Origin of the sequence: Pseudomonas sp. AF32 (genome assembly GCF_022342325.2) — a bacterium.
Classification (GTDB): Bacteria; Pseudomonadota; Gammaproteobacteria; order Pseudomonadales; family Pseudomonadaceae; genus Aquipseudomonas; species Aquipseudomonas uvaldensis.
The window spans coordinates 230,019-287,513 of record NZ_RQJK02000004.1 but is presented as its reverse complement, the minus strand read 5'-3'; the positions used below and the strand labels follow the sequence as shown (position 1 = coordinate 287,513).

Genomic DNA, 57,495 nt, shown 5'->3' with positions numbered 1-57,495 from the left:
GCAATATGGCAGTCGCCACTTTCGCCAACGGCTCTGGCGTTACCGCATGCGTCAGAGCATGAGCCGTCGTGGAAACTGTTGGGATAATGCGCCGATGGAGCGTGTGTTTCGTAGTTTGAAAACTGAATGGATACCGACTGTGGGCTACATGACAGCTCAAGAAGCGCACCGCGACATTAGTCATTACCTGATGCATCGGTACAACTGGATCAGACCGCACCAATTCAACAATGGACTGGCCCCAGCTCAGGCCGAGAAAAAACTTAACATCGTGTCCGGGATTAGTTGACCACTACAGATCGCGAAAAGGCGCTGGTCTACTGGATCGTCAGTCAGATCCGGCCGTTAGCTAGTTAGAGAGCTTTGGTCTGTCCCTCATTAGCCCTATTAGTGTTTGGACTAAGTGGGGGAAGAATCTTCGCACTCGGTAATGCCTGCAATTCGGTAAGCCGTTGCCGGGTTTCTTCCCACGCAGGGAAGAACTTCCGCCACGCAGCCATGCCACCCATCTCGCCAACAGCGAGGAGCATTGCTTTGTGGGAGGCAACAAGCAGATCTCGCTCAGCTTTCAGAACTTCATTTTCTTGGGTCAGACGTGCCACTCGTGCTTGTAGGTTGGAGGGAGATTGCTTGTCTGTCCTTTCCATCAAGGCACGTAGTTCGCGCTGACGCGTTTGGTACTGATCGAGCAATACCTTGCGCTCGGGCTGGCGAGTTATATCGCTGGCGTGCTTGAAGGGAGAGTCCAGCTCACGAATGACAGAGCGTGCACTAATCACTATGTTGTCGTTAAGCATCCTCTGGAGGATAGTTTCCAGCTCTTGAACCTTCACATGGGCCTCCAGATTTGGGGTTCATCGAGGATGGTCGATCCTCGTTTGTTCTCCACTGGGTTGTAGAGATCTTTACCATCTGGAAATGGCCGCTCGCCGGGAGCAGTAACAAGTATTTTTTCTAGACTTTCAAGACGCGACTGCGCATGTTTTAGCTGGTTCTGCCAGCCAACATTTCGGGCTTGAGGCGGACTTGTTTCAATAACGGTAACGACATCGATCATTCGCTGCTTCAGCTGTTGTAGATTCTGATTTTCCTCGGATATTGGCGAGCGAGTCAGATGCCGACAGTCGTAGCATTCTAGATGTTTGGGACACGGGTCAACCGTGAAGCTATTCACGCAGAACCCGAAGGGAGTCGCGTGCAAACCGTCTGCCTCGGCAGACAGATAGCTGAAAGCTTGGTCGTCACCCAGATCTTTCTGGATCTTCAGGAACTCGTCGACAATCGGCCCCCTAATTTTCTTGGCCATGATCATTTTCAGGGTTTCTTGAGCTCTAGGAGCCATATCCTCTGCGCCGGATGGCAGATCAATATTGGCTAGGTCCTCCGCAAGGCTACGATGGTCATACACATAGCTCTGGGCAACACTGTGCCTGTTGAAGCGTTTGGTGATGATTGTGTCAGCCACACCAAGTCGAAAAAGCTCAGCATTTTGAAGATGGCGGAGTGAATGTGTATTCAGACTTAGCGCGCGATCCTCATCCGTCTGACCATAGCGAGAAAAGATATTATTAGCGCCACCGCCAAGATGAAACTGAAGATCCTGGCTAGATGCACGACCGACCGCAAAATAGCGATTGATATCAAGTAGTCCACCATTTCGCGATTCGATATGCGCTCGGATGGGCATAAGGAACATTAGTTCGGTGGAATACAGGCGCTCACCGTCGCGGAGTAAAAAAGCTTTAGTATCCGGCAATTTTGAGGCCATGGAATTCTGGATCAGAACTTCTACCTCGCTTACTCTAAAATGAGCTTTCCTCCAGTCAACCGTACCGACAAAAAGAGAGCCGTCAGCGCGCCGAGGAGCGATGGGCCATTTGTTGAAGTACTTCAAACAATTATGGGACAAACCGTGAGTGCGAATTCGGTCAATTTGCCATTGGCGGATTTCATCTAAATATTTGGAGTCAAATGTTTCGCGGTATTTTTCAACTAAATCTTTAGGCATTGGCAGAGAAGTGAATTCAAGAGATCCCGTCACTCGACTGTAGATGTCCCAAGCCGGCGCTAAAGCATCCGATGCTAGCTCTGGCATTAGTCGTCCCGAGGTGATCTGAAGCCGTAGACGTTCGCGTAGAGGCGTTGTAAGTCTTTCTACTTCTCCAAGGGCTTCTGAAATCAGATCTTCGAAGATAGAAGGAGCGTGTTGAGTATTTTCGACAAGTACGATGCCCTCTGTGCCCACATCCTCATCCTGTTTTTCGGCAAAATTACGAACTGACAGAGAACGAGAAATCCCCCCCTTAGCTCCCGCCGGGGAACCATCAGTTGCCAAATATTCATGCCAGCGTGCCCAATCTAGTGGAAGTAATGTGTTCTCACCAACGCGAAAACCGCAGGCTATGGCGACTTTGATTTGGTTGAAACGAATAGCGTCGACAAAGGTCTTGGGTTGTTTGGTAAAGATAATACGAACAAGCTCCCAAAAAGCTTTGTCACTTGGTAGTTTCGCTGCTCCTTTTCGATCGGAAAGCTGCGCCCTCAGCTTGTTCGTTTGGCGGTACGTATTATTACCACGCTTGAGTTGTGCCACTTTATCCTCTGAGGAGGACTGATTTGGATAGGCGAAGCAGTGTTTGGAGAGTGGCGAGCGATCAGCGATGTGCAGACCATCGATCAAGGTTCGAACGACCATGGAAATATTAGCAGCTATTTTTCCCGAGGAGCCGATATCTAGGGCGATGTTATATGCGCGCTGTATCGTAGCCGGGGTTAAGTCCCATGGTGCTTCTGAATCAGCGCATGTGGCGATGATCCGAAGAGGGCGCCCGACATTCAGCAGCGCATGTCCTGGCTTGTTACGCTTTACAAGCAGCTCATTCAACAAGGTAGCTTGATAAAAGTCACGCCAGTGTTCTGGTAGGGGCTGAACAGCAAGGCCCGGCAGATTCTGTTGTTCGCGCAGGACATTGAGAGCGTCCAGGGCATTGATGTCGTAACCAAGCGATGAGTGCCAGAAGTAAGGTGGTGTTACAAGGCCGCAAAGCGTAGCTAGGTCCCAGCGTGCTGCCTTTGATACCTTTCCCACATCATCGACTGGCAGGTACCAAAGCAGCCCTCGCAACTCTGCCAATGATTTACCGTTATCGATGAATCTGAGATAAAAATCATTCATGCTGGCTTAGTCCCATCATCAATCTGTATTAGGCGAACTTCCTCGGCTACTTTTAATGCCGCTTGAAATATTCGGCGTAGCTGAGTGTAAGCAGGGCTCTCGTCGTTATAGCGGGAGGCAGTAGCAAAGGCAGTAACAACTGGTCGCAAGCTCTCAACTACGGATTCATGGATTTTTGGATCAGATAGCGGCAAAAATTTTCGGCAAGTGTAGCAACTTAAAATAGGGTTCTTAGTACACAGAGATTGTCCTGCGGAACAACCACCAATACCGGCAATGGGTATACCGTGTGGAACTCCTCCGATCTGCTGATCTGGAGGAGGGCGGTCTTGTTTATCGTCCGAGTTCTCGCAACCTCCGCTACGTTGGAGTAGATGTTGGAAAGGAAGCATCAAAAACGGTGCTAGGGTTAGCCGGTGGGTGGAAATGCAACGCTTACGGAACGTCCTTTATTTAACATAATATACATTATGCGTACATTCACATCAGCCGCTAGGAGCGTCTACTGCGGTCTCGGATATCCCATATGATCGGTTGCCGCCACGCACTCAGCGTCAATACCGAAACGCCGCCCCGCATGATTACCATTCAAGCCACGGCCAGCGAAGAGCAACAAACCGACTGCTGCGGAGAATCCTCCGGCCGTTCAAGATGCCGTGCAAAGTACGATCGCAACCAACGTTCGCGAGGATCTGCATGACTGGTGCCGCGCCATGCCATGGCCAGGTCAGGACTCGAGAGCTGCAGCGGCGGATACTCGGCGCGCAGACCATGGAGTTTTGCCATGGCCTGCGCGGCATAATCGGGCACAACAGCGAGCATGTCGCTGCCGACGAGCAATGCCGGTAAGACGCTGAACTGAGGCACCGCCAGTACTACGCGGCGCTGCCGGCCGTGGCGAGCCAGAACGCGGTCGACGTCGTCGCTGACTTTTCCCAGTGCAGACACCGCCACATGGGGGCGCCGGCAGAATTCATCGAGGCTCATGGGGCTCGCGACCGAGTCGGCGCATAGCAACATTGGCCGCACCGCACGCAAACTTCGGCAATGGGCTCTGGCAGGCAGTTCCTGGACCTGAGCGACACCCAGGGAAATGTCCCCTGCAATGAGCAACTGCGGCAGCTGCAGCGGATCCACGCGGCGTACCACCAGGGTGATATTTGGCGCCTCGGTTCTCAAATTCTGAATCAGCCCAGGCAGCAGCGCATATTCCACTTCGTCGCAAAGCCCAACGTGAAAAGTCTCCTCGCTGGTGTACGGGTCGAATTCCTGCGCGCAACTCAGAGCCAGGGCAACCCCCTCCAGCGCAGGTCCAAGAAGGACATGGATTTCTTCTGCACGCGCGGTGGGCTCCATCACCCGACCGGTGCGGATGAACAGCGGATCGTCGAACATTGTCCGTAGCCGGTTCAGCGCGCTGCTGACGGTGGCCTGGCCGAGGAACAGGCGTTCGCCCGTCCGAGTGACATTGCGCTCGCGCATCATGGTTTCAAAGATAACCAGCAAGTTTATATCGGCATGTCGCAGGTCATTTCTATTCATTTTTCGTCAGCCCGATGAAGTTGTATCCAACACCTCGTTGTGCCCGGTTACTTATGACTTCGATACGACTTGAAATTTATTCAGATCCATAGCTGCGCGTCAGCTGTACATGGGTTCAACAGGGTCGTCCGTTGGGTATCCGGATTAACACTTATGTATTACTTTGCAGGCGCCGCCCCTTAGGTGAGGAAGCCACCCTCTCCCACTGCGCCTCGCTGAAGGGCTTAAACCGAACCGTCCTACCGTCGCGCCAAAGTTAGCTGAATATACGTTTGTATAGTTTTTTACAACGGATGCGTAATTACCGCACACCCATGTAGAGATGTGCCTGAAAATATTAGCCCCTAGGATGGAATTCACAGCGAATGACTATAGATGAACTAACTCGTCCACCGAATGAACTCCCACCTTAATGTAACAGGAGAACGACCATGGCCATGTACCTGAATAGCTTCGCCCAGCCCGATGGCGCCACGCCGGCTCAGGAGTTAGTGCCATCGCGCTACGCCCTGCGCTTGGGCGAGGTCGATATATTGGTGGTCAGCGACGGTGTGCTGCCGCTTCCGACCGAGACCATGTCAACCAACGCCGACCCCGCCGAGCGAGCAGCCTGGTTCAAGAATATGTACCTTGGGCCGGATATGTTCGACTGGGCGCTTAACGTGTTGGTGGTGCGCAGCGGTGAACAAACCATTCTGGTCGATGCTGGCCTGGGCAACCAGTTCCCAGGCTTCCCCCGGGCTGGGCTATTCCCCAAACGCCTTAAGGATGCAGGCATCGACCTTTCATCCATCACCGATATCGTCATCACCCATATGCATATGGACCACATTGGCGGGCTGTTGGTCGATTCGGTCAAGAACAGCCTGAGGTCGGACGTGCGCATCCATGTCACCGCCACTGAAGTCGATTTCTGGAAAATTCCCGACTTCAGCCTGACCGAGATGCCACAACCGGTGCCAGACGTACTGCGTCGCACCGCCAACGAATTCATCGCGCACTATGAGGACTGTCTGCAGATCTTTGAGGACGAACATGAAGTAGCCCCCGGTGTGGTCGCGAAGCTTACTGGCGGGCACACCCCTGGCCACTGCATCGTTCACGTGAACTCCGGCGGCGAACGGTTGACCTTCGCCGGCGACGCCCTGTTTCCGGTGGCCTTCGACCACCCGGAATGGCACAACGGCTTCGAACACGATCCACAAAAGTCGGTCGATGTGCGGGTACGACTGTTGCGGGAGGCGGCGGCAAGTGGCGAGTTGTTCGTAGCCACTCATCTGCCCTTCCCCTCGGTTGGACATGTCGCGCTGGACGGCGACGCATTCCGTTGGATTGCAGCCCACTGGGATTATTAACGCTCGATGCTCTTGGCCTCTGTCTCAGCCGAATCATTCCATGTGACGTTGAGACCAGAGGCCTTTTTGTCTATGCGAGGGGCAGATGAAACCTGCACGATCGACTTCAAACACGATGGCTCTGAGAGTTGGAGCAATTGCCCTCGCGGCGCTGTTCTTCGTGGTGGACACACTGACGTCATTGGACGTCGCCATTGCGGTGCTCTACGTGGTAGTCATTCTGATTTGTCTGAGACTGTTCTCCAAATGCGGCTTACGTATCATTTGTCTTTCCTGCATTTGCCTGACTGTGGCGGCGTTTCTTGTTTCACATGGCCTGAAGCTGGATTCAACAGCGTTCGTCCGTTGCCTGGTGAGCTTATCGGCTATCGCCATCACCTCCCTGCTTGCCTTGCAAATCAAGACCACCGATGACGAACTCAGGGAACAGGTTCGACTACTCGCGCAGACCCATGACGCAATTATCGTGAGAGACATGGATGGACGAATTTCAACATGGAGCCCGGGAGCGGAAGCCTTGTATGGGTGGGCCCGTGAAGAGGCATTAGGGCGTGATTGCCAAGCCTTGCTTCACACTCAACTTCCCATTACCCATGAGGAGTTGATGTCAGTATTGTCAGCCAAGGGAAGTTGGGAAGGTGAGCTGACTGAACAGTGCCGCGATGGCAGGAGAGTCATAGTGTCCAGCCGATGTACGCTGGCTGTATCCAATGACGGCACTCCCACCTCGATTCTCGCTACCCACAATGACATTACCGCACGCAAACACGCCGCCGACGCACTGAGGCGCAGCGAGGCGTTTCTCGCAGGGGCTCAACGCGTCAGTCGAACCGGCAGTATTGGCCTGACGGTGCCTGGCGGCGAAATGTATTGGTCAGCGGAAGCACTCAGAATCTTCGAATTTGAAGAAGGCACCCACCCTGCCCTCCAATGCCTCCTGAATAGAACTCACCCGGACGACATCGCGCCCATCAAGGCGCTCATTTCGAAAGCCTTTGAGAAAGTCCCCTATTTGAAGATTGAACACCGCTTGGTCATGCCAGATGGCCGAATCAAACACATTCACATGAATGCCGACTTAATGAAGGGGCATGCCGGCGAGTGCGAGTATGTCGGGGCTGTCATGGACGTGACAGCAGCCAAGATGGCTGAAGAAGCCTTGCACCGTGCGCAAACAGAATTGGCCTATGCGACTCGCCTGAGTGCGCTGGGAGAGCTGGCCGCATCCATTGCCCATGAGGTCAATCAGCCATTGGCGGCAGTCACCACCTACGCTGAAGCCGGTCTGCGCTGGCTGGACAGGGATGTACCCCATATTTCGGAAACCCGTAGCGCCATGGAACAGATATTGGGACAAGCACGAAGAGCCAGCGAAGTCATCCAGCGAATTCGGAGAATGTCCAGGAACGTCGATCACTGTCGAACGACACTCAATTTACGGGAGGTACTGCTTGAGTCGCTTGAGTTGGTCAGACACGAAACCCGACGAAGCAAGGTTCGACTCGAATATCACTTTGACGATGCGCTTCCGGCCATTCATGCCGACAGGGTTCAACTGCAGCAAGTGATCATCAATCTGATGACAAACAGTGTCCAAGCCATGAGAGCAAACCGAACCAGAAACAAACTCATAAGAATGGAAGCAAGTCTCCAGGCGGCGGATACGATAAAAATTTTGATACAGGATTCAGGCCCGGGTATTTGCGAAAGTGCCATGTCAAAATTATTCCTGCCATTATTCACCACCAAGATTGATGGAATGGGCATGGGGCTTTCCATATGTCGATCAATTGTCGAGGCTCATGGTGGGAGTATCTGGGCCGATAACACACCAGACTCAGGCGCTGCGATTTATTTCACCCTGCCTGTAGCCAAGGTCATCGATAAACAAGCTCTCCATAACGTTTGACCCAGGGCCTTTGATCTACCTGTGCAGCATTGCCGTGAAGGCGTTTGGCATCCAGTCTGTTGATGTATATAGCTTGAGTTCCCGTGCTCACCGAGGTGCATTTGCGTGCCCATACCTACTCCCCTGATCGCCGTCGTTGACGACGATGATGCACTCCTGGCTTCTATTGATAGTTTGCTGCGATCCGTAGGCTACGAAGCACAACTATTTGCCTGTGCAGAGGATTTCCTGGCATCCGAAAACGTCGACAGAACCGACTGCCTGATGACAGATATCCATATGATGCCGGGCATCAGCGGATTGGAACTACAGAACGAACTTGCCAATCGTGGTTATAAATTTCCAGTCATTTTCATGACGGCCCACGCTGAAGTATCAGTTCGCAATCAGGCTATTGATCGAGGGGCCATCGGCTTTCTCGTAAAGCCTTTCAACGGCCAAGCGATTCTCGACTGTGTCGAAGATGCGTTGACCCGCTCAAACAAAAACACCGGTGGGAACGCTTAGTGAATCGGCAAAGACCGGGGTATTCTGAAATTTTGATCAGGATGCGTGCTCAGTGTTCCAGGAAAGGTATACATGCCCCCTCCAACAACGCCCATGGCTGGATCGGGCTCAATGTCTGAGATGATGGCGTTATCCGGCTATTCCGGCCTGTTCCTCGCCGCCATGGGAGCCGCCACGCTGTTGCCCATGCAGTCGGAAGCGGTACTGGTCGGGTTGCTACTGACCGGCCAATACAAGACCTGGGCACTGCTGGCGGTGGCCATCACCGGCAACGTGCTCGGTTCGGTATTGAATTGGCTGTTGGGCCGTTCTATCGAGCATTACCGGCACAAACGCTGGTTCCCGGTCAGCGAAGCCAGGCTGGAGAAAGCTCAGCATGCCTATCAGCGCTATGGTCGCTGGTCATTGTTGCTTAGTTGGGTACCCATCATCGGTGATCCAATCACCATGATTGCTGGAGTCCTGCGCGAACCGTTCTGGAGCTTCCTGTTGATCGTTACGCTGGCCAAGGCCAGTCGCTATCTGCTGCTCGCTGCGTTGACGCTTGGTTGGCTCGGAGGGGATTACTCGATACGTGTCTGACGCAGCCGAAGCGCATTGAAGACCACTGACGCAGAGCTGACGCTCATCGCCAGTGCCGCCACCAAGGGCGATAGCAAATGCCCTGTCAGCGGATAAAACAGCCCGGCAGCCAGTGGAATGCCCATGGCGTTGTAGAGCAATGCGAAGGCGAGGTTTTGCCTCATGTTCTTTACGGTGGCGACTGACAGGGTACGTGCCCGCAGAATGCCCATCAAATCACCTTTGACCAGCGTGACCTGGGCACTGTTCATCGCCACGTCAGTACCCGTACCCATGGCAATGCCAACGTCGGCCCTGGCCAGGGCCGGCGCATCGTTGATCCCGTCGCCGGCCATCGCCACTCGACGCCCATAGCTTTGTAGATCAGCGACCAGTTTTTCCTTGTCCTGCGGTTTCACCTCGCCGTGCACTTCATCGATGTCCAACTGCCTGGCTACGGCCCTGGCTGTAGTCAGGCCGTCACCTGTAGCCATGATGACTTTAACGCCCTCACTCTGGAGCCTGGCAACGGCCATTCGAGACGCGGCCTTGACCGGATCGGATACAGCCAGGAAGCCGGCCAGACGGGTGTCAACGGACAGGAAAATGATGCTGACGCCGTCCTGACGCAGTTGCTCGGCACGACTACGCAGCGAAGCTATGTCGACCCCGGCTTCTTTCATCAACGCCGTGTTCCCGAGCTGCAGCTGACGACCGTCCACCTGTCCGCGCACGCCAATACCCGAGCCTGACTCGAAAGCCTTCGGGCTGACCAGGGTGAGGCCCAAGCCCCGAGCCTGCTCGACAATCGCATGAGCCAGTGGATGCTCGCTGCCCTGGTCCAGGCTCGCGGCCAGACGCAGGACCTCGTTGGAGTCAAACGCCCCCACTCCCTCAGCGCTGTGGAAGACCGGCCGCCCCTCCGTCAGGGTTCCGGTTTTATCGACGATCAAAGTGTCGATCTTGCACAGATTTTCAATGGCACTGGCATCGCGGAACAACACCCCGTTGCTGGCGGCCTTGCCTGTCGCGACCATGACTGACATCGGCGTTGCCAGTCCCAAGGCACAGGGGCATGCGATGATCAGTACGGCCACCGCGTTGATCAGGCCAAACACCCAGCCCGACTCCGGCCCCAACAGCCCCCAGCCGAAGAACGTGAGCACCGCGACCAGGATCACCCCGATAACGAAATACTCCGCCACTGCATCAGCCAAGCGCTGCATGGGCGCCCTGGAACGCTGGGCCTTCGCGACCATCTGGACGATTTGTGACAGCATGGTTTCGGCACCGACCTTCTGTGCCTCCATCACCAGGCTTCCGTGGCGGTTCAGGGTGGCGCCGATAAGGGCATCCCCCGTCCGCTTGGTCACTGGCAGCGGCTCTCCGGTCAGCATCGACTCGTCGACTGCGCTCTCCCCCTCCAGAACCCTGCCGTCCACGGGGACTTTCTCCCCCGGCCTTACGCGCAGATGGTCCCCTTGGTGGACATGTGCCAGCGCAATATCCTCCTCCACGCCATCGGGCCTGATGCGGCGCGCCGTTTTAGGTGCCAGTTGCAGAAGCGACTTGATTGCCGCGGAAGTTTGCGAGCGCGCCTTGAGCTCAAGCATCTGACCCAACAGCGTCAGCGAAATGATGACCGCTGCCGCTTCGAAATAGACACCGATACGTCCGTCCCGGACGAAGGCCGCCGGAAACCACTGCGGAACCCAGGTAGCCGCCACACTGTAGAGGTAGGCAGCGGCAGTCCCCAGTCCGATCAGCGTCCACATATTCGGACTTCGGTGTCGAATGGAGTCAATCGCACGACTGAAGAACACCCAACCACCCCAAAGTGTCACGGGCGTCGCCAGAATCAACTCGATCCAGTTCTGGGTCGTGCCATGGAAAAGTTGCAGAGAGTGGCCGGCCATCGCCAGTGCAGTCACAATGACAGTCAACGGCAGGGTCCACCAGAACCTTCGCGAGAAGTCCTCCAATTCCGGATTATCTTTCTCCTCCTGCGCCGGGATGACCGGCTCCAGGGTCATCCCGCAGATCGGACAGTTGCCTGGCATCGGTTGGCGGATCTGTGGATGCATCGGGCAGGTGTATTCATTTGGACTTGGCGGATTTCGCATCTGATTTCCCTTCTTCGTCCCTGGCCACTTCCTCGCCGGAATGAGAGTGCCCACCATGCTTGTGGCCAAAGACGTGCATCAACGGGCACAGCAGCAAGATGAGATACGGCAGGATCTGCGAAAAATGCCCGTAATGTTCGCGTGCAACATAGAACAGCCCGATCAGGGCCAGCATGATCAGCGCTATGCCGCCCTTGCTCCTCCAGAATGCCGGCTCAGGGGTATTGGAGTGATGAGAATGATCCATGATCAAAGCCTCGATTGATGGGCTGTGAATTCAGCATAGGCGGAGCATGTCGGCATCGTCGGGGTTATTGGAATCGGTCCACCCGATGGCTTATTTGTCAGCCATCATCAGTTTATGCTCACGGGACATCTGCCCCAGGATGTCGTCCATTGCCTTGTCGTGTTTCTCCATCCAGGCCTGATGGTCCTTGGCAGGTCTATCCGAAGCGGGACGCTCCTTATGCAGCTGCCCCATCAGGTCTTCCAACCGGGTCATGTGCTCTTTCATGGAAATCTGTCGCTCGCCGGCAGGCACGTTCTGCGTCCGAGCCATCAAGGCCGGCGCTTGGTCATTCATCTGCTGCATGCGCTCAAAAACGCGGTCACTGCCGCCTTCGGCCCAGACCAGGGGAGACAACAGCAGCGAGCCAATCAGGAACATCGGTTTCAGCGAATTCATAGGTGCAAACTCCATCGAGGTAACAGGACGGCATCTCGCTTTGGGTCTCATCGAGGGCCGAGAGCACAACCTGGTGCTCATGCTTGCACTTTAGATAGGTCACGCTGTTAGTGACCTGAGGCCGGGATTACATTTTCGTTAGCTTCCAGTTCGTCGCGTTACTCAACCCATGGGTCCAGATAGCCGCCCTGGCCCCCTTCCTCCGGCTTTCCCTACCCGGAATAGTCCGAAACTCCCAGCCGGGCTGGGAGTATCGGTCGATGCGAAATCCGTGGCGCTTTCTCATAGTTTGCGGACAAAAAGGTCAACGGTCAGGCCTCGATGACCGCAACTGTCCAGGAGAAAGCCATGGGTATTAATGAGAAAGACTCATTGGCAACTATCGATTCACCCTCCTTGTTCATTCCAGCCGAAGCCACGGACCTGAGCGTGGTCGTGGGCGGAGCGGACGTTACGCTGGACGAAACCAGCGGCCTGCAGAACAGCACTGCCACCCCAAACCCCGCGGGTGATGCGGATGACAATGACATCCTGCTGACCGCCCTGCCCTCTGCCTTCGCGGCCCGCCTGACTGCACTCGGTGCCGGAACGGCTACAGGCGCAGCTTTGAGTGGCTACACCGGCGCTGCGGGCAATACGGGCAGCAACGCGTTTACCCTCACGGTCGACGCCGGCGCGGTGATTACCGACATCAGTTTCGTTGGCAGCTCCGGGGCACCGCTCGACGGTGTCGACAGCGGCCTGTTCACCCTCGACGGCACCAGCATCCTGCTCTATACGGACACGAACAACAACGTCCTGCTGGGCCGCGCCGGCGGGGCGGATGGGACGATCGTATTCGCCGCCTACATCGAAGAAACCGGTTCGCCAGTCAGCGGCGGCAAGATCTGGACCGTTGAATACGCCGCGTTGCGCCACCCGGACACCGCCAATCCCGATGACCCGCTCAATCTGCAGGACAAAGTGTTCGTCGGCGCCAGCCAGGACCTGGAGTTCAGTCTGGCCAATGCGCCCTCCGGCCAGAACCTTTTCCTGATGTTCACTGCCGCTAATCCGGACACGGAAGTAGTCGATGGCGTCACGCGTATCACCGAACCGACCATCATCGCCACCGGGAAGAACCCCGCCGACCAGTCCAGTGGCGCGAATATCACCACCGGCGACACGATCAACACCAGTCAGGCCGGAGGACCGACCACCTTCGGCACCAACAACCAGATGATCGTCGAGCAGGAAGGCATCCGTTACACCTTCGTCACCGGGGCCCGGCAGGATGTGACCATTCCCAACCTGGACCAGAACGAAGCGGATGTTGAATCCAATATAGATTTCACCGACATGTTCAACACGAAGGCCGCCAGCTTCGATGTGGTGCAGTTGCAAAGCGGCAAGACAGCGGTCGTCAAGGTCAGTGCCTTCAACACGGCGGCTGAACCGGGGGTGAACTTCATCAACGGTTACACCGGCGATGCTCCCGTTGCGATCACCAACGTGCGCGTCACCAATATCAGCACAGGGCTGGTCATCGAAAACTCGGACGGTTCGGTCAACGATCCGGCCATCGCCATCAGCATCGTAGGCGGTGTTGCAACCATCACCGGTGTGAAAGCCGGCTACCAGATCGATTACACCACGACGGACGATCATAACCGCGTGCTTATCGAGAACGGAGCAGCCGTCGACGCCAAAGGCACCAATCACGCCGATTTCGATATCGGTGGCTTCACCTTGCTCAAGGCCTCGATTGCCAAAGCCGAAATCGGCTCGAAGATGATTTTCGAAGACGATGGCCCGAGTATCAGCACCACCGGAACGGATCCAACACTGACGGTCGATGAAACGGTCCTGGCGACCAATGCCATCCAGAGCTTTGCCGCTAACTTCAGCTCGGCGTTCGGTGCGGACGGCGCGGGTACCTTGACCTATGCACTGGGCGTGGTAGCCGGTGCGTCGGGGCTGACGGATACGGCCACGGGCGAAGCGGTGAATCTGTCGCTCAACGGCACCGTCGTCGAAGGTCGCACCGCCACGACCGACCTGCTGGTGTTCACCGTCAGCGTGGCCGCCAACGGCAGCGTCACGCTGGATCAGCTCAGGGCGGTTGTCCATCCGGATGCCACCAATCCCGACGACTCGAAAACCCTGACCTCGGACGAGCTGGTAACGCTGACGGCGACCAAAACCGACGGTGACGGTGACAGCGCCCAGGCAACGCTCAACATCGGCCAGAACCTGGTGTTCAAGGATGACGGGGCGAGCATCAGCACCACCGGTGTGGAGCCGTCGCTGACGGTCGACGAAACGGACCTGACGACTAATGCCACCCAGAACTTTGCCGCCAACTTCCTCTCGGTGTTCGGCGCCGATGGCGCGGGTACGCTGACCTATGCACTGGGCGTGGTAGCCGGTGCGTCGGGGCTGACGGATACGGCCACGGGCGAAGCGGTGAATCTGTCGCTCAACGGCACGGTGGTCGAAGGCCGCACCGCCACCACCGACCTGCTGGTCTTTACCGTGAGCGTGGCCGCCAACGGTGACGTCACGCTGGACCAGGCCAGGGCGGTGGTCCATCCGGACGCCACCAACCCCGATGACTCGAAAACCCTCACCTCGGACAACCTGGTTACACTGACGGCGAACATCACTGACAAGGACGGCGATACCGCCCAGGCAACGCTCAACATCGGGCAGAACCTGGTATTCAAGGACGATGGGCCGAGCATCAGCACCACCGGCACGGAACCAACGCTGACGGTCGACGAAACGGACCTGGCGACTGACGCGACCCAAAGCTTCGCCGCCAACTTCACCTCGGCATACGGTGCCGATGGCGCGGGCACGTTGACCTATGGGCTGGGTGTGGTGGCAGGCGCCTCCGGGCTGACCGATAGCGCCACGGGCGAAGCGGTGAACCTGTCGGTCAACGGCGCAGTGGTCGAAGGCCGCACCGCCACCACCAACCTGTTGGTGTTCACGGTCAGCGTGGCCGCCAACGGCAACGTCACACTGGATCAGCTCAGGGCGGTCATCCATCCGGACGCAACCAATCCCGATGACTCGAAAACCCTGGCCCTGGACAATCTGGTGACCCTGACAGCGACGATCACCGACAAGGACGGTGATACCGCACAAGCGGCGCTCAATATCGGGCAAAACCTGGTGTTTGAAGACGATGGCCCATCAGTCGCATTCGGCAACCTGATCGGCACCGGTAGCGTGCTTCCTCAAACCGGCTTCTGGAACATGTCGGCCGGCTCCGACGGACTGGGGGCTGCCGGGCTGGATATCTCGTTGCTCAACGGCCAGTTCACCCTGGTCCGGCCGGATGGTACGACCGACACAGGAACCGGGACGCTCACCGAGCAGCAATCCTCACCAGACGTCAATGGCGCCTACCATTTCGCAGGCACCTTGACCGGTGACTTCGACAACAACGCCGCGACGGCGGACACCAGTGTCGATTACACCCTCACCGCCTACGCCAATGGCAGTTACACCCTGGACCTGGTACAGGGCTTCAGCTCTACCATCGTGCAAAGCAGTGCCGACGGCTCACTCGACGCTGGCGGTCCTGACCCGGTACGTACGTTGTTGATTCCTAAAACAGACGATCCGACCATCCCTTCCGCATCCGAGGAGATCGTCTTCTTCTCCGCGAAGGCTCTTGCATCACCGACGGACATCCTGGCGGGCATCGGGCTTGGAGCCCCCGACCCCACCGAAGCGACGTTGCAGACCAATCCCCTGCCCTCGTACATCGATCCGGCAGCCATGAACGTCAGCACCTCCGGCATCGGCGTCGCCAACAACCTGTTGCAGGGCGACAACCTGGTGGCCATCGGCGCTGCCGATGAAAGCTTCGTCATCAACCCGGAAACCCTGCTGACCGGCATGAAGATCTACATCGACAACTCCGTGGCGGGCTACAACACGGCGACCGAAGACCTGTACTTCCGGATCTACTACGAGGACGGCACATTCTCCAACCTCACCGAGGTCAACACCCTGACACCGGAAGCCGGCGGACAGGTGTCCTTCGAGGTGGAACGCGAAGGCACCGCGTTGATCGACGCCGTCCAGCTCACCATGGGTCGGGGCGCGATCAAGATACCGGTGATCGAGTTCATCCAGGAAACCGAGAGCCTGGCCAGCGATGTCCAGCTGACGTTCAACGCCACCGTGACGGACAAGGACGGTGACACCGCGACGAGTACCTTCGACGCCAACCTGTTCGCCAACGAATCGGATGACGCGCTGTTCGATTTCACGCTGGTGGGCACGAACGGCGAGCGTGATGCGTTCAACGTCGATCTGTCCGTGACCGAGAACCAGTATCAGGTCACTGGTTTCGACACCGCCGCGGGACAGCGAGACACCCTGGTACTCAACGGTGATGCGAATGCCGTCGTCCAATCAATCGACAATGCGGGAGCGGACAGCATCGTGACGATTGCCGAAACGGGCGGGCAAACAACCACCATCACCCTGGTCGGGGTCGACCTGCTGAGTAACGACATCGTGATGGGCGCTGCCTGATACAACAGGCCCATAAGTACATGGGAGAGTGGCCTGGAGACCACCCTCCCATTGTTTTTGTCGGGCCGGTAAAGAGGCCAGGCGGTGCCCAGCCTCGTTGATGTAAATCAATCCAGCTCTACCCAAGTGGACTCGGGGGGCGGTTGATCATTGGTGAGCCCGTGTTTGAGCGCATACATCAGCAGGTCGATCCGGTTGATGAGATTGAGCTTCTGATAAATGTTGCTCAGGTGATTGTGCACGGTGTGCTCGCTGATGCCCAAGCGCTCGGCAATGCTGATGTATTTGGCGGAAGGATCACCCACGATGGCGTGGATGAGTTCTCTTTCGCGCAGCGTCAAGCGTGCCTGCTTCATCTGCTCCTGGTTGCACCTCAAAGGAATGTGCCCGTTCGCGGCATAGCCCGAAAGACCGTCGGCCCAGGCCCTGTCGCGTCCGACGTCGCGATGATGGACCGTGACGATGGCCCGCACGATCGATTCGGTTGGATCTTCGGCCAGTACAATGCCTCGCGCCCCTGCCTCTATTGCCTGGGCAACGGGCACCGCTTCGTACAGGCCTTTGAGTACCAGCACTTTCATCCGGGCGTTTCGGGTAAGTTGCGCAACCACCTCCAGCGGGTTCAATGCGTCCGGGAAAAAGCTGAAGAAAACCACGTTGGGGCGCAACTGATCGGCAAGGTCCAGCGCGCTGGCGTAGGTGGAGGCCTGGCCGCTCACTTCCATCTGGGGCTTCCTGGCATTGATCAGGTCGTGAAGCCCCATGAGGACAAGCGGCCTGCAATCGACGAGCATGACGCGTATGGGCTTTCGTTGATCCGGGATCATATTCCTGCCCCCCGCAAGCAATCGGCGAGAGTGTTTACCCCTGGCCGCGTTAACGATTGCAGGTCGTTCCAGAATCCGGACACCCCCCATGAAACAACACGAACAGGAATAATTATCAACAGCTTACACATGATAATGTGCTCCCCTGAGCCCGTACGCTGAGTCTAGGCCAGGGCGGAGCATTTCCAGCCTCCCCTCACCTGCCTGCATCAGCTCAAGCTCTCATGGCATCCTGCGTTACGGCCGCGAAACAATTGACTAATGTCCTGTTAATCAACGACTTGAATCGAGCTCACTTGATGTTCGGTCTGGCGGACAGCTCGTTCAGTTTGTCAATTAACCGACAAACGGCGACAACTTGGCTTCTCTAAAGCTCGTGTCGTCAATTTAACGACGGGCATCTCACCCTTCTTCCGGATGGCCCGCCCTGTTCAAGGATCCATAACGTGCTGATTGGAGCCGCCAGGACCCAACCAGGCGTTCACGTTTTCGATACTCTCGACCGGTGCCTTCCCCGCCCAGCGGTTCAGGGTCAGCACGTTACTCAGAAAATCATATTGGGTCTTTAGCAAGTCCCGTCGCGCGCGAAACTCATTGCGTACGCTGGCCAGGACGTCGACGGAATTGACCATCCCGTAGCTCAGCGCTTTTTCGGCCGCAACTCTGGACAACTGAGCCGAGCTCAATGCCAGGCGATTCGCGCCAATCTTTTCACCATTGGAATTGGCGGTCAGGTAAGCGCTGGTGATCTCCTTGACGACCCGGCGCCGGACCGCTTCCAGTTCCTGCTCGGCGACAATCTGATCCTGATAGAGCCCGCGAACCCGTGCCGAGGTCGAACCCCCGCTGTACAGCGGCACCTGGATACCGATCCCTGCGACATAACTGTCAGTACGGGGGGCCAATGAGTTGTTGTAGCCCTCGTTGGTTTGCTGGGCGCTCAGGTTCAAGCTCACCGTCGGATAATGCCCACCCTTGCCACTGCGCAGCGCCGCGCCGGCCGCGTCAACACCGCTCTCGTTGGCCTTGAGCGCCGGATTCAGTGCCAGCCCATCACGGATCCAGGCCTCCAGGCTTTGCGCCGACACCTGTAGCTGTATGTCATCGCGAATCCGGTTCAGGCGCTCCTTGACGGGCCGACCGACAATCTCCGCCAACGCCTCGCGGCTGATGCTGGCCTGATTACGGGCATCCAGCTCCTGCGCCGCAAGCAGATCCACCCTGGCCTTGAGGTCCAGCTGATCGGTCACCAACGCCATTTGCTTTTCATACAGCGCGCTGACCCGGTCCAGGCTCCTTTGGGTGGTTTGCCGTTCGGCCCTCACGAGCGCCAGCTCATCCTCGGCTGCCAGCGCGAGGAAGTACCGTCGCGCCAGCTCCACCGTCGCCTCGGCCTGGGCGTCCTGCGCCTGAGACTCGGACTGTCGGGCCAGGCTCTTGAACTTCTGGTAGTTCTCCCACGCGGCCTTGTTGTACAGATACTGACGCAACACCAAACCATAACTCTCGCTATCGAAGCTGCGTTGTACGAGGTCGCTGTCCTGGTGGATCCGGTTCGTACCGGCGTTAAACGAGAGCTGAGGCAGCAGCGCGCCCATGGCCTCGCGCTGATGTTCCTGGCCTGCCTGGGCTCGCGCATGGGAAGCCACGATCTGCGGATCTTCCAGCCGCGCCTCACGATACAGCTGCCTGAGGTCGGTAGAAAACGTCGAGGCGCTGACCCCGACCGAATCGGCTGCCTCGGATTGCGATGGATGACTCTGTGCCAGGGCGCTGCCGGGGATGAGCACGAGCAGGCCCACGAGTACAACCGTCAACGTGGCCATGGTCATTCCTCGATCATCGATTGAGACAAGGCTGTCCGTGCCGGCTGCATCAAGTACTGCAGCAGCGTGCGCTGCCCGGTGATGATCAAGACGTCCGCCGGCATGCCCGGCAACAACTTGCGCTCACCCAACGTGCGTATGCCACTTTCGGTGACCCTGACCCGTGCCAGGTAATAGGCCGCGCCAGTCTTCTCGTTGGTCAATCGATCCGCCGACACGCTGATGACCTCGCCTTCGATCACGGGCGTGGTGGAACTGTTGAAAGCCCCGAAGCGAATGTCGGCGCGTTTGCCGATGGCAATGCGATCGATGTCCACGGGCGCCACCTGCGCTTCGATGACCAGTTCGGAAATCGACGGGACAATGTCCAGCAACGGCGTTGCCGCACGCACCACGCCACCGATGGTGTGCACGGTCATGCCGATCACCATGCCCGCGTCCGGGGCGCGGATGACGATGCGACTGAGCCGGTCTTCAAGGGCCGAGGCTTTTTCCTGCAGGTCGTATATCCGCGTCTGGACCTCGGCCAGCTGTTTGGCAACGTCGGCGTTGAAGTCCTTGTCGATTTGCAGGATCTGCAACTGTGTTTCGTTGATCTGCAGTCGCGTCCTGTCAATCGTGGAGCGGTGGTCGGCGACCTCCGACTTGAGCATCCCCAGCTTGCGCTCCTGTTCGACCAGCCGTTGCTTGTCGACGAAGCCTTGCTTGAGCAAGTCGGTCAGCTCATCGATTTCGGCGCCATAGGATTTCTCCAGATGCACCTTGGCGCCGATCATCGACTGGAGGCCCTTGACCTGTTGCTGCAACTGACCGACACGTTCACGCAGCACCGCCACCTGGCCCAGCCGCGAACCGCGCCGGGCGTTGAACACCAGGGTCTCGACCTGACGCGCTTCGGCCGTTCGCAGGTCGGCGGGATCGGCGTTCTGGCCAAAATCGATGGCAGGCAGCAAGTCGCGCTCGGCCTTGAGTCTTGCCTCCATGGCCTTGGCCGCGACCAACTGGCTTCGGGTGGTTTCGTATTCGAAGCGCAGCTGAGCGTCGTCGAGGATGATCAACGGATCGTCACGCTGGACGATGTCACCGTCATGGGCCAGCAACGTCTTGACGATGCCGCCCTCCAGATGCTGAACCGTTTTGCGATAGGACTGCACCGTGACGACTCCCGGTGCATAAGCGGCGCCGTCCAGGGGCGCGACCGCGGCCCAGGTGCCGAACAGGCCAAAGGTCACGCCTACAATGCCGATACCCAGGCGGCGGATTTTGCGGTCGGAAGTCGGCAGATCGGTGAGGTTTTCAAGTTGACGATCGGGTATCGCAGGGTTCATCGGTACCACCCCTGCCGGCGTTGACCGAAGTGATGCCGGCGCTTGCTGGCATGGCAGGCTTCTGTGCCTGCTTTTGCTGCGCGTTGAGTTCGGCCAGCACATCCTCGCGTGCCCCGTAGAGACTGATAACCCCGGCGTTCATCACAAGGAGTCGGTCGAGTTGCGACACGATGTTGGTTCGATGGGTGATGACAAAGACGGTGGCGCCGGTCTGCCTGAGCTGATGGAGAGCCGCTGCCAGGGCACGATCGCCCACGTCGTCGAGATTGGAGTTGGGCTCGTCGAGGACAATCAACCGCGGATTGCCGTACAAGGCACGGGCCAACCCGATGCGCTGGCGCTGCCCCGCCGACAACATCAAGCCCTCGCTGCCAATGACTGTGTCGTAGCCGTCGGGCAGTTGCAAAATCATTTCGTGAACACCCGCGCTCCGGGCCGCCTGAATGACCTGGGTCGAATCGACCTCGGCGAAGCGGGCAATGTTCTGGCCGATGCTGCCCTCGAACAACTCGATGTCCTGAGGCAGATATCCGATATGCGGCCCCAGCTCATGCTTGTTCCAGGCACCGATGTCGGCGCCGTCCAGTCGGACCACTCCTTGTTGTGGCGCCCATACCCCGATCAGAGCCCTGGCCAGGGTCGACTTGCCGGCGGCACTCGGGCCGATGATGCCCACCCTGCATCCGGCCGGGACGCTGAAGCTGATGTTTTTGATGATAGGCGCCTTCGAACCTGGGGCCGAGACAACCAGGTTCTCGACCTTTACATGGCCCTCTGGGGCAGGCAACGGCATGCAATCGGGCTGCGCCAGCTGTTTTTCAAGGATGCTGTTCAGGCGACTGTACTGCGAGCGAGCCGCGATGAAGCCTTTCCAACTGCCGATGATCAGGTCGATGGGCGCCAGCGCCCGCCCCAGCAACACGGACCCGGCGAATACCATACCGGCCCCCACCTGATGATCCACCGCCAGGTACGCCCCCAGCCCCAGTACCAACGACTGCACCAGGAGACGGAACGTGCGCGACAACGTGCTGACAAGCGCCCCTCGATTGCTGGCCAGTGACTGCAGCAACAGCACCCTTCGTTGACGACGACCCCATCGCTCCATGAGGGTCTCGAGCATACCCATGGATTCGATGACTTCGGCGTTGCGCAGGTTTTTCGTGGTGTAGAGCGTCGCGCCGATGTGTTCCTTGTTGGCCTGAGCCAGCACCGGGCCGGTCAACCGTTCGTTGATAAAAGCCAGTGCCAGGAGCAACAATGCGCTGCCCGTCGCGACCCAGCCAAACCAGGGATGGAACACGAACATGACCGCGATATAGATCGGCAACCAGGGGGCATCGAAAAAGGCGAACAAACCGTTGCCGGAGAGAAATTGCCTCAAGCCGGTCAAGTCATTGAGCGGCTGAGCCGAGGCATCCATGCCGCCACTGTCCAGCGCCCGATGGAAACTGGCCTTGTAGACCTCGCGGCTGAGCAACGCATCCAGCCGGGTACTGACATGGACCATGATGCGCGAGCGTATCCACTCCAATGAACCGAGCGTCACCACCAGCCCGGTCATGATCAGCGTAAGCATGACCAGGGTGGTGAGGCTGCCGCTGGTCATCACTCGCCCGTAGACCTGAAGCATGTAGAAGGTCGGAACGAGCATCAGTGCATTGATGAAGAGGCTGAAAAAGCCAACAGAGATGAAGCTGTCTCTGCAGGCGCCCAACGCTTTCCCAAGACTGTTTTCAGATGCGCTTCGCATTGGAACCCCCCCTGCTCGGGGTGACCCTTTTCTGGAGCGTAGATCAAGCCAGGCGAAGCTGTAATTTTCTTTTTACTATTCAATGAAAAAGAGCGTCTGAAAACCGAAACGCCAAAAATATGGCAGCCGAATTATAGGTGTCCAAAGCTCTTCTTCGTGCCACCGAGTCGCACGACGACGGCGGCACGCAGGTTCAAGCCTCCCCGACCGGACGCATCACCCTGCAGTCCTCAGGCTTTTTTGCGAAGAGCCGCTCGGGTAGCAGCAAGTACGCCAGCGCAGGCAACAGGATCAGGGCGCCGAGCATATTCACCAGGAACATGAACGCCAGCAGGATACCCATGTCGGCCTGGAATTTGATCGGCGACCAGGCCCAGGTCGCCACGGCGATGGCCAGGGTGATACCCGTCAACAGCACCACCTTGCCGGTGAACAGCAAGGCGCGGTAATAAGCCTCGGACAACGAGGCGCCAGCGCGCATGTGGGCCAGGATAATGCTCAGCACGTAGAGTGCGTAGTCGACGCCGATACCAACGCCGAGGGCGATCACCGGCAAGGTGGCGACCTTGACGCCCATGCCCAGGCCAACCATCAGTGCCTCGCAGAGAATCGACGTGAGCACCAGTGGCAACACCGCCGCCAGTACAGCCCGCCATGAGCGGAAGGTCACCCAGCACAGCAGAATCACCGCGCCATAGACCCAGAACAGCATTTCGCGCATGGCCTTCTTCACCACGATGTTGGTGGCCGCCTCGATCCCGGCACTGCCGGCCGCGAGCATGAACTTCACCTGCGGCAAGTGCTGTCTGGCGATGAAGGCTTCGCTGGCCTCGACCACCCGTTGCAACGTGTCGGCCTTGTGGTCGGCCAGGTACACGTAGAGCGAGAGCAGTGAACATCCCTGATTGAACAGCTCCCGTGGTGCACGGGTCTGCACCGCACCCAGGGCGCCATCGTTGGGAATCAGCTCGTACCACTTGAAGTTGCCCTCGTTATAACCGGCGGCGGCTATCTTGCTCAGGGCCGCCATGGACTGGGTGGACTCCACCCCCGGCAGTTGCTCCAGTTGCCAGGCCAGGGAGTCGACCGCGGCCAGGGTCGGATAGCGGGTGCACTGGTCTTCCGGGGTCTTGACCATGACCACGAAAATGTCCGAACTGGCCGCGTAGTTTTGCGTCATGAAGGCCGCATCACGGTTGTAGCGCGAGTCCGGGCGCAGCTCCGGGGCACCTGGATCGAGGTCGCCGACTTTCAGGTGCAGGCTGACGGCGAATCCGCCCGCCGCCAGCGTCAGCGCCACCAGACAGGCGCCACAGGCCCAGGGGCGTCGGGTGAACAGATCCAGAAAACGCCACAGCGGATGCTTGACGCTGGCGGTCAACTCGGCGGTCTCCGCCCGCAGGCTGCGTGCTGCGGCCTTGGCTCCTACACCGATGTAGCTGAGCAGGATCGGCAACAGGATCAGGTTGGTGAAAATCAACACCGCCACGCCAATGCTGGCAGTGATCGCGAGATCCTGGATCACCTGGATCTTGATCACGATCAGCACGGCAAACCCCACCGCATCGCAGAGCAGCGCGGTCATGCCAGCGGCGAACAGGCGGCGGAAGGTGTAGCGAGCCGCGACCACCCGGTGCGTGCCGCGACCGATGTCTTGCATGATGCCGTTCATCTTCTGCGCGCCATGGCTCATGCCGATGGCGAACACTAGAAAAGGTACCAATGCCGAGTACGGGTCCAGGTCATAACCGAGGGTCGCCAGCAAACCGATCTGCCAGAGCACCGCCACCAGCGAACACAGCACCACCAGTGCCGTGCTGCGGGCGCAACGGGTGTACCAGTAGAGCACCGCCACGGTGACCACCACGGCGATGACAAAGAACAGCATGACCTGCGCCAACCCGGCGATCAGGTCGCCGATGATTTTGGTGAAGCCGGTGATGTGGATCTGGATCCGCTCGTTCTGGTATTTGTCGCGCAGTGCTTCCAGTTGCCGGGAGAACTCGCCGGCGTCCAACGCCTTGCCGGTGGCCGGGTTGATCTCCAGCAGCGGCACGAAGATCACGCTGGACTGGAAGTTGCCAGCCACCAGCTGCCCGATCTCACCGGAGCGCGCAACGTTAGTGCGCACTTCATCCAGGCTGGCCGGCGAGCCGTCGTAGGTATCCGGAATCACCGTGCCGCCATCGAGCCCCTCTTCAGTCACGGCCGTCCAACGTGTGGTCGGCGTCCACAGGGACTTCATGTAGGGTTTGTCGACCCCCGGCAGCAAATAGATTTCATCGTTGAGCCTGGCCAGGACATCCAAATAGTCCTTGTCGAAAATGCTGCCGTCCTTGACGGCCACGGCAATACGGATCGAGTTGCCGAGGCCGCTCAGGTCGCTGCGCTGCTCCAGAAAGTTGGCCACGTACGGGTGGGAAGTCGGGATGGTCTTCTCGAAACTGGCATTGAGGCCGATCTTGCTGGCTTGGTAACCCAACACTAGGGTGACCAGCAAGCACAACACAATGACCCATGGTCTGTGATTGAAGATGGCGCGCTCACCCAGGTTACCGGAGCGCGGATCGAAGTCTTCCAGGCGGGCGATCACGACTTGCTGTTCGAAGGAGAGATTAGGGTTATTCACGTCATGCTCCGCATACGGCCCGCTAGGGCACAGGCAAGTGATTTCAGCGTTGCGCCGAGAAAAGATCAGGATTGAGGCGGGTCACACCGCCCAGTCCGACGCAGATCAAGCTGCCGTCAGGGGCCGCCACCAGGCCGGCAATGGAGGTGCCGACCGGCGCGGACAGGGCTCGAAAGCGGCCTCCGCTGCCCGCGCTGAGCAGCAGATCTCCGGCCTGACTGGCCAGCACCAGCGCCCCATCGGGCAAAGGCGTCGAGGCCGACAAGGCCACTTCCAGACCGGTTTGCAGGGGGCGCCAACTGGCGCCCTGATCACCCGACCAGAAAACGTTGCCACGCAGACCGAACGCCACCAGTTCTCCGCGAGCATTGCCTTGCAGGCCGAAGAAGCTGCCCGCATAGGGAGATTCGAGCGCCTGGAAACTGTGCCCGTTGTCGCTGGAACGCAGCAGCAAGCCCCGCTCGCCCACCATGAACAGCGCATTGCCGGCTGCGCGAATGCCGTACAGGTTCAGGTCCTCGGGGTTGTCCACCTGTTGCATCCAGGGCCGCCAGCTTTCGCCACCGTCCTCGGTGCGCAGGATCAGCCCATAGGCCCCCACGACGTAACCGTTACGAGGGTCGCTGAAATACAGGTCGAGAAATGGCTTGTCAGGGCCGTCGGCCACCAGTCGCTCGGCATCGCTCAGGCGCTTGGCGTCGCCGTCTTGTCGAGCCGACACCAGCGCCAGCTGCGCAGCGCCGATGCCATCGAGCTGCTTGCTCCAGGTTTCGCCGCCGTCCGTACTGCGCAGCACCACGCCCATATGACCGACGGCCCACCCCTGTCGGGCCGAGACGAATTGCACAGCCGTCAGGCTGACGCTGACCGGCACCTGGGCCTGACGCCAGGTCATCCCGGAGTCGTCAGAGAGCAGAATGATGCCACGTTCGCCCACCGCCACCAGCCGTTCGCCTGCGCGGGCCACCGCCAGCAACACGGCGTGACGGGCCTTGGCGCTCTGCATGGCCGGCTGGTCGAGCAATGCAATCCGTGGAGTGGCCGCGGCCCAGCCGGGCGCCAGCAAAAACATCAGCAACAGGGCTGCCGACAGTGCCCGCCTGAATGAAAAGTTACCGATCATGCCCGCTCCAACCGCCCATGAATTGATCCATACCCAACGCGCCGATGCTCGTGCCCGGCGCGTGGTGCAACGTCTTAGCGCAAACTGTCGTTGGCCATCGCATCCGGCGTGAAGAACGACGCCGGCGGCCGTGGATAGCTCTGGTATTGCACGTCCAGGTCGTTGGCCGACGAGTTCAGGAAGTAGGCGCCGGTCTCCAGGTTGTAGCTGCCCCACTGCATTTGGGCGGTCAGCACCGGCATCTCGGGGGCCAGCAGTGTCAGCGAATAGTTATGCCGTCCCAACTTGCCTTGGGCGTCATAACCATCGACCAGCAGCACTTGCCAGGAATCCTCATCCAGGTAATAGGTGCGCTTGGGCACCACGTGACGCTTGCCTTCCCTAAGGGTGGCGCTCACCACCCAGACCCGGTGTTTCTCCCAGCGCACCAGGTCAGGGTTCAGGAAGCCCGGCTTGACCAGATCGTCGCTCTTGGCCGCCGCCGAACGGTTGTTGTTATAAGGCACCAGCAGCTCTTTCTTGCCTTCCAGCTTCAGGTCGTAGCGGTCGGTCGGGCCGAAGATCATGAACGCCTCGTCGAAGAAACCGACGCCGGAGGTGACGAAGTCCGGGGTGTCGTAGGCGATGTTTGGCGCGCGCCGTACTCGACGCTGGCCCACCAGGTACTGCCAGGCTGCACGCTTGCCAGGGTCCATATCCCAATGGGTCATCAGGCCTTCGCCGGCCTTGGAGGATGGCAGCTCGGTGGCCAGTTTGCCGATGCGGAACTTGCCGGCGAATGTCTCCAGGCTCCCCTCCTTGAAGTAGTAAGGATCCTGGTACCAGAACCGTGCTCGTGTAGCCTGGATCTTCTTGCCGCCAGCAGTCATCAGCCAGGTGTCGAACGGCGCATAGAACGTGTCGGCACCCTGCCAGGACAAGCGATAGTTCCACAGCGCCTCGGTGCCGTTCTGCGGCAACGGGAACGGAATCCCGCCATAGGCGCCGCTGACTTTCTCGGTTTCCACCTCGACAGTGGCGCGGGTCGCGTTCTTCAGGGTGTTGTCATACACCCACTGTGGGGCGGCGGCACTGCGGTGGGTCGGGTAGACGTCCAGGCGATAGCCCGGATATTTCTGCATCAAGGCCTTGGTGCCATCGGCCAACAGATCGGCGTATTGCGCCATGTTCGCGGCGCTGATCGAGTACAGCGGCTTCTCGGCGGCGAACGGATCGGCGCGTTTGTCGCCGTTCTTGTAACCGGCGGGTACCTGGGTGTAACCACCCGTCCACGCCGGAATACTGCCGTCCTTGTTGGCCGCCCGCTCGGCGCCCATCGGGGTGAGGTCTTTGTTCAGCCGTGCAGCCTGCTCGGGGGAAACCGCCGCGTGCGCCAGGCTCGTACTCAACAAGGCAATGGCCAGGGCCGGGATACGCAAGGAAGATGGGTTTTGCATAGGGAATGAAACCTCTTATTAGAATGTGGTTTTCACGTACATGGAGACGAAATCGCGGTCGGCCAGGGATTGCGCATAGCTGAAGTTGCCGTCCTCACGCAGCCCCGCCCCGGTCTTGCCAAAGAAGTTCACGTAGTTGATGCCGAAGTCCCAACGCTGCAGGTAGGTGGCCTTGACACCGATGCTCCAGTCACCGGCGTGGGTATTGCCGAAGCCTGACTTGCTGACCGCCGATGAACGCCCGTCGAGGACCACGCCAAACCCCATCGGCACGCTGACGTCGAGCGCGTCAGCCACCTGGAAATAGGCCGGTTCGGCCAGCACCCGCAAAGCGGTGGCGTCGCGGGTGGTGTTGGAATCCAGCGCGGCACGGTTCTCGGTGACGCTGAGGGTGCGGTTCCAGGCCAGCTCGGCGAGTACCGAGCCACCGTCCCACAGGGCGTTGGGCGGCAGCAGGTAAATGGTCGAGAGGTTGACGTGAGCGGTCTTGCCCTTGGCGTACAAGGCGTCCCCGCTGTTGTCCGCCGCTGTGCCAGGCGCAACCACTTGCAGGTTGCTGACCAGGGGCGCGTCCCACCGCACCGACGTCTCGCCGGCGAAGTTGAACGGGCCATAGGCCGTGGAGAAGCTGGCCCCGACGGTCTTGATGTCTTCGGCATAGACCTGGCGATAGGAACCCAGGATCGGCAGTCCCGTGGCCGCCGCCGCAGGGCCATCCAGGTAGGCATACAGCGCGCTCGGCGCCTTGTCATGGTATTTGGCGGCGTAGAAACCCAGCTCCAGCTCGGTGCCTTCCGGTTTGTAGCGCAATTGCATGCCGCCCTGCCCCGAATTCCTGGCCTCGATGTCTGAGGCATGCACGGTGGTGTTGCCAAACACCTCGGTCCAGTCGCCTGAACCCTTGCCAATACCGTCGTTGTCACTCAGGTAGCTGCCGGCGCCCGGAAGATTGGAACGCTCCCACTCGAACTGATAGTAGGCCCCCACCGATAACTGGGGGGTGATCTGCAACTGCCCGGATACCTGATTGACCGGACGCAGGATCTCCTTGAACTGGGTGCCCGGCACGCTGAGCAGCTTGACCACATCGGTTGGACCCTGGGCGGCGGCGATGCCGTTGCCCCCGTAGAACAGGCTTTCGCCATAGATCAGGCTGTGCCGACCGAGGCGCACGGTACCCTGGCTCGCATCGCCGACGTTACCGCGCAGGAACACAAAGGCATCCAGTATCTCGGCGTCACGCCCATGCAGCTCGCGGGTGTCGTCGAGAAAGTGCGGGTTGGCGCTGTCGTCGGTGTCCTGGTTATAGACATTGTCATACCACGCTGCACCGCTGAGACGCAGGCCGTAGTTTTCCTTGCTCAGGTCCATCTCACTGAACAGGTCCAGCCGGTTGGAAACCAGCCCGCGACTGAAATTCTTGTCGCCCTGGCTCTGGATCGAGGGGTACAGGCCGCTCGCCGTCGGCGCGTTGGTCAGACGGTCATCGGCCCCTTTCAACCGCCAGGCCTGGCTGTACTTGAGGGTGTTGTCCCAGCGCAGGCGCCAGTCACTGTCGCCCAGGTCGATCTGAGCGGCCTGGGCTTGGGAAGCCAGGCCAGCGAGGCAAGCCGAGAGAGCCAGGGCCGAACGCTTGAAGCCCGGATAGCATCGAGAGTTGTGCATGGTGTTCCTCATTGTTCTTGTTGTCTGGAAACATGTTTTTTGGAAGAACCGGCAATGAGCCGCACGCAAATGCGCAGTTGGTGAACCCTCGTTCAGATGTAGGTGGAGGCCAGTCCCCCATCGACGGGCAGGTTGATGCCATTGATCCAGCGCGATTCGTCCGCGCACAGGAAGGCAATGGCGACGGCCACCTCATCGGCGTAGGCCGGGCGTTTCATGCGGTGGGCGTCGGCCTCGACGCGCGATTGACCGAGCATGCTGACGAAATCGCCGAGGATGGGCGTGAACACCGGTCCCGGCGCCACGCTGTTCATGCGCACCGAATGTTCCATGAACCAGGGTTGGGCCTGCAGGTAGGTCCAGACGATCAAGGCTTCCTTGAAATACTGGTAGCAGCTCTCCTTGGGCACCGGATGCTGGGCCAGCCATGCCTGCCCCTGGAAGAAACCCTCGATACGCGCCAGTTCCTTGTGCAGATCCAGGCGTTGCGGCCACTGGGCGCCGAGGATCGACGCCACATTGACGATACTGCCCCCCTCGGCGATGCGCGGCAGCACCGCCGTGCAGAGATGGCGCAGACCCAGGTAATTGACGTAGGCAACCCGTTGCGGATCGGCCGTGCCGGGCACCCCGGCGATGTTGCATAGCCCATCGATACGTTCCGGCAACTGGCGCACGGCGTCGTCGATTGCGTCGGGATGGCTGAGATCGGCCAGGACAAATCCATCCAGGCTCAGGTTCGGCTCGTTGCGGTCCATGCCGATGACGAGGGCGCCACGGGCACGCAGGGCCCTGGCCGTCTCGGCGCCGATACCCGAGGAAACCCCGGTCACGACGATCTTCTTGTTAGTCAGCTTCATACGGGTCTTCCCGGTTGATGCTTGTGCAACCCGCACAACGGTCGCCAAGCCATATTGTTATTGCCGAATAGTTAATATCGGTAACTAGTTGTAGCAAGCGATATGCCATCTCACGGTAAGGACAACCGGACCGCTCAAGCACGGGGTATACAGGGATTATTGAGCATTCACGCTTTCACACGGCGCGCTGCCGCAGGAGAAAAAAGTGATGATTTCAGCAAATTCATGCTGCACTATGCGCAATATGATTACTCGCATTAAGGGTTTCGCATGGCAGACAAGCTGATTTCCCTGGCGGAGCTTTCCGGCGAAGCCAAAAAGAAACCCGCCCGCGGCGCCAGTGAGCAATTGCCGCCAGGCGCCTCTCCCACGCTGCAGGACCTGACCGAATGCCTGATGTTCAGCCCCGGCGACGGTCGCATCTGGTTGAACGGCGCCCGCATGTTGCTGATGCACAGCAGCGGAATCGGTGCATTACGGCGTGAGTTGATTGAAAGCATGGGGTTGTCGCGGGCCCGAGGGATCATGCTGCGCACCGGTTATCATTGCGGCGCTCGGGACGCGGCACTGATCAAGGAGCGTTTCCCCGAGGCCGACTTTCTCGCGCTGTTCGCCGCCGGCCCGATCATCCATGCCATCGAAGGCGCGGTGAAGGTCGAGCCGGTGCACTTCGAATTCGATATGAACCTGGGCACCTATTACGGCGAATTCCTCTGGCACCATTCCAGCGAAGACGACGAACACATCGCCCAGTTCGGCATCGGCACCGAACCGGCCTGCTGGATGCAGACCGGCTATGCCACCGGATACACCTCGGCGATGGTCGGCCGGCTGATCCTCTATCGCGAGGTCGAATGCCGGTCCACCGGGTCGAATATCTGCCGGCTGATCGGCAAGCCCGCCGAAGAATGGGACGATGCCGAAGGCGATCTCGCGGACCTCAACGCCGAACCTTTTGTCAGCACCAGCGGACGTAGCCCGACCTCCCTCGGCCGTGGCGACAAAGGTGCACTGCCGGCCGAGCTGCAAGCCGCTCACCAGCCCACCCAGGACAGCGACATGGTGGGTATTTCTTCGGCCTTCAACGCAGCGTGCCACATGCTGCGTCGGGTGGCTCCGACCCAGGCGACAGTGCTGTTCACCGGTGAGTCCGGGGTCGGCAAGGAAATGTTTGCGCGGATGCTGCACCGCATCAGTCCGCGCCATGACGCCCCCTTCGTCGCCATCAACTGCGCCGCCATCCCGGAGAACCTGATGGAGTCGGAACTGTTTGGCGTCGAACGCGGCGCTTTTACCGGCGCAACCCAGTCACGCGCCGGACGTTTCGAGCGCGCCAACGGTGGCACCCTGTTTCTCGATGAGATCGGCACGCTCAGCCTGGTGGCCCAAGGCAAGCTGCTGCGCGTGCTGCAGGAAGGCGAAGTCGAACGGGTGGGCGGCAGCCGGACCCTCAAAGTCGACGTACGGGTGGTGGCCGCCACCAACGTCGACCTGCGTGCCGCCGCGCAACGGGGGGAGTTTCGCGAAGACCTGTTCTTCCGCCTGAACGTGTTCCCGATCCACTTGCCACCGTTGCGCGAGCGCAAGGAAGACATCCCGCTGCTGATGACGCACTTCCTGCATCGCTTCACACGGTTGCATGGTCGCCAGATCAGCGGCTTCACTCCGCGCACCGCCGATACGCTGCTGGCCTACGACTTCCCAGGCAATATCCGCGAACTGCAGAACCTGGTGGAGCGTGGCGTGATCAGCGCGCCGGATGGCGGTGCAATCGACCTGGCACACCTGTTCACCAGTGGCGAGCGGCTGGCGCAGCCGATGTTCTCCATTGGAAATCGGGGGCAACTGGCGGCGTCACCCCATGACCAGGCCCCGGCCTCCCGTACGGTGCCCGCGCACAAGGACACAAGCCATGAGGCGATCCAGGCGCTGTTTGGCGACAAAGACCTGAGCCGATTGTCGTTGCAGGAGGTCGAGGACACCTTGATCGATCATTGCCTGCTCGAGGTCAAAGGCAATGTCTCCGAAGCGGCCCGTCGCCTGGGCCTGACCCGTGCCCAGCTGTCCTATCGGCTGTCACGGCGTGACAGCGGTGAATAACCGATAGCAATAGGCATCTCCTGTGGGAGCGAGCCCGCTCGCGATGGCGGTGGCTCAGTCAACGAAGATGTCGGCTGAGATTCCGCTATCGCGAGCAGGCTCGTTCCCACAAGGGTCATGAGTGATGTTGCGGGTGGATAAAGCAGCGCCCGAACATCTCGAGGACGACATCGACCCGCTGGCCGATCTGTTCATCCGACCAGCACCGCTGGACGCCCAGGGTGAAGAGCTTGAGCGGCTGGCAGATCAACAGCGCGTCGATCAGCTCGACCGCCGGCTCGACATCCTCCTGGACAAGCAACCCCTTGCCGGCGGCCTTGCCCAACCAGCCCCGCAACAGGCTCAGGCAGCGCTCGGCTCCTTCCTGATACCAGATCCTGGCAATGCCCGGCGCGCTCTCGCGTCCTTGCGCGGCCATCAGATAGAGGCCCAACGCCAATGGAGACAGCGTCAGGCGCGCCCACAGCGTCAGGTACATGCGCAATTCGCTGAGCAGGTCCTGTGCACAGTCGATGCCGCTTTCCAATAGCAACTCAAGTGTCGACAAGTCCCGGGCGACCAATTGCGACAGCAACGCTTCCTTGCTCTGCACCAGCAGGTAGACAGTTTTTTTCGAGATGCCAGCGGTACGGGCGATCGCGTCCATGGTGACATTGGCAAAGTTGCCGCCGCCGACCGCCTCAGCCGCCGCGTCCAGCAACAGGTTCATCTGCTCCTGACGACTGCGCATCGGCGGACGGCCGCGACCGCGCCTGACGGGCTGCTCGGTGGTTTCAGGCATAAGCACTCTCGCTCTCGTTCTCCTCCCCCGCCCCGCTACGGAAAGCCTCGCGCAGGGCATCCTCGATGATTTGCCAGGCCTGCTGCGCCGAAGCATCCGGCCCCAGATGGGTGAACATATGGTCACAGCCCGGGAACATCTTCGCGTTCACCGAGACCCCGGCCTCGCGCAGTTTGTGCCCATAGGCTTCACCTTCGGCACGAAGGATATCGTACTCGGCGGTGATGAGAGTCGTGGCCGGCATGCCCCGTAATGCCTCGACTGTTGCCAGCAATGGCGATACCAGCGGGTCCCGTGCCTGGGCAGGGTCACTCAGGTAGCAACTGTTGAAGAAACGCACCAGGCCCGAGCCAAGTAGCGGCTTATCAAGGGACGAACGCTTGAGCGTCGGATCCTGAAGCAGATCCAGAACCGGATAGTCGATGACTTGATGCACCACCCTGAGCCCTTGATGCCCCCGTGCCAGATTGGCCACGCCAGTGGCCAGGTTGCCGCCGGCGCTGTGCCCGCCGACGGCGATGCGTTGGGGATCGATTCCCAGGGTCATCGCCTGTTCGGCCAGCCATTCGAGCACCCTGAAACTTTGGCGCAAGCCGGCGGGAAACGGATGTTCGGGCGCCAGGACATAATCCAGGTTGACCACCAGGCACCCGAGGTTGTGCGCCAGCAGACGGCAATAGCTGTCGTCATGTTCGGGCACACCGGCCACGAAACCGCCGCCATGCAGGTTCAGGTACACCGGCAAAGGGCGTGTGGAAGTTGTAACGGGCCAATAGAACAATGCCCGCGCCGGCCCCCAGGCCGTCGGGATGTCGATTTCGTCCACCGTGCGCAGCGGGTACTGCGCCGCGTCGTACGTAAACTTGGCTTTCATGCGCTTGGCCAGGGCGCGCAACAGCTTGGCCTTGACAGTGTTCAATACGCTCATGGTCAGGCTCCCGGCGGCTCATTCAGCCGTCAACAATTGATCCAGCAAACCGTGAATCATCGCGCCGTAAGGTGCGCGCATCGCCAGGTTGGACTCACCCGCCGGGCTCTGCACCACCACCGCCTTGGCATGGCTGAAGGTGCGAAAGCCATAGACGCCATGATAGGCCCCCATGCCGGAGTGACCGACACCGCCGAATGGCAGCGCCTCGAACAGCACATGGCTCATGACATCATTGATCACCACCGCGCCCGAGGTCGTGCGCTTGAGCACCTGCTGGCGCTCGTCGGCGTCCTCGCCGAAGTAGTAGGCCGCCAGCGGCCTTGGCTGAGCGTTGACGTAATCGATGGCGCTGTTGAAGTCGCGGTAGGTCTTGACCGGCAATAACGGGCCGAAAATTTCTTCACGCAGTACCTGCATCTGCTCATTGGTTTCGAGCACCAGGGTCGGGGCGATCTTGCGGACCTCGCGATCGCTCAAGTCTTCCCGGGCGGGATTGATCTCGATCAGCCGCGCGCCCTTGGCACGGGCATCGGCGAGGTAATCTTGCAGGCGGTCGAAATGACACGAGTTGATGATGGAGGTGTAGTCCGGGTTGTCCCGCAACGTCGGGTACAACGTGCCGACAAAGCGCACCGCCTCTTCGATAAAGTCCGGAAGCCATTCTTCCGGCAGCAGCACATAATCCGGCGCCAGGCAGATCTGGCCGGCGTTGAAGGTTTTCACGGTCAGCACCCGCTGAACCGCTGTGGCGAGATCGGCGCTACGCGAGACCAGCACGGGCGACTTGCCGCCCAGTTCCAGGGTCACCGGCACCAGGTTCTGCGAGGCGGCCCGCATGATATGCCGAGCCACTGCCGTGCCGCCGGTGAAGATCAGGTGATCGAAGGGTTGCGCGCTGAACAGCGCCCCGACCTCGGCGTCGCCCAGTACCGTGCTCAATTCGTTCTCGTGGAAATAACGCCCCACCAACTCGCCGATCAGCGCCGACGTGCGCGGAGTCAACTCTGAAGGCTTGAGCATCGCCCGGTTACCAGCGGCGAAGATACTCGCCAACGGTCCGAAGGCCAGCACGATGGGAAAATTCCACGGACTGATCACCCCTACCACGCCCAATGGCTGGTACTCGACCCTGGCCTGGCACCCGGGAAACGGGGCCGGATGGGACTGCGGCTGCATCCATTGGGCCAGGTATTCACGACAATGCTTGAGACTCGCCACCGACCCGGCGATATCGGTCAGCAGCGTCTGCTCGCGACTGCGATGGCCGAAGTCCGCGGACACCGCAGCGACGATCGCTTCACGGTTGTCCAGCAACAAGGCAATCGCCCGATCGAGGCGATCACGGCGCAGTTCCAGGTTCGCAGGCCCTTCGTCCAGGTGAGCCTGCTTCATGCGGGCGAGTGCTGCAGGGAGTTGTTCGGCGTGAGTCGTCGTGAATGAGTGACCGGGAATGCTCATGGTGTGGGTACCTGGTAATTGTTATTAGACAGTACTAATTATTCGAAAAGCAGCGACCTCCTGCCGCCTCGCAGGCTGAGTATGGCAAAAAAAACGGCAAAGGAAACCCTGAGGTTTCCTAATTTTTGTTGTTGAGAAGGCAACGCAACGCCCGAAAACAGGAGAAAGAAGGGAGAAGATGTGGAACGCAGCCGTCAGGAACAAGCCTGGCGGTTCGGGATTGAGATTTTGAAAACAAGTGCCCTAAGCCGAAAATAAATTAAACAGGATAACTATATGAAATCGACCGACTGGCGCCGCGTCGATAAAAAAAAGCCCCGTGACCAGGGTCGGTACGGGGCAAAGGGAATTGGTTGGTTGCGGCCAACCAAAGGAGCACAGACAAAACGTTCGGACCGGTCAGATGCAATCCTGCGCGGCACGCTCAAAACTCGACGGCAAGAGGCTCGAAGCCAACAACCGTCGCTCATAGACAAAAACCTTGCCGCCGTTTCCGGCCTTGTAGGCCTCCAGCACGTTGTCCGCCGCGACTTTACTTGGCACGACGATCCGGTAGCTGCGCTGCGTCTGCGAGACGGTCGGGTTGAGCGTACTGCCCTGTAATTTCGGCACGACGCAATCGGCGTATTCGGCGGGGGTCTTGTCGGTCACCAAAGTCAGGGACGGGTCGTTTGGCGCGGACGCACAACCGGCGAGCAGTACAGAGGCCATCGCCAGGACCGGAATGAATAAAAGGCGCATCGGGCTTTCCTGAAAATAAAGAGGGTTCGTTATGCGATGGTGGCGATTGTCCAATGCTCGGCAGCGAAGCAAAACTTGCTTTGCTTGATGATCACTATCACTTCAAGCAATAGTTATGGCATAGACCTTCCCAGCCGACTCCTATTCAATCGTGACGTTGGCCCTGCACGGTCATTGACCGTGCAGGGGCCGTTCACTTTTGCGGCTGCCGTGATTGCCGCAAGCAAACGACGCGAGCAAACGCCGCAAGCAAATGAAAAGGTACGTCCCATGAACGAAACGTCCTACACGCCCCCGAAAGTCTGGAAACACGAAGCGCCCTCCGGCGGTGAATTCGCCAACATCAATCGCCCCGTCGCAGGTCCAACCCACGAAAAAACCCTGCCTGTCGGCAAGCACCCGCTGCAGCTCTATTCCCTGGCCACCCCCAACGGCGTGAAGGTGACCATCCTGCTCGAGGAACTGCTGGCACTCGGGCATACCGGCGCGGAATACGATGCCTGGCTCATTCGCATCAACCAGGGAGACCAGTTCTCCAGCGGCTTCGTCCAGATAAACCCGAACTCAAAAATCCCGGCCCTGGTGGACCGCAGTGTCGAACCGTCGATCCGGGTCTTCGAGTCCGGTTCGATCCTTTTGTACCTGGCGGAGAAATTCTCGGCGTTCCTGCCCTCCGACCTGGCCGGTCGCACCGAAACCCTGAACTGGCTGTTCTGGCAAATGGGTTCGGCCCCTTACCTGGGGGGAGGCTTCGGACACTTCTACGCGTACGCACCGGAAAAGTTCGAGTACCCGATCAATCGCTTCACCATGGAAGCCAAGCGCCAACTGGATGTCCTGGATCGTCGCCTTGCCGAAAGCCGATACCTGGCTGGCAACGATTACACCATCGCCGATATCGCGGTCTGGCCGTGGTATGGCCAACTGGTACGCAACAACGTGTATGCGGCTGCCGAATTTCTCAGCGCGCACGAATACACCCATGTGCAGCGCTGGGCGGAAGAAATCGCCAAGCGGCCGGCGGTCATCCGCGGACAGCGCGTCAACCGGACGTGGGGGGATGAGGCCACTCAGGTGCCGGAGCGGCATGCGGCGCGGGATCTGGAATGATCGTGGAAACGGGCCTGCCTGGCTGACTGTCCAGCCTTGAATTCAATTCAACAATCATGTGCCGCCCTTGCCGCTTATCCAGCCCAGGATGTCGATTGATACTGGCCCCCTCAATCGACGCAAGAGGCTCCCATGAAACACTCACCCCTGCTCAAGAAAACCGTGTCCCTCGCCATCCTGTTGACTGCGCTGCAAGGTATACCCCAAGGCGCGATGGCGGCGAATGCCGGGCAATCCGCAGCCACGCCTGCGGTACCGGAGTTGATCAACCCAGGCCAATTCAAATGGCAGAAAACCATTCCCCAACTGGGGGACAGATCCCCTGAATACGCCATCCTGCACGCAGACACCGAAACCGGCCTGACAACGTTGATGTTCCGCACACCCGTGGCGGTGCACATCAAGCCACACACCCATGCCCGCGCAGAAACCCATGTGGTACTGGTGGGCGGCACTCATGTCTTTGCGTCTGAAGGCGTGCGCTATGACATCGAGAACGGTGGTTTCTTCCGTGCGCCGGGCGGGGTCGTACATGAAGCCTGGCTACCGGCCGGGTCACAGACGTTCAACATCCTGGAGAGTGGTTGGGTCGTGGACTGGATCAACGGCGGTCCGTCTGCCGAGGACGTTGACCAATACCCGCCGAAATCCACCGGCAAACGTTGATCGGATCACAAGGAAACCACACATGTCTGAACCATTGATCATCATCGCCCGCGCACGGGCGCGGCAGGGCCTGAAAGCGCAAATGGTTACCGCCCAGAAGGCACTGGTCGCCGCCACCCGTGGCGCTCCCGGCTGCATCAATTACGAACTGCACGAGTCCAACCATGAGCCCGGCCTGGTGACATTCTTCGAACGCTGGGCGTCCGTGCAAGCCTGGCAACAACACATGCAAAGCGAGGCCGTACGGACATTCCGGGAAACAGCCGGGCATTGCATCGAGGATTTCGAACTGGAAGAAATGCACCAGGTGGCATGACCCATCACTCTGGCAAAGCCGCAGTCCGAACACTGCGGCTTTCGTCGTTCAGCCCATCCGCCCGATAGAACTCAGGAAGGGCCCGATCCGCTCCACCATGAAGTCAATGAACACCCGCACCCGTTGCGGCATGTAGCGCTGGTTGCTGAAGATCGCGTGGATCTCTTCGGTGTCTCCGGGATTGTAGTCCCCGAGCAGTTCGACCAGGCGCCCCGCCGCCAGATCATGAGCGATATGAAACAAGCCCAGGCGGCTGATGCCCAGCCCGTTGATCGTCAACTGGCGCATGGTTTCGCCATTGTTGGTCAGGATGTCACCGCGGACTGCCAGGTAGTGAGTGTGGCCTTCCATCCTGAACGGCCATTCATCCCGCGAGCGCCGGAAATTGAAATTGAAGCAGCGATGGTTCACCAGGTCTCCAGGGACCTGTGGCACGCCGTGACGCGCCAGATAATCCGGCGAAGCGACCACGGCACGGCGACTGTGGCCCAGGTTACGCGCCCGGAAGCTGGCATCGTCCAGCGGGCCCATGCGGATCGCGACGTCGATGCGTTCGCGCTTGAGGTCCACCAACGCATCGGTCAGCGACAGATCGAGCGTGATGTCGGGATAGCGCTGGTTGAAGTCACTGATGATCGGTAACAACTGATGGGTGCCGAAGGGGACGGAGGCATTGATTCTTAACAAGCCGCCGGGCTTCACCGCGGTCCCCACCGCGTCCTGTTCCGCTTCCTCGATGTCATTGAGGATGCGTATGCAACTGTCGTAGAAACGCCCTCCCTCATTGCTGATGGTCAACTGCCGCGTGGAGCGCTCGAAGAGGACTACGCCCAGGCGTTCTTCGAGCCGCGTAATGAGTTTGCTCACTGCCGATGGCGTGAGGTCCAGCAGCTTGCCGGCTGCAGAAAAGCTGCCGGTTTCGACCACTTTGCTGAATACCAGCATTTCGCCGCTTCGGTTATCCATGCGCACCCAATCTATGAATTTATTTCCGCAATCATATTCCATTACACGGCCTTATCAACATAACCAAGGCTGCCCATACTTTCTCGCAAGCGAAACGATTCGCTCAACGACACTCGATCGCAGGAGAACAGAATGAACCTTGAGTTAACCGGCAAGACAGCGCTGGTCAGTGCTTCGACTTCAGGCATCGGCCTGGCTATCGCCACACAGCTGCTGGAAGATGGCGCCCATGTCATTATCAACGGCCGCAACGGCGATACGGTCGCCCGGCAGGTCAGTGAACTGAATCAGCGCTTTGGTGGCGAACGCGCCCTGCCCCTGGTGGCGGACCTCAGCCAGCCTGGCGGTGAAAAACTGGCCGCCGCGGCCTACCCGCAGATCGATATTCTGGTCAACAATCTGGGCACCTACGAACTGAGCGATTTCTTCAGCACTCGCGACGAAGACTGGCAACGCATGTTCGAAACCAATGTCTGGAGCGGCGTGCGGCTGGCGCGCACTTACATGCAGGGCATGCTGGAACGTGGCCAGGGCCGGGTCATCTTCATTTCCAGTGAAGTGGCACTGACGCCAATGGCGTCCATGGCCCACTACAGTGCGAGCAAAGCCACCCAATTGTCGATTTCCCGTAGCCTGGCGGAGCTGACCAAGGGCACCGCCGTGACGGTCAATGCCGTGCTGCCAGGGCCGACCGAGACGGACAGTCTCAAAGGCTTCATCGAGTCGGTGAACCCGGACCTGTCCTACGCTGAGGCCGAAAGGAAGTTCATGGCAGAAAATCGTCCTTCATCGTTGATTTACCGTCTGGCGAAACCGGCCGAAGTCGCCAACGTGGTGACCTTCCTGGCCAGCGACCGCGCCGCGGTCATCAATGGTGCGGCGATCCGTGCAGAAGGAGGAACGGTGCAGACCATTGCCTGATCGCGCACCATATCCCCGCAGCGCCAGGGCGGCATGTCCCGCCCTGGTCCGACAGCGGCCTATGTTCTATTGGCGCGCCTCGCAGTTGACCATCCAGGCAACGCCGAATCGGTCTTCGAACATGGCAAAACGTTCCGCCCAAAAGGTTTTTGCCAACGGCATGTGCACCCGGCCGCCCGCGCTCAAGCCCTGGAACAATCGCTCGGCCTCGTCCACGCTGTCGACGTTCAGGGACACCGATACGCCCTGCGGCTTCTGGAACGGCTGGCCCGGCGGGCAATCGGAGGCCATCAGGCTGAAGGCACCCACGGTCAGGCAGGTGTGCAGGATCAGGTTCGGATCCTTGGGCATGCCGGTCTCTTCAGGCGCCTCGGCAAACGACATGGAAAACAATTCGCCGCCCAGCACCTCCTTGTACAGGGCAAACGCTTCCTTACAGTTACCCTTGAAAGTCAGGTAGGGAATGATTTTCATGGTGGAACCTCCGGTGATCGGTTTTCACGGTTGATGGGATCTGCGCGGGCCGTTGCTTTCTGCTCGCCTGCCCATAATCGAATGACCATGGACGAAATCGACAACCGTTCAAATTATCTTCGACAGATGGAACCGGACAGGGCCGGGTTTCGAATCCGGGCCCTGCTTTTGCGGCATGTCTGATCTTCAGTCGTAGAACGGTTCAACCAGCGTGCGGCTGCCCACGAAGAAGCTGTCCGCCACCAATCGCAATGGCTGCAGGTCCAGGTCGCTGGTTTTGTCGGCGATCAATTGCTGGAAATGCCGATAAACCGCCGCGTACTCGCCCTCTTCCGAAACCGCCTGGCGCACGCCGTCGATGCTCAACAGCGCTCCCCCATTGTCCAGCCGCAGGGTGCCTTCGGCGCAGCGAATCTCGATGCTCCAGAGTTCATCATGACCATGGTCGAAATCGAATTCGGCGCGGATGTCCAGGTGGCGAGCGTCCGACATCCGGATGCTGGCGGCAATGGGCGACTGGCAATTGTCGGGGACACGCAACTCGGCCGACTCGACAAACAGCGGCAAGGGCAGCAAATGGGTCGCAATGGACAATGCGTTGATCCCCGGATCGAAGACGCCCAGGCCTCCGGGTTGCCAGATCCACGCCTGACCGGGGTGCCATTTGCGCACATCTTCCTTCCAGTCGATCTGCACGCTCTGCACGGTCCGGCTGGCCAACCAGTCCCGAGCGGCCCCGATACCCGGCGCATAGCGCGAATGCCAGGCAAACAGCGCGCTGACGCCGTGTCTGCCGGCCTGGTCCACCAGCTCCATGGCTTCTCCCAGGGTGGCGCACGGCGGTTTCTCCACCAGCACATGCTTGCCTGCGGCCAACGCCTGCTGCACCAACGCGAATCGACCCTGTGGCGGCGTACAGAACGCAATGGCGTCGACCTGCGGGCCGTTGTCGAGCAACTGGCCCAGGGACTGGAAGTTCTCCACGCCGGCGCAGGGTTTCCCCTGGGTAGCGACGGCCACCAGCTGGAACGCCGGGTTGGCCTGGATGGCGGGAACGTGTTGGTCCTGGGCAATCTTGCCATAGCCCACCAGACCGAGACGAATCGGTTGCATCTGGGACTCCTGATTTTTGTACATTGGTTTATGTAAGGGTCGGGCAGCAAACTAGACGTAATTGCCGTGGCAGACAATGGCTACGTTCGAATGGCTAGGTTCGGGATGGCTACGTTCGGGATGGCTACGTTCGGGTTGGAGATGCGCCGCGCTCTACAGGAAAGTGATACGTGTCACAGATCGGACAGTCGCCAAGGCTGGCGATGCGGTATTTTGCCGCCTGAACGCTTATAAAGCGTGCAGTGCGAGCGCAGGAAATCCGGAAGAACGACTCACCCCTCATGGACCCCAAAGGAGCGACAGAATGAGCAGCAGCGAGCAATTGCAAGATATCGGCAAATACAGCGCCAAATGGCAGGAGCGTTTCAACTTCTTTGAAACCTACGGAGCGCCCAGCGATCCGCGCTACAAGGAAGCCATGAAGAAGCTGCCTGACTTCAAGAAGAAGATCCTCATCAACGCCAACATCATCGCCTTCTTCTTCGGCCCCATCTATCTGTTCGTCCTGGGCCTGTGGAAGAAGAACCTGGCCATGATCGGCCTGATCATCGCGATCAATATCGCCCTGAGTGTCATTTTCGCGATCATGGGCATGGAGGTTCCAAGGCCTCTGAACACCGGCCTGAGCGTCGCGTTTTCCATGACCTACGCGATGATGACCAACTACGCCTACTACCTCAAGGAAGTGAAAGGCGAGCAAGGCTGGAACCCGTTCCAGGGCATGCGCTTCTGATCCCACGCCCGGCCACTCAAGAGCCCGCGCCCCGTTACAGGGAGCGCGGGCTCTGCATTTCTGCGCTCCGTATGGGCTCAGCCGATGTCCCCGTCGATGCCCAACTGCAATATCCCCCGGGCATCGGTGGTAAAGCGGTAGCGCTTGTCCCACCGGTAGATCACATCTTCCTCGCATAACCGTCTCAGCACTTCCCTTATGCTGATCAATGACAGCTGTGCAGCACGCTCGCCCAGGGAGGCATGCAGCTCTCGCGCCCCCATGGCCTGGTTCGCTTCGGCGGCGATCAACAGGGCCTCGATCACCTTCAAACGGATCAGGCTGGTGCGCAACCCATAGAAACGCAGCAGTTCACGAATACGCCGATTCGTGTTGCGCTCATGCGCGAGAGGCTGCCGGACGATTTCAAACTGTCGGTGCAGCGATGTAACGCACGGCAACAAGGCCGAAGGGTCATTCATGGGAAATCCTTTTCAATTACCTGACTGGATGAGAACGGCTAACGCGCAACGGTCGCTGCGGACCTTCACGCCGCGGGCTCATCCTCCAATCGTCTACCGCCCCGCTTCCTCGGGCACTGACGCGCTGACCACACCCCGACTATGCAGACGCCGGGCCATGGACAGTACCCAGACAAAAAACACCGGCACATACACCATTCCCAACACCGTCGCCGCCAGCATGCCGCCAACGACGCCAACGCCAATGGCGCGCTGGCTGGCCGCCCCGGCTCCACTGGCCAATGCCAGGGGCAATACGCCCAGAATAAAGGCCAGGGAAGTCATGACAATCGGTCGCAAACGCAGGCGCGTCGCCTGGGCCGCGGCTTGAGCCAGGCTGGCCCCTCGGTCGTGGAGAGACTTGGCGAACTCGACGATGAGGATGGCGTTCTTTGCGCAAAGACCGATGATGGTGATCAGCCCGACCTTGAAGTAGACGTCATCGGGCATGCCCATCACCGTCACCGCCAGTACCGAACCGAGCATGCCCAGTGGCACCACCAGCAACACCGCAAAGGGAATCGTCCAGCTTTCATACAGCGCGACCAGCACCAGCAGGACCATGGTCAAGGACAAGCCCACCAGCCAGGGGACCTGGTCGCTGGCTTGTTGTTCCTGCAAGGAAAGTCCCGCCCATTCCAGGCTGAACCCCGAGGGCAACTGGCGAGCGATGCTCTGCAACGCCGCCATCGCCTGGCCGGTGCTATAGCCCGATGCCGCCTCTCCGGAAAAACGCAACGACGCCGAGCCGTTGTAGCGTGCGATCTGCAAGGGCCCGACCTGCCACTCAAAACGACTGAACGCATCCAGCGGCACCAGACGTCCCTGCCGGTTGGGCACTTGCAGGCGCAGCAGCGCATCCGGAGTTTGTCGACTGCTGCCATCCGCCTGGATGATCACCCGCTGCATCCGCCCCTGGTTGGCGAACTCGTTGATCTGTTCCGAGCCCAGGGCGGCGGCCAGCGCCGAACTGATCACGTCGAAACTCACCCCCAGCGCCTCGGCTTTTTCACGGTCGATGCTGACATTGATCTGCGGCGCATCGGCCAGGCCATCTTCCGACAGATGCCCGATCTGCGGTGCCGCCTTGGCGCCCTCGATCAACTGATCCCGGGCCTTGAGCAGCGCCTCGCGCCCCCTGCCCGCCAGATCCAGCAGGCGCAGGTCGAAACCGCTGGACGTGCCCAGGCCATCCACTGGCGGCGGCACCACGCTGTATAACGTGCCATCCGGGATGTTCTCGAAGGCCTCGTTCGCCCGCTCGGCCACCTCGTCACTGGCCTGCCCGCTGCCACGCAGCGACCAATCCTTGAGGGTGACGTATGACAATGCCGCGTTGGCGCCCTCTCCGGAGAAGCTGAAGCCCATGATCGCCAGTACGTGGTCGGTGGCGGGTTGCGCCAGGGCATAGTCCTCCCACGCCCGCACCGTCACGTCCGTACGCGAGGCCGAGGCCGCGGGCGGCAACTGGATATCGGTGACGATGTAGCCCTGGTCCTCCGCCGGCAGAAACGAAGACGGCAGCCGGACATACGCCAGGGCCAGTACCAGCAGCAACACCAGGTACACCGCCATGCTGCGACCGGTACGCCGGACCCAGCTCGCCCCCAGCCGCTCGAAGCGCCCGGCCAGGGCATCGAAACGCCGGTTGAAGGCCAGCGCCCAACGGTGAGCGAGGGTCCGAGGGTTCGAGTCACGAGGCTTGAGCAGGGTCGCGCACAGGGCCGGCGTCAGGCTCAGGGCGAGGAAACCGGAGAACAGAATGGAAATCGACAAGGTCATGGCGAACTGCTGGTAGATCACGCCCACCGAGCCGCCCATGAACGCCAGCGGCACGAACACCGCCGACAACACCAGCGTAATGCCGACAATGGCCCCACTGATCTGTTGCATGGCCTTGCGGGTCGCGTCCCTGGGCGACAGGCCCTCCTGGGCGATCAGCCGCTCGACGTTTTCCACCACGACGATAGCGTCATCCACGAGGATGCCAATGGCCAGGACCATGCCGAACAGGGTCATCATGTTGATGGAGAACCCCAACGGGGCCATGAGTGCAATCGTCCCCAACAGACAGAACGGCACGGTCACAGCGGGAATCAGCGTGTAACGCAGGTTCTGCAGGAACAAGAGCATGACCAGGAACACCAGGACCATGGCTTCGGCCAGGGTGTAGAGGACCTGCTCGATCGCCACATCGACGAAGTACGAGGTGTCGTAAGGCACGCTCAAGGCCATGTTCGCCGGCAGCGTACCCGACAGTTGCCCGAGCCGCGCCTTGATCGCCTCCGCTGCCTGCAACGCGTTGGCACCGGGCGCCAGTTGTACCGACATGGCCGCGGCCGGTTTGCCGTTCAGGCGGGCATCGAAACGATAGTCCTTGCGTCCCAGCTCGACCCGCGCCACATCATGGATCCGCACGCTGGAGCCGTCATCGTTGGCTCGCAGCACGATGTTGCCAAACGCCTCGACCGATTCGAGCTGCCCCTGCACCATCACGGTCGCGGTGATGTGCTGCTCGGCGGGCCCTGGGCGCTCTCCCGTGCTGCCGGCAGGCACCTGCACATTCTGCGCGGCGATGGCCTTGCCAACGTCGGCCATCGACAGGTTGTACGCCACGAGCCGGGCCGGATCGACCCAGATCCGCATGGCCCGTTCGGAGGTGTACATCTGCACCCGCCCGACCCCGGGGACGCGACGAATTTCATTGTTGATGGCGCGGGCGGCATAGTCCGCCAGCACGACGGAGTCCTCCTGTGCGTCGATATAGGACAGGGCATACACCAAGAGGAAATTGGAGCGCGCCTGCTCCACCTTCAGGCCTTGCTCGATGACGGCTTGAGGCAATCGCCCGATCACTCGCTGCAGGCGATTCTGCACATCGACCTGCGCCATGTCGGGGTCGGTCCCTGGCGTGAAGGTAACGGTGATATCGGCCCCGCCATTGGCGCTGGTGGACTCGTAGTAGATCAAGCCCTTCAGGCCGTTGAGTTCTTCCTCGATCAGGCTGGTGACGTTCTGCCCCACGATTTGCGCGGAGGCCCCTGGGTAATTGGCGCTGACGCTGATTTGCGGTGGCGCCACGTCCGGGTACTGGTTGACCGGCAGGGTACGCAGGGTCAGCAGGCCTGCCAGCATGACGAACAGGGCGATGACCCAGGCGAAATTCGGACGCTTGATGAAAAATTCCGGCACGGTTGTTTTCCCTTGACCGTCAGTGCCGAGCCTGTTGCTCGGCCAGAGTGAGGGGGCTGACCCGCGTCCCGGCGTCGAGCTTGTCGACCCGCTCGATCATGACCTGCTCGCCCGCCGACAACCCCTGGGTGATCTGCCAATTGGAACCCTGCATCACACCGGTGCTGACCACCCGTTCGCGCACCACCCCGCCGCCGTCCACCAGCTTCAATCGAGCCTGGCCGTCGGCCCCGCGTTGAACCGCCTGTTGCGGAACGAACAGCGCCTGCGGATCGACCCCGGCCGGGGCCTTGACGCGCACATACATGCCAGGCAACAACAGGTTGTCCGGGTTGGGAAATTCGCCGCGCAGGGTGACTTGGCCCGTGCTGCGATCGACGGAGATATCGGAAAAGACCAACTTGCCTTGGCGCAACCGGGGCGGATCACCCACCTGTACCGTCACCTGCGCCGAGCCACTGCCATCCTGGGTCAGGCGTCCGTCGGCCAGGGCTTGCTGCAGCGCCACGACTTTGTCGGCGGATTGGGTGAAGTCGGCATAGATCGGGTCCAGTTGCTGGATTCGAGCCATCTGCGTGGCCTCGTCCTGTCCGACCAGCGATCCCTCACTGACCAGGGCCCGACCGATACGGCCACTGATCGGAGCCCGCACCTGGCAATAGCCCAGGCTGAGCCTGGCGCTGTCCAGGTCGGCCTGGGCGGTCAGGCGGTTGGCCTCGGCACTCTTGAGGTCCGAGACCGCGTCATCGAACGCCTGGGGGCTGATGGCATTGATCGCCACCAGTTCCTTGAAGCGCCTTGCCTGGGCCTTGGCTCGATACACATCAGCCTCGGCCCTGGCCAACGCGCCCTCGGCCCGCATCAGCGCAGCCTTGAACGGAGCCGGGTCGATGCTGAACAGCAACTGCCCTGCCTTGACGTCGGCCCCCTCCTGGAAGTGCCGGGTCAACACCACGCCGGCAACGCGGGCGCGTACTTCGGCAATGCGTACCGGCTCGATGCGGCCGGGCAGCTCCGTGGTCATGGCCAACGCCTGCGGCTGCACGGTCAATGTCTTGACCTGTGGCACCGGCACATCACCTGCGGTGGAGGCGGGCTTTGGCTCGCCGCAACCGCCTATCCCCAGCACTGCCAGCATCAGCCAGGCGTTTTTATTCGAGGCAAGAACCCTGGGCATCGTCGCTCCCTGTCCATGAAAAAGGGCCTGCCGGACACCTGGCAGGCCCTGTGCAATGTTCGATCAGCGAGCGGGACGCTCATTGATCGTGCTGGCAGCACGGAACAGGATTTGCGCGACGAAATCAATCTCCTGCTCGGTGATGATCAACGGCGGCAGGAAGCGTACGGTCGCGCCATGGCGACCTCCCAGTTCGAGAATCAGCCCATGTTGCAGGCAGGCCTGCTGGAAGGCCTTGGCCCTGGCAGTGTCCACCGGCGGATGGCCCTGCACGTCCGGAGTACCGTGGGGGTCGACGACCTCCATGCCGAGCATCAGGCCACGACCACGCACATCGCCGATCCAGGCGAACTCGCTTTGCAGGGCCAACAGGTGTTTGCGTAGATGCGCACCCACCGATTCGGCGTGCTTGACCAGGCCCTCATCGCGAATGAAGCGCAAGGTCGCGGTACCCGCCGCCATCGCCAGTTGGTTGCCTCGGAACGTCCCGGCGTGAGCGCCCGGCTGCCAGACATCCAGCGAGTCGTTGTAGACCACGACCGACAGCGGCAGCCCGCCGCCGATGGCCTTGGACAAGGTGATCACATCCGGCGTGATGCCCGACTGCTCGAAGCCGAACATGCGTCCGCTGCGGGCGATGCCGCACTGGATCTCGTCGACGATCAGCGGGATGCCGTGGGCCTGGGTCAATCGGCGAAGCTCCTGCAGCCAACGGTCAGGCGCAGCGATCACGCCGCCCTCCCCCTGGATCGGTTCGAGGATCATCGCCGCCGGCGCGGTCACGCCGCTTTCCGGGTCGTTGAGCAGATGTTCGAGGTAACGCACATTCAGCGTGATGCCCTGATCGCCCGCGACGCCGAATGGGCAGCGGTAATCGTGAGGGTATGGCAGGCGCTGTACCCCCGCCATCAAGGCGCCCAATGCGTTTTTCGGCGACAGGTTACCGCTGATGGCCAGCGTGCCCAGGGTCATCCCGTGGTACGCGCCTTCGAACGCCAGGACCGAGTGGCGTCCTGTCGCGGTGCGGGTCAGCTTGAGAGCGGCCTCGACCGCATCGGCCCCGCTGGGGCCGCAGAACTGGATGCGTGCGTGGCGAGCGAACTCGGCCGGCAGGCACCCGAAAATTTCCTGGACGAATGCGTCCTTGACCGGCGTCATCAGGTCCAGGGTGTGCATTGGCACACCGGCGGCCATGACCTGGGTGATGGCCTGGACGATGACCGGATGGTTGTGCCCCAGCGCCAGCGTCCCGGCACCGGCCAGGCAATCGACGAACACTTGCCCCCGGCTGTCCTGCACATAGATGCCGTGAGCCCTTTCGAGCACCAGGGGAATGCGACGCGGGTAACTGCGGGCATTGGATTCCTGCTGTTGCTGACGCTCCAGCAAGGGGGTCGGATCGAGGCAGTAAGGGTTCGACAGACCGGTGTGCAACAGGCGTAGCTGTTGCGCGCCACCCGTCGTGGCATTCGAAAAAGTACTCATGATTTCCTCCATGGAGGCTGGGTTTGGAAGGGAACGAACAGCCTGAAGACAAACATCCGTGACACTGCAAACCGGGCGCGGGGAGATTGCCTCCCCGCGCCCATGGGTTTACATGTCGTAACGCAGGGCCATGCCCAGCGTGCGCGGCGCGCCGACGTCGATGATGTCGTCGTTGCGGTTGTTGGTGATGTACTCCTTGTCGAAAGCGTTCTTCACGTAGGCCGACACGGCAACGTTCTTGGTCACCTTGTATTCGGTGTTGAAGTTCACCAGTACGTAGTTGTCGCTCCGACGCTCGCCTGTCACCTTGCCGTTGGCATCGAACTCGTATTCCGAAGGCGCGGCGCTCTGGTAGGTGACATCGGTGCCGAAGGTGAAGCGGTCGTCGAAGCGATAGACGCCACCGACCGACACCTTGTACTTGGGCGAATAGAGGAACGATTCACCGCTTCGATCCTGGCCATTGTCAGCAACGAAGTCCTTGTACTTGCTATCGGTAACGGCACCACCGACGTTCAGCGTCAGCTGTTCGGTGATGTCTTTTTCGACGAAGACTTCCAGACCCTTGATCTCACTGCGACCGGCGTTGTAGATATCAATGACGTTGCTACCGTTCTGCCGCACGCTGACCTGCTGATCTTTCCAGTCGGTGTAGTACAGGTTGGCACGGGTACGCAGGGTCTTGTCGAAGAACGAGCCGCGATAGGACAGTTCATAGTTGGTGGTGTATTCCGGGTCATAGGCCTGGTGACCGCTGCCGGAGCGCAGGTTGACGCCGCCGCCGCGATAGCCTTTCTGCACCATGAAACCGAGGTACTGGTCCGTCGCCAGTTCGTAGTCGATGCCGAGTTTCGGCAGCACGGCATCAAACGATTTTTTGATTTTCTCGGGAACGAAGCGGCCATCGGCCTCGATGTCGGTATCGTTCGTCTCGTGGTCGTAACGCAGGCCGGTGATCAGCGTCCAGCGTGGCGCGAAGGTCCAGTTGACTTCGCCGAACACCGCCTTGTTTTCAATCTTGGTATCACCTTTGACGGTGCGAACCAGCACGTCATCGAACAACAACCGGTCGTGGAAGTTGTTGGTGTTGTGGCCATAGTAGGCACCGACGAAACTCTTCACCGTGTCCGAGTCGTAATTCAGACGCAGCTCCTGACTGAACAGGTTGCCGTCCTGCTTACGCAGAACGACCTCGTTGTCCACACCATTCTGGTCAAAGTCCAGACGGTTGCTGTAGTCCGTACTGGTATTGGCAGTCATGCTCGTCAGCGACCAGGCATCGTTCAGGCGGTAATCCACCTTGGCGCTGAGGGTGTCTTGCTTGAGGTTGTCGAAGGCCTCGGTATTGGACCCGATGTCGTAATAGCTCGGCTTGCCATCGGCGCCGCGCATCGTCGAGCGGTCCCCCTGGCGATGTTCGTTATGGGCATAAGTCAGCAAGACGTCAGTGTCGTCATTGGGCAGGATCAGCAATTTACCGCGAGCGTTGCTGGTGCGATGCGGGTTGGCGTCTTTATCGAGCGTGGTGTTGCGGATGTAGCCGTCACCGTCGGAATAATCCACGGCGATACGCCCGGCAATCTTGTCATCGACGATGGCCCCGCCGCCCGCAACGGCCGCGCCGTGCTCACCGTAGTTACCCACGTTGGTCTGCGCCGAGAAACTGGGTTCGAAGGTAGGGTTCTTGGTCCGGATAACCACCGCACCCGCCAGGGAGTTGCGGCCCTGGGTGGTGGATTGCGGGCCCAGGAATACCTCGACCTGTTCGGCGTCCCAGAGCGGGACCGGGCTGAGGGTCAGTGCGCGATTGGGCTGTACGGCACCGTCGACATACACCGACACCGCGCCGTTGAGGGCCGCCGGGCCCTGGTCGTCGAAACCCGACACCGGCACGCCACGGATGCCCCAGTTCTCATTGCCGGCCTGGCTATAGACGCCTGGCGTGCGGGCAAATACATCCACCAGGTCCTTGTCGGCATGTTCGCGCAGGTTCTTGTCGGTGACGACCACGACACTGGACTGAGTCTGCTCCAGCGTACGGTCGATCTTTTCCCCCGTGACCGTGATCGGAGCGATTTCCAGCGTCTTGGATGTATCGACTTCTTCAGCCGCCCATGCGCCGTTGCCCAGGCCAATGGCCGACCCCACAGCCAACGCAATTGTATTCTTTTTGAAATTCACGCCCCGCCCCCTGCAACAGATGTTCTTGGTTTTTTGAGCCGGCCGAATGCCCATTTGGCGCCAGCGGAGCGGAGTCTAATCCAAAAAAAAATTTAAATAAATAGTATTGATAATCTATCTCATTTGTACCTACTATGCCGTCTTGTATTGATTTGAATACATTCAGCGCCCCGTCATGCAGCACAGACCGCTGCCTTGCTTTCATGGTCTGCGATGGGTCGAAAAAGCTATAAAGGAAGCACAAGGATGACCTCATTCGAACACCTGATCGCATCCACGGAAGGAAACGCGGGGATGCTCCCCGTGGTGGTGCAAGCGACTGCCGGGCAGTCGATCCACGAACTGGATGCCTCGATTCGCGACAGCGTGCCCCACACCCTGGCTACGGTGGGCGGTGTCCTGTTCCGCGGTTTCACCGTCGCAACGCCCATCGACTTCAAGCGCTTCGCCGCCAGCTTTGGCGCGCCGCTGGCCAGCTATGAATTCGGTTCCACGCCACGCAGCAAAGTCTTCGCCGGGGTCTACAGCTCCACCGAGTACCCGGCCCATCAGTTCATCCCCTTGCACAACGAGCAGGCCTATACCCGGCCCTGGCCTTCGCGCATCTGGTTCCACTGCATGAAAGCCAGCGACACCGGCGGCGAGACACCGATTGCCGACAGCCGCCTGATCTACCAGCGCATGCCTGCCGAGATCCGTGAACTGTTCGCCAGCCGCGAGCTGCTCTATGTGCGCAATTACAGCGGTGCCCTGGATCTGCCCTGGCAGAAGGTCTTCAACACCGAAGATCGCGCACAGGTGGAACGTTACTGCCGGGACAACGACATCGAGTGGGAATGGAAAGCCGATGGCGATCTGCGCACCCGCCAGCGTTGCGCCGCCGTGCAACAGCACCCCGATACCGGTGAATGGGTCTGGTTCAACCAGGCGCACCTGTTCCATGTTTCGGCCATCGAGCCGAGTGTACGGGCCAGCCTGCTGGCGGCGGTGGGTGAAGAATACCTGCCCCGCCATGTCTATTTCGGCGACGGCTCGGCCATTGCCGACGACATGCTCGACACCGTACGCGAGGTCTATCGCCAGACCGCCATCAGTTTCCCCTGGCAACCCGGCGACATCCTGATGCTCGACAACCGACTGGTGGCACACGGTCGCAATCCTTTCACCGGTGACCGCAAGGTCATCGTGGCCATGGCGTGAACTGACACATGTTTTCATTCGAACATTGGATCGACGTGCTGCAAGCCAACGCTCGGCACTTTCCCCAGCGTGCTGCCCTGCACTTTTTGCCGGACGGTGTAGAGATCGGCGAAACCCTGACCTTTTCCCAGCTGGATGAGCAAGCCCAGTCCCTGGCCGCCGCGCTGCAATCGCGCTACGCGCCGGGTGACCGTGTGCTGTTGATGTTGCCCAGCAGTCTCGACTACGCCCGGGCGTTCTGCGCCTGTCTATATGCCGGGCTGATTGCCGTACCGCTGTTTCCGCCGCCGTCGCGCAAGCCACGTCACCTCGACCGCGTACGCAATGTGGTGGTGGATGCCGAACCGGCCTTGATCCTCGCACCAGCCGACTATTGCGAAGGTTTGCAGGAGCTGGTGCAGGGCCGGGTCGATGTGCTGACCGTCCAGCAGTTGGGCACACCGGCGGCCAGCCAATGGCAACGCCCGGCCATCGACGGCTCGACCGTAGCCTTCCTGCAATACACCTCTGGCTCCACCGGCTCGCCCAAGGGCGTCGAGGTGCGCCAGCGCAACCTCATCGCCAACGTCGAACTGATGCGCCAGGCCTATGGCTTCGATGAGCACGGCGCCATGGTCAACTGGCTGCCGCTGTACCACGACATGGGCTTGATCGGCGGGATGCTCGCGCCGCTCTATAGTGGCATGCCGTGCTACCTGATGGCGTCCCAGACCTTCGTCAACGCGCCTTCCACCTGGTTGCAGGCGCTGAGCCGCTACCGCGCCACCGCCAGTTTCGCCCCGAACTTCGCCTACGCGCTGTGCAACCGGGTGGTCAGCGACAGCCTGATCGCCCAGTTGGACCTGAGCGCCTGGAAACACGCCATCAACGGCGCCGAACCGATCCACCCCGGCACCCTCGAAGCCTTCGCTGAACGCTTTGCCGCCTGCGGTCTGAACCCTTTGGCCATCAGCCCCGGTTATGGTCAGGCCGAAGCCACCCTGTGCGTCAGCGCCACGCCGGCCGATGCACTGCCGGTGGTCCTGCGGCTGGACAAGGCCGTGCTCGAAACCGGCCGCGTCGCATTGGCCGCCGCCGATGCCCCCGCCGTGGAGTTCGTCGCCTGCGGCTTCCCCCAGGCCTTGCACAGCATCGCCATCGTCGACCCGCAGACCTTCGAGCGCTGCGCCGCCGATCGCATCGGCGAAGTCTGGCTCAGGGGCCCGAGCAACGCCGAATCCTATTGGAACAATCCCCAGGCCACTCGCGAAGCCTTTGAGGCACGCATTGTCGGCTCGTCGGAAAACTACCTGCGCTCCGGCGACCTGGGCTTCATGCACGAAGGCCAGGTGGTGATCTGCGGACGGCTCAAGGACCTGCTGATTCTCAACGGGCGCAATCTCTATCCCCACGATATCGAATTCGCCATCACCGATGCCGAGCCGGGCATCCGCACCGGACGCATCGCCGCTTTCTCGGAAATGGACCCGGCACTGGGCCGCGAGAAGCTGGTGATCGTTGCCGAACCCCATCGCAAGTTCGTCGACCCGGCGCGCCATCCGGCTCTGTTCGCCTCGATGCAGAATGCCGTGCGGGAAGCCGCCGACTGTGGGATCGACCAGATCGTGCTGGTGGAAGCCGGTACCATCCCCATGACCACCAGCGGCAAGATTGCCCGTCAGGGTGCGCGCAAACAACTGACTGCGGGCACGTTGAGCATCATTGCCCAGAGCGGCGGCACCCTCGCCTCCCCTGGCGAGACCGTCAATCTGGAGGACCTCAAGCGCCTGGTGACCGAAGCGTCTCGGCTCGCGCCGGACGCGTGCCGTCAGTGGCTGGCGCAGACGCTGCGCGAGGTCAATCCCTACTGCCCGGCGGACCTCGAACTCAGCCTGGTTGGCCAGGGCCTGGATTCCATCGGCGTGGCCGACTTCGCCGCTCGCCTGTACAAGGACCTGGGCTGGAGCCTCGACACCCGGGATCTGTTCGGTGAACGAACCCTTGGACAGTTGGCGCTGGACTTGCAGGCGTTCCTCAGCGCAGCGGCACCGACGTCCGTCAGCGCCATGCAGCACGGTGACACTCAGGAGGGACGCCAGTCGTTCGCCCAGAGCCGCCTGTGGTTCCTGCGCCAACTGAACCCGAACGACACCCAGCACAACCTGGTGCTGCATCTGCATCTGCAAGGTCCTTTGGACATCGAGACACTGGCCTCGCGACTGAACACGCTCGTCCAGCGCCATGGCGTGCTGCGCACGGTGTACCGTGACAGCGTCGAGGGCCCCCGGCAACGGGTGCTTCCGGCCTCGGCGGTACCGTTGGTGCATCATGACTTGCGCAGCCTGAGCGAGACACAGCAACAGCAGGCCTTGCGCGACTGCCTGGCCCATGAACACGCCACCCCGGTGGCTCTGGATGCCGGGCCAGTATTGCGTGCGCAGTTGCTCAGTCACGATGACCAGCGACATGACCTGCTGCTGACCCTGCACCACATCGCGTTCGACGGACGTTCGGCGCAAGTGCTGCTGACGGAACTGGCCGGATCGGCAGACACCACGCCGCCGGTGCAATACCTGGACTTCGCGCAATGGGAAGCCTTGCACTGGAGCGAACAGCGGATCGCCACGGAGCAGGCGTTCTGGCGCGATCACCTGGCCGACATGCCGCAGTCCCTGGACCTGGGCGGCAGTGGCAAGACCCAAGGCGAGCACAGCGTAAGTTTCAACGTGCCCCAGGCCACCTGCGACCAACTGGCGGTAGTGGCTCGTGAGCACGGCATGACCCTGTTCATGTTGTTGTTGGCCAGTTACCAACTGGTCCTGCGGCAACTGGGCGGCCAGCAGCAGTTTTTGCTGGGCACCGACGTCAGCGGCCGACCGCTGGCGCAGCACGCTGATGTCATCGGCTTTTTCGTCAACCAGTTGACCCTGCGCTGCGACCTGCGCGGAGAAGCGACCCTGGCCGGTTTCCTCCAAGGTGTCCGCGATCATGCACGACTGGCCTATGCCCACCAGGGCCTGCCATTCGACCTGGTGGTCTCGGCCCTCTCGCCGCAACGCCGCCCCGGTCATTCGCCGTTGTTCCAGGTGAAACTCAACTACCAACCGTCACGCGTGGCCCCGACCGAAATCGCCGGCGCGCAGCTGTCGGCGCTGGCCGTCGCCCAGGCACCGGGGGACTTCCATCTCGTGCTCGACCTGGTGCACGGCGCCGAAGGCCTCGATGCGACGCTCAAGTACCGCGGCGAATACTTCGATCAGGACCGCGCCGCGCGACTGCAACACCTGTGGCTGTGCCTGCTGGAGCAGGTCCGCACCCTGCTGGATGAGCCATTGCCGGCGTTGGCCGAGCGTATCGATGGCTGGGACCAGACCTTTCAGCGTGAACGACAACAGTCCCAGGCGCTGGCCGGTCGCAGCCAGATGATGCAAGCCAAACGTCGCTCATTGTCCCTTTAACCGAGTCGGATGCCGTTATGTCTACCCTGCCCTCATCGCCACGCGCCCTGGGCGCCGTGCGTCGTAAAGCCATGAACGTCTCTGAACAACAATTGGTCAGTGAGCGCCTGCTCAGTCCGGAGCATGCCCTGCCCCTGGTGATCGAACCGGCGGTCACCGGTGTGGACCTGGCTGCCTGGGCCACGCGTGAACGCGAGTCGCTGGAAAAGAAACTGCTGCAGTATGGTGCGCTGCTGTTTCGCGGCTTCGACGTCTCCTCCGTCGAACAGTTCGACCAGGTGATCGCCGCCCTCTCCCCTGGCGCACTGGAATACATGTTCCGCGCTTCACCCCGTACCCGGGTTGGCGGCAACATCTACACCTCGACCGACTACCCGGCCGACCAGATGATCTTTCCTCACAACGAACATTCTTACTCGCCACGCTTTCCGCTGCGCCTGTTCTTCTACTGCCAGCAGCCTTCCGAGACTGGCGGGGAAACCCCGATCGGCTCCACCCGTGCCGTGAAGGCCCGGATCAGTCCTGAGATCGAAGCGCGGTTCCGGGAAAAGGGCGTGCTGTACGTGCGCAACTATGGCGACGGTTTTGGCTTGCCGTGGCAAACCGTGTTCCAGTCCGAAGACCGCAACGAGGTGCAGGCCTACTGCGCCAGCGTCGGCATCGAAGTGGAATGGAAGGAAAACAATCGCCTGCGCACCCGCCAGCGCGGTCCGGCCGTGGTGCGTCACCCACGCACCGGCGAGGAAGTCTGGTTCAACCACGCGACCTTTTTCCACATCAGCACCCTGCCCCCGGCGATCCGCGATTCGCTGCAGAGCAACTTCAATGACCTCGACCTGCCGACCAACACCTTTTATGGCGACGGCGAACCGATCGAGCCGCATGTGCTGGAGTCCCTGCGCGCGGCCTACCTCGACTCGCTGGTGCGGTTCAGCTGGCAACAGGGCGACGTGTTGTTCATCGACAACATGCTCGCCGTCCACGGTCGTGAACCCTTTACCGGCAAGCGCGCAATCATGACCGGCATGGCTGAAGCCCTGCTGTCGAGCGACGTCGCCGTCTGACATTCAAGGGGAAATCCACCGCTTCCAGGCGGCTTGACCGACCGATCGACAAGCCCCGGACGCTGTGTGGGTGCCTCGGATTCAAACCCTTTTCAGTCGAGATGAACATGAGCGGACTTCAAGGTTTTCGTATTTCGCCGCAACAGGCGTCGGTATACCCCCACATCAACGGCATTGCCACGCATGCGCTCAGCTGCCATCTGCAATGGGCGGTGTCCCTGCCGCTGGATGTCGAAGCGCTGAACGAGCGCCTGCTCGCACTGGTGGCCGGCAATGAAATCCTGCGCACGCGCCTGATGCCGGTGCCGGGCCTGCGCCATCCGGTGCAGGTCATCGACGAAACCGGCTCGCTGAGCGTGGAACTGCTGGATCTGCAACGACACAGCCCTGCCGACCAGGACAGCGCCTTGAAACAACTGGCCGTCCAGGCCCGCGACTGGACGACGCCCTTGTTCGTCACCCTGGTGCGTCTGCCCGGCGAGCAAAGCGTGCTGGACCTGGCGGCTGCGAGCAGCCACTTCGATCTGGCCAGTCTGAAGTGGCTGGCCGGTGCGTTGTTGCAGGACAGCAGCACGCCGCAGGCCGACACCTTGCAGTACGCCGATTATGCCGAATGGCGCTGGAGCCTGGTCGAGGACGAGCCGGATCATCCTGGGGTGAGCTTCTGGAAGCCATCGAACGACGCCGAACAGGCCACCTTGCAACTGCCACTCGAGTCGGCGAGCAGCGGCGGTTTTTCACCTGAGCGCTACGACCTGACCCTGCCGGCCGGTCTTGCCGCGCATCCGGCGTTGACGGCGAACCTGACGTTGACGGCCTGGGCCGTGGTCCTGGGCCGTCTGGCGGGCCAACAACATGTCCCGCTCACGTTGATCCATGAAAGCCGTGGCCCGGAACTGGAAAATGCCTTGGGCTTGTTCGAGCAGTGCCTGCCCGTAAGCCTCGAGCTGGACGCCCAGGCGACGCTGCTGGAGCAGAGCACGCAGATCGGCGCCACCGTCGAAAAAACCGTGGGCTGGCAGGATTATTACACCCGCGACCTGAGCACCGGTTACGCCTTCGCCTGGCGCTGCGGCGATGCCCGGGAGCGTTTTGCCGGGGCAGTGATG

The 57,495-nt window shown here is 60.3% G+C and carries 43 protein-coding genes (1 of these 43 cut by a window edge); 16 read left to right on the top strand and 27 right to left on the bottom strand.

From position 1 onward, the window contains the following. The coding region (locus EGM97_RS06090) for an integrase core domain-containing protein (protein ID WP_477788785.1) at window positions 1–289 on the top strand (289 nt) is incomplete at its 5' end. A gap of 64 nt (window positions 290–353) precedes the next feature. Here EGM97_RS06090 and EGM97_RS06085 read toward each other — a convergent pair. The 3 genes from EGM97_RS06085 to EGM97_RS06075 form a co-directional block, all read right to left on the bottom strand. Continuing rightward, window positions 354–833: a hypothetical protein gene (locus EGM97_RS06085; RefSeq protein ID WP_238964292.1), complete on the bottom strand. Its 480-nt coding sequence runs from the start codon at window positions 831–833 to the stop codon at window positions 354–356. Next, window positions 830–3,175, bottom strand: coding sequence for a hypothetical protein (locus EGM97_RS06080; RefSeq protein ID WP_238964291.1), 2,346 nt, complete (start codon window positions 3,173–3,175; stop codon window positions 830–832). The genes EGM97_RS06085 and EGM97_RS06080 overlap by 4 nt, the downstream gene beginning before the upstream one ends. A gap of 588 nt (window positions 3,176–3,763) precedes the next feature. After that, the gene (locus EGM97_RS06075; protein ID WP_238964290.1) at window positions 3,764–4,717 is read right to left on the bottom strand and encodes a LysR substrate-binding domain-containing protein; all 954 of its coding nucleotides are present in this window, start codon (window positions 4,715–4,717) and stop codon (window positions 3,764–3,766) included. Window positions 4,718–5,148: 431 nt separating this feature from the next. Between EGM97_RS06075 and EGM97_RS06070 the strand changes: the two genes are divergently transcribed. The 4 genes from EGM97_RS06070 to EGM97_RS06055 all read left to right on the top strand — a co-directional run bounded on the left by EGM97_RS06070 (window position 5,149) and on the right by EGM97_RS06055 (window position 9,070). After that, window positions 5,149–6,072, top strand: a complete 924-nt coding sequence (locus tag EGM97_RS06070) for an MBL fold metallo-hydrolase (protein ID WP_238964289.1) — start codon at window positions 5,149–5,151, stop codon at window positions 6,070–6,072. Between the two features lie 85 nt (window positions 6,073–6,157). After that, entirely contained in the window at window positions 6,158–7,981 is a 1,824-nt protein-coding gene (locus EGM97_RS06065; protein ID WP_238964288.1) for a PAS domain-containing sensor histidine kinase, read from the top strand. Window positions 7,982–8,086: 105 nt separating this feature from the next. Next, window positions 8,087–8,488: a response regulator transcription factor gene (locus EGM97_RS06060; protein WP_238964287.1), complete on the top strand. Its 402-nt coding sequence runs from the start codon at window positions 8,087–8,089 to the stop codon at window positions 8,486–8,488. 120 nt (window positions 8,489–8,608) lie between these two features. After that, window positions 8,609–9,070, top strand: coding sequence for a YqaA family protein (locus EGM97_RS06055; RefSeq protein ID WP_238964295.1), 462 nt, complete (start codon window positions 8,609–8,611; stop codon window positions 9,068–9,070). Here the strand turns inward: EGM97_RS06055 and EGM97_RS06050 are convergent. From EGM97_RS06050 to EGM97_RS06040, 3 genes are all read right to left on the bottom strand, one after another. Further along, the gene (locus EGM97_RS06050; RefSeq protein ID WP_477788784.1) at window positions 9,052–11,172 is read right to left on the bottom strand and encodes a copper-transporting P-type ATPase; all 2,121 of its coding nucleotides are present in this window, start codon (window positions 11,170–11,172) and stop codon (window positions 9,052–9,054) included. The genes EGM97_RS06055 and EGM97_RS06050 overlap by 19 nt on opposite strands. Continuing rightward, window positions 11,147–11,419: a DUF2933 domain-containing protein gene (locus EGM97_RS06045; protein ID WP_238964285.1), complete on the bottom strand. Its 273-nt coding sequence runs from the start codon at window positions 11,417–11,419 to the stop codon at window positions 11,147–11,149. Before EGM97_RS06045 ends, EGM97_RS06050 begins: the two co-directional genes overlap by 26 nt. Window positions 11,420–11,509: 90 nt before the next feature. Then, window positions 11,510–11,857 (bottom strand): co-regulatory protein PtrA N-terminal domain-containing protein, encoded by a 348-nt coding sequence (locus tag EGM97_RS06040; RefSeq protein WP_238964284.1) that lies wholly within the window; start codon window positions 11,855–11,857, stop codon window positions 11,510–11,512. A gap of 348 nt (window positions 11,858–12,205) precedes the next feature. Here EGM97_RS06040 and EGM97_RS06035 point away from each other — a divergent pair, with 348 nt between their 5' ends. Further along, a complete protein-coding gene (locus EGM97_RS06035) occupies window positions 12,206–16,393 on the top strand; it encodes a DUF5801 repeats-in-toxin domain-containing protein (RefSeq protein WP_238964283.1) in 4,188 nt (1,395 codons plus the stop codon). A gap of 107 nt (window positions 16,394–16,500) precedes the next feature. Here EGM97_RS06035 and EGM97_RS06030 read toward each other — a convergent pair whose 3' ends face one another. The 9 genes from EGM97_RS06030 to EGM97_RS05990 all read right to left on the bottom strand — a co-directional run bounded on the left by EGM97_RS06030 (window position 16,501) and on the right by EGM97_RS05990 (window position 29,840). Beyond that, window positions 16,501–17,220: a response regulator transcription factor gene (locus EGM97_RS06030; protein ID WP_275300710.1), complete on the bottom strand. Its 720-nt coding sequence runs from the start codon at window positions 17,218–17,220 to the stop codon at window positions 16,501–16,503. 431 nt (window positions 17,221–17,651) lie between these two features. Then, window positions 17,652–19,046 (bottom strand): TolC family protein, encoded by a 1,395-nt coding sequence (locus EGM97_RS06025; RefSeq protein ID WP_238964282.1) that lies wholly within the window; start codon window positions 19,044–19,046, stop codon window positions 17,652–17,654. Window positions 19,047–19,048: 2 nt separating this feature from the next. Beyond that, window positions 19,049–20,374, bottom strand: coding sequence for an HlyD family type I secretion periplasmic adaptor subunit (locus EGM97_RS06020; protein ID WP_238964281.1), 1,326 nt, complete (start codon window positions 20,372–20,374; stop codon window positions 19,049–19,051). Then, on the bottom strand, window positions 20,343–22,127 hold the full coding sequence (locus EGM97_RS06015) for a type I secretion system permease/ATPase (RefSeq protein WP_238964280.1): 1,785 nt from the start codon (window positions 22,125–22,127) through the stop codon (window positions 20,343–20,345). Before EGM97_RS06015 ends, EGM97_RS06020 begins: the two co-directional genes overlap by 32 nt. A 193-nt stretch (window positions 22,128–22,320) precedes the next feature. Continuing rightward, window positions 22,321–24,756, bottom strand: coding sequence for an efflux RND transporter permease subunit (locus tag EGM97_RS06010; protein ID WP_238964279.1), 2,436 nt, complete (start codon window positions 24,754–24,756; stop codon window positions 22,321–22,323). A 43-nt stretch (window positions 24,757–24,799) separates the two neighbouring features. Beyond that, window positions 24,800–25,879 (bottom strand): WD40/YVTN/BNR-like repeat-containing protein, encoded by a 1,080-nt coding sequence (locus tag EGM97_RS06005; RefSeq protein ID WP_477788783.1) that lies wholly within the window; start codon window positions 25,877–25,879, stop codon window positions 24,800–24,802. Between the two features lie 74 nt (window positions 25,880–25,953). After that, a complete protein-coding gene (locus tag EGM97_RS06000) occupies window positions 25,954–27,315 on the bottom strand; it encodes a DUF1329 domain-containing protein (protein ID WP_238964278.1) in 1,362 nt (453 codons plus the stop codon). Between the two features lie 18 nt (window positions 27,316–27,333). Beyond that, the gene (locus EGM97_RS05995; RefSeq protein ID WP_238964277.1) at window positions 27,334–28,980 is read right to left on the bottom strand and encodes a DUF1302 domain-containing protein; all 1,647 of its coding nucleotides are present in this window, start codon (window positions 28,978–28,980) and stop codon (window positions 27,334–27,336) included. A 92-nt stretch (window positions 28,981–29,072) separates the two neighbouring features. Further along, the gene (locus EGM97_RS05990) at window positions 29,073–29,840 is read right to left on the bottom strand and encodes a coniferyl-alcohol dehydrogenase (RefSeq protein ID WP_238964276.1); all 768 of its coding nucleotides are present in this window, start codon (window positions 29,838–29,840) and stop codon (window positions 29,073–29,075) included. Window positions 29,841–30,110: 270 nt separating this feature from the next. Between EGM97_RS05990 and EGM97_RS05985 the strand changes: the two genes are divergently transcribed. Next, window positions 30,111–31,940, top strand: coding sequence for a sigma-54-dependent Fis family transcriptional regulator (locus tag EGM97_RS05985; RefSeq protein WP_238964275.1), 1,830 nt, complete (start codon window positions 30,111–30,113; stop codon window positions 31,938–31,940). A gap of 115 nt (window positions 31,941–32,055) precedes the next feature. Here EGM97_RS05985 and EGM97_RS05980 read toward each other — a convergent pair whose 3' ends face one another. The 4 genes from EGM97_RS05980 to EGM97_RS05965 form a co-directional block, all read right to left on the bottom strand. Then, window positions 32,056–32,721, bottom strand: coding sequence for a TetR/AcrR family transcriptional regulator (locus EGM97_RS05980; RefSeq protein ID WP_238964274.1), 666 nt, complete (start codon window positions 32,719–32,721; stop codon window positions 32,056–32,058). Beyond that, window positions 32,714–33,649 carry an alpha/beta hydrolase gene (locus EGM97_RS05975; protein WP_238964273.1) on the bottom strand — a complete coding sequence of 312 codons (936 nt, stop codon included), beginning with the start codon at window positions 33,647–33,649 and terminating at the stop codon, window positions 32,714–32,716. Before EGM97_RS05975 ends, EGM97_RS05980 begins: the two co-directional genes overlap by 8 nt. A gap of 18 nt (window positions 33,650–33,667) precedes the next feature. Then, window positions 33,668–35,110 (bottom strand): coniferyl aldehyde dehydrogenase, encoded by a 1,443-nt coding sequence (locus tag EGM97_RS05970; protein WP_238964272.1) that lies wholly within the window; start codon window positions 35,108–35,110, stop codon window positions 33,668–33,670. Between the two features lie 399 nt (window positions 35,111–35,509). Beyond that, window positions 35,510–35,851, bottom strand: a complete 342-nt coding sequence (locus EGM97_RS05965; protein ID WP_238964271.1) for a hypothetical protein — start codon at window positions 35,849–35,851, stop codon at window positions 35,510–35,512. A 270-nt stretch (window positions 35,852–36,121) separates the two neighbouring features. On the opposite strand from EGM97_RS05965, the gene yghU reads away from it, so the two are divergent. From yghU to EGM97_RS05950, 3 genes are all read left to right on the top strand, one after another. Next, on the top strand, window positions 36,122–36,961 hold the full coding sequence (yghU, locus tag EGM97_RS05960; RefSeq protein ID WP_238964270.1) for a glutathione-dependent disulfide-bond oxidoreductase: 840 nt from the start codon (window positions 36,122–36,124) through the stop codon (window positions 36,959–36,961). Between the two features lie 132 nt (window positions 36,962–37,093). After that, a complete protein-coding gene (locus EGM97_RS05955) occupies window positions 37,094–37,627 on the top strand; it encodes a cupin domain-containing protein (RefSeq protein WP_238964269.1) in 534 nt (177 codons plus the stop codon). 22 nt (window positions 37,628–37,649) lie between these two features. Beyond that, window positions 37,650–37,943: a putative quinol monooxygenase gene (locus EGM97_RS05950; RefSeq protein ID WP_238964268.1), complete on the top strand. Its 294-nt coding sequence runs from the start codon at window positions 37,650–37,652 to the stop codon at window positions 37,941–37,943. Between the two features lie 48 nt (window positions 37,944–37,991). Here EGM97_RS05950 and EGM97_RS05945 read toward each other — a convergent pair whose 3' ends face one another. Further along, window positions 37,992–38,909: a LysR family transcriptional regulator gene (locus EGM97_RS05945; RefSeq protein ID WP_238964267.1), complete on the bottom strand. Its 918-nt coding sequence runs from the start codon at window positions 38,907–38,909 to the stop codon at window positions 37,992–37,994. Window positions 38,910–39,041: 132 nt separating this feature from the next. Between EGM97_RS05945 and EGM97_RS05940 the strand changes: the two genes are divergently transcribed. Beyond that, entirely contained in the window at window positions 39,042–39,830 is a 789-nt protein-coding gene (locus tag EGM97_RS05940; RefSeq protein ID WP_238964266.1) for an SDR family NAD(P)-dependent oxidoreductase, read from the top strand. Window positions 39,831–39,896: 66 nt separating this feature from the next. Here EGM97_RS05940 and EGM97_RS05935 read toward each other — a convergent pair whose 3' ends face one another. Both EGM97_RS05935 and EGM97_RS05930 read right to left on the bottom strand, forming a co-directional pair. Continuing rightward, a complete protein-coding gene (locus EGM97_RS05935; protein ID WP_238964265.1) occupies window positions 39,897–40,304 on the bottom strand; it encodes a VOC family protein in 408 nt (135 codons plus the stop codon). A gap of 186 nt (window positions 40,305–40,490) precedes the next feature. Continuing rightward, complete coding sequence (locus EGM97_RS05930) at window positions 40,491–41,417, bottom strand: Gfo/Idh/MocA family protein (RefSeq protein WP_238964264.1); 927 nt, start codon at window positions 41,415–41,417, stop codon at window positions 40,491–40,493. A 304-nt stretch (window positions 41,418–41,721) separates the two neighbouring features. Here EGM97_RS05930 and EGM97_RS05925 point away from each other — a divergent pair, with 304 nt between their 5' ends. Continuing rightward, window positions 41,722–42,150, top strand: a complete 429-nt coding sequence (locus EGM97_RS05925; protein WP_238964263.1) for a DUF2628 domain-containing protein — start codon at window positions 41,722–41,724, stop codon at window positions 42,148–42,150. Window positions 42,151–42,227: 77 nt separating this feature from the next. On the opposite strand, the gene EGM97_RS05920 is transcribed toward EGM97_RS05925, so the two are convergent. The 5 genes from EGM97_RS05920 to EGM97_RS05900 all read right to left on the bottom strand — a co-directional run bounded on the left by EGM97_RS05920 (window position 42,228) and on the right by EGM97_RS05900 (window position 50,685). Continuing rightward, window positions 42,228–42,611: a fe2+ zn2+ uptake regulation protein gene (locus tag EGM97_RS05920; protein WP_238964262.1), complete on the bottom strand. Its 384-nt coding sequence runs from the start codon at window positions 42,609–42,611 to the stop codon at window positions 42,228–42,230. Between the two features lie 93 nt (window positions 42,612–42,704). Then, complete coding sequence (locus tag EGM97_RS05915) at window positions 42,705–45,842, bottom strand: multidrug efflux RND transporter permease subunit (RefSeq protein ID WP_238964261.1); 3,138 nt, start codon at window positions 45,840–45,842, stop codon at window positions 42,705–42,707. 19 nt (window positions 45,843–45,861) lie between these two features. After that, on the bottom strand, window positions 45,862–47,019 hold the full coding sequence (locus tag EGM97_RS05910; protein WP_238964260.1) for an efflux RND transporter periplasmic adaptor subunit: 1,158 nt from the start codon (window positions 47,017–47,019) through the stop codon (window positions 45,862–45,864). Between the two features lie 63 nt (window positions 47,020–47,082). After that, window positions 47,083–48,504 carry a diaminobutyrate--2-oxoglutarate transaminase gene (locus EGM97_RS05905; protein WP_238964259.1) on the bottom strand — a complete coding sequence of 474 codons (1,422 nt, stop codon included), beginning with the start codon at window positions 48,502–48,504 and terminating at the stop codon, window positions 47,083–47,085. Window positions 48,505–48,612: 108 nt separating this feature from the next. Continuing rightward, entirely contained in the window at window positions 48,613–50,685 is a 2,073-nt protein-coding gene (locus tag EGM97_RS05900; RefSeq protein WP_238964258.1) for a TonB-dependent receptor, read from the bottom strand. A 246-nt stretch (window positions 50,686–50,931) separates the two neighbouring features. Between EGM97_RS05900 and EGM97_RS05895 the strand changes: the two genes are divergently transcribed. From EGM97_RS05895 to EGM97_RS05880, 4 genes are all read left to right on the top strand, one after another. Continuing rightward, window positions 50,932–51,885, top strand: coding sequence for a TauD/TfdA family dioxygenase (locus EGM97_RS05895; protein ID WP_238964257.1), 954 nt, complete (start codon window positions 50,932–50,934; stop codon window positions 51,883–51,885). Window positions 51,886–51,893: 8 nt separating this feature from the next. Continuing rightward, complete coding sequence (locus EGM97_RS05890; RefSeq protein WP_238964256.1) at window positions 51,894–55,322, top strand: condensation domain-containing protein; 3,429 nt, start codon at window positions 51,894–51,896, stop codon at window positions 55,320–55,322. 17 nt (window positions 55,323–55,339) lie between these two features. Then, window positions 55,340–56,386: a TauD/TfdA family dioxygenase gene (locus EGM97_RS05885; RefSeq protein ID WP_238964255.1), complete on the top strand. Its 1,047-nt coding sequence runs from the start codon at window positions 55,340–55,342 to the stop codon at window positions 56,384–56,386. Between the two features lie 107 nt (window positions 56,387–56,493). Then, window positions 56,494–57,495 carry the 5' portion of a non-ribosomal peptide synthetase gene (locus tag EGM97_RS05880; protein ID WP_238964254.1) on the top strand. It continues 2,061 nt past the right edge of the window, so the window shows 1,002 of its 3,063 coding nt (coding positions 1–1,002); it begins with the start codon at window positions 56,494–56,496; its stop codon lies off the right edge, out of view.

Excerpts from the sequence above, each read along its gene's own strand:
- EGM97_RS05895 (WP_238964257.1), top strand. The coding sequence starts at position 50,932 with ATGACCTCATTCGAACACCTGATCGCATCCACGGAAGGAAACGCGGGG.
- EGM97_RS05955 (WP_238964269.1), top strand. The coding sequence starts at position 37,094 with ATGAAACACTCACCCCTGCTCAAGAAAACCGTGTCCCTCGCCATCCTG.
- EGM97_RS05905 (WP_238964259.1), bottom strand. The coding sequence starts at position 48,504 with ATGAGTACTTTTTCGAATGCCACGACGGGTGGCGCGCAACAGCTACGC.
- EGM97_RS06000 (WP_238964278.1), bottom strand. The coding sequence starts at position 27,315 with ATGCAAAACCCATCTTCCTTGCGTATCCCGGCCCTGGCCATTGCCTTG.
- EGM97_RS05940 (WP_238964266.1), top strand. The coding sequence starts at position 39,042 with ATGAACCTTGAGTTAACCGGCAAGACAGCGCTGGTCAGTGCTTCGACT.
- EGM97_RS05970 (WP_238964272.1), bottom strand. The coding sequence starts at position 35,110 with ATGAGCATTCCCGGTCACTCATTCACGACGACTCACGCCGAACAACTC.
- EGM97_RS05945 (WP_238964267.1), bottom strand. The coding sequence starts at position 38,909 with ATGGATAACCGAAGCGGCGAAATGCTGGTATTCAGCAAAGTGGTCGAA.
- EGM97_RS05965 (WP_238964271.1), bottom strand. The coding sequence starts at position 35,851 with ATGCGCCTTTTATTCATTCCGGTCCTGGCGATGGCCTCTGTACTGCTC.
- EGM97_RS06035 (WP_238964283.1), top strand. The coding sequence starts at position 12,206 with ATGGGTATTAATGAGAAAGACTCATTGGCAACTATCGATTCACCCTCC.
- EGM97_RS06040 (WP_238964284.1), bottom strand. The coding sequence starts at position 11,857 with ATGAATTCGCTGAAACCGATGTTCCTGATTGGCTCGCTGCTGTTGTCT.
- EGM97_RS06005 (WP_477788783.1), bottom strand. The coding sequence starts at position 25,879 with ATGATCGGTAACTTTTCATTCAGGCGGGCACTGTCGGCAGCCCTGTTG.
- EGM97_RS06025 (WP_238964282.1), bottom strand. The coding sequence starts at position 19,046 with ATGGCCACGTTGACGGTTGTACTCGTGGGCCTGCTCGTGCTCATCCCC.
- EGM97_RS06050 (WP_477788784.1), bottom strand. The coding sequence starts at position 11,172 with ATGCGAAATCCGCCAAGTCCAAATGAATACACCTGCCCGATGCATCCA.
- EGM97_RS06045 (WP_238964285.1), bottom strand. The coding sequence starts at position 11,419 with ATGGATCATTCTCATCACTCCAATACCCCTGAGCCGGCATTCTGGAGG.
- yghU (WP_238964270.1), top strand. The coding sequence starts at position 36,122 with ATGAACGAAACGTCCTACACGCCCCCGAAAGTCTGGAAACACGAAGCG.
- EGM97_RS06080 (WP_238964291.1), bottom strand. The coding sequence starts at position 3,175 with ATGAATGATTTTTATCTCAGATTCATCGATAACGGTAAATCATTGGCA.
- EGM97_RS06015 (WP_238964280.1), bottom strand. The coding sequence starts at position 22,127 with ATGCGAAGCGCATCTGAAAACAGTCTTGGGAAAGCGTTGGGCGCCTGC.
- EGM97_RS05910 (WP_238964260.1), bottom strand. The coding sequence starts at position 47,019 with ATGCCCAGGGTTCTTGCCTCGAATAAAAACGCCTGGCTGATGCTGGCA.
- EGM97_RS06030 (WP_275300710.1), bottom strand. The coding sequence starts at position 17,220 with ATGATCCCGGATCAACGAAAGCCCATACGCGTCATGCTCGTCGATTGC.
- EGM97_RS05980 (WP_238964274.1), bottom strand. The coding sequence starts at position 32,721 with ATGCCTGAAACCACCGAGCAGCCCGTCAGGCGCGGTCGCGGCCGTCCG.
- EGM97_RS05975 (WP_238964273.1), bottom strand. The coding sequence starts at position 33,649 with ATGAGCGTATTGAACACTGTCAAGGCCAAGCTGTTGCGCGCCCTGGCC.
- EGM97_RS06070 (WP_238964289.1), top strand. The coding sequence starts at position 5,149 with ATGGCCATGTACCTGAATAGCTTCGCCCAGCCCGATGGCGCCACGCCG.
- EGM97_RS05920 (WP_238964262.1), bottom strand. The coding sequence starts at position 42,611 with ATGAATGACCCTTCGGCCTTGTTGCCGTGCGTTACATCGCTGCACCGA.
- EGM97_RS05890 (WP_238964256.1), top strand. The coding sequence starts at position 51,894 with ATGTTTTCATTCGAACATTGGATCGACGTGCTGCAAGCCAACGCTCGG.
- EGM97_RS06065 (WP_238964288.1), top strand. The coding sequence starts at position 6,158 with ATGAAACCTGCACGATCGACTTCAAACACGATGGCTCTGAGAGTTGGA.
- EGM97_RS05885 (WP_238964255.1), top strand. The coding sequence starts at position 55,340 with ATGTCTACCCTGCCCTCATCGCCACGCGCCCTGGGCGCCGTGCGTCGT.
- EGM97_RS06055 (WP_238964295.1), top strand. The coding sequence starts at position 8,609 with ATGATGGCGTTATCCGGCTATTCCGGCCTGTTCCTCGCCGCCATGGGA.
- EGM97_RS05930 (WP_238964264.1), bottom strand. The coding sequence starts at position 41,417 with ATGCAACCGATTCGTCTCGGTCTGGTGGGCTATGGCAAGATTGCCCAG.
- EGM97_RS05950 (WP_238964268.1), top strand. The coding sequence starts at position 37,650 with ATGTCTGAACCATTGATCATCATCGCCCGCGCACGGGCGCGGCAGGGC.
- EGM97_RS06020 (WP_238964281.1), bottom strand. The coding sequence starts at position 20,374 with ATGAACCCTGCGATACCCGATCGTCAACTTGAAAACCTCACCGATCTG.
- EGM97_RS05935 (WP_238964265.1), bottom strand. The coding sequence starts at position 40,304 with ATGAAAATCATTCCCTACCTGACTTTCAAGGGTAACTGTAAGGAAGCG.
- EGM97_RS05925 (WP_238964263.1), top strand. The coding sequence starts at position 41,722 with ATGAGCAGCAGCGAGCAATTGCAAGATATCGGCAAATACAGCGCCAAA.
- EGM97_RS05995 (WP_238964277.1), bottom strand. The coding sequence starts at position 28,980 with ATGCACAACTCTCGATGCTATCCGGGCTTCAAGCGTTCGGCCCTGGCT.
- EGM97_RS05985 (WP_238964275.1), top strand. The coding sequence starts at position 30,111 with ATGGCAGACAAGCTGATTTCCCTGGCGGAGCTTTCCGGCGAAGCCAAA.
- EGM97_RS05990 (WP_238964276.1), bottom strand. The coding sequence starts at position 29,840 with ATGAAGCTGACTAACAAGAAGATCGTCGTGACCGGGGTTTCCTCGGGT.
- EGM97_RS06075 (WP_238964290.1), bottom strand. The coding sequence starts at position 4,717 with ATGAATAGAAATGACCTGCGACATGCCGATATAAACTTGCTGGTTATC.